The following is a 55,829-nucleotide window of genomic DNA, read 5'->3' on the forward strand; positions in this document are numbered from 1 at the left end:
CATCATGCGATGCCTCAAGCGCTTCGTCGCCCGCGAGATCTACCGCGCCCTCACCAGGACACCGACAACCCAACGCATCAACCAGACCGACCTCGCTCCTGCAGCTTGACGTCCATAGGAGCATCCCAGAGCGAGCACAGCCACCCGCTGCGCTCCGCGCCCCAGGACGTCGTCGACGCCCGCTTCTACGCCATCGTCACCGACCTCGTCGGCACCCCCACCGAACTCGTCGACGAGAACGGGGACGTGGCCTGGCGCTCCCGCACCACCCTGTGGGGCGTCCCCCTCGAACAGGCGGACGGCCCCGGATGCCCCCTCGCCTTCCCCGGCCAGTACCGCGACACCGAGTCGGGGCTGCACTACAACCTGTACCGCTACTACGAGCCGCTCACCGGCCGCTACCTGACGCCCGATCCGCTGGGCCTGGACCCCGCGCCCGACCCCTACTCCTACGTCCACAACCCGCAGACCTGGGCCGACCCGCTGGGCCTGGCCCCCTGCATGCAGGCGCTCGAGGACATGGCCATGAAGATCAACAAGGTGCTCTCCCCCCGCGGGCAGGAGGGCCAGACGGTGGCGGCGATCCACGTCGACACCCCGCACGGCCCGAAGGTGTTCGTCGCCGGCACCAGCAAGGCCAAGCTCACACCCGCCCAGCGCGACCTCGCCGTGAAACTCGGAGCCATCCCCCTCCCCAACGACCAGTACATGAAGGTCGCCAAGGGCGAGAAGGGCGGCCACGCCGAACAGAACCTGCTGCTCTTCTTCGACCGGATGCACCGCGCGAACGGCGGGTCGAGCTGGGAGCCGACGCACGGCGGCGCCTCCCGCAGCGTCTGCACGGACTTCTGCGCGCCCATCGTCAGAGGCACCGGCGGCCGGATGGACGGCCCGATCCACCCGAAGGAACACGGCACGCACCGCCGCCAGTTCTACTGGCCTGGCAAGATGTGACAGCCCCTCACCGCGCCGCACCCACCGACACGACCAGGGAACCATGACCATCGCACCGCTCACCCCGCAGGCCGCCGCAGACCTTCCCTGCCCCGGTATCGCCGAAGCCCTCGGCTGGACCGACGCCTGGCAGACCCGCCACGGCGACATCTGGCTCGTCACCCGGGAGGACGGCGACACCCTCGTCCGCCGTGCCGACGGCACCGGGCAGGTCGTCAGGTTCCCCGACCCGACCGGCGACTACCGCGGCTACACCACGCCCGCCCCCGGCGGCACCGCCTTCGCCGTCTGCGGCGACAGCGCCGTCACCCTCCTCGACGCAGAGGGCAACGCCCGCTGGAGCCACCCGCACGACCCGTGGTCGGCCGACAACGGCAGCGGCCGCGGCGCCTGCGCGTTCACCGCCGACGGACGCCACCTGATCGCCGTCGTCCCCGGGACCGTCACCGCAGGCGGCTACGAGGGCGACCTCCTGGTCGTGCTCGACTCCGCCACCGGAGCACCCGCCGCCTCCCGCCCCCTCACCGCCGCCTCCGCGATCTACGAGATCCGGCAACCCCTCGAAGGCTCGGGCCAGCTGATCGTCTCGGCCGGCCAGGGGCAGGACGACGCACTCACCTACGTCGCCGTCTTCGACGGCACCACCCTGCACACCACCGAACTCGACACCAAGGACGAGCCGGTCACCGACGTCGACCCCGTCGGCCGGCACCTCCTCACCCTCGAACGCGGCGGCGCCCACCTCACCCTCCGCACCCTCGGCGACGACCACCTCCCCACCGCGGAGCGGGAACTGCCCGTCGAACACCTCACCGAGGACGAGGACCAGCTCTTCGTCGGACGCCCCGTCCTCCTCGGCGACAGCCGCATCCTGGCCGCTGTCGCCGACGAGGAATGGGCGGAAGAGACCCGCCACTTCCTCATCGACGCCGCCACCCTGCAGCCGCTCGCCGAGATCACCTACCCGCGCCCCGCAGGCCCCGACGTCGTCCCCCTGCCCGACAGCAGCTGGCTCACCCCCGACGACGACCGACTCGACCACTGGCACCTCGACCAGCCGCACCCCTGAGCCACCGACACCCCGTCGGTCGGACCCGGAGGGCGGAACTCCAGGGCGCGCCACCCGGCCGGAGCGGCCCCGCGACCTTGTGATGCGTCGTCATGAGCTGTCGGATGCCGAGTGGGCCGTGCTGTCGCGGTTCCTGCCGAGTTCGGGGACCGCCGGCCGGGCGGCCGGCCGCGGTCGGACGACCGGTTGGCACTGAACGGGATCGTCTGGAAGGTGTGGACCGGATCGGCCTGGCGGGACGTTCCGGCACGCTACGGCTCCCGGCAGACCCTCTGCACCCGGTTCCGCCGGTGGGCGCTGGACGGCACCTTCTCCCGGATGCTCCGGCAGGTCCAGGCCGAGAAGGACGCGGTCGGGGACATCGACTGGCTCGTGTCGGTCGACTCCGCAATCGTCCGCGCCCACCAGCGCGCCGCAGGCGGCAAAAAGGGGGCAGCCGGCGGGGGCGAAACGGCAGGTCACGTCCTCGGCCGGTCCCGAGGCGGACTGAGCACCGAGGTCCACCTGGCCTGCGACGGACGCGGCCGCCCGCCCGTGTTCGACCGGGCGGCCCCCTGCCCGCGCAACGTCGTCGAGCTCGGTGGGGGAGCAGCCGCCGGGCAGGTGGGCCTGCCGGGCGGCTACGGTCAGCCGGTTCCTGAAGGGTTCAGAGGGCGGGAAGGTCGTGGCACGCCGCGTTCGCGGCGAGGCGGGCGGCTGCTGTGGCGGGGTCGGTGCGGGGCAGCAGGGGGTCGAGGTCGGCGAGCAGGTGCAGCAGCCGGGTGCGGACGGGGCCGTCGGCGGTGGCGACCGAGCCGCTGAGTACCAGGGGCTGCCCCGGACGGGCGGTGGCGCGGGCCAGGGCGGCCAGGTGGTCGGCGGCGGTGTCGGTGATCGCCCGGGCGGTCGGCTCGCCCGTTGCGGCCAGTCGGCAGACGGGGGCGGCGAGGGCGGCCAGTCCACGCGGTGGCCCGTCGTACGCCCAGCGCAGCAGTTCGTCGGAGCTTCCGGCCGCGCAGTGGGCGCGGACCAGGCTCCCGAGGGCGCCGTCGGGCTGCGCGTGGGCGCGTCGGACGGCCTCACGGCCGATCCACCAGCCGCTGCCCTCGTCGCCCAGCAGCCAGCCGAGCCCGCCGTTGGCGGCCACGGCCCGCAGCCCGGCGACCCGGACGCAGACCGCGCCGGTTCCGGCAACCAGCACCGTGCCGTCGGTCCCGGTCGGGGCGGCGGTCCCGAGCGCGGGGACGGCATCCGGAACCAGCAGCACCGGGGCCTCCAGGCGAAGCGCCCGTCGGAACCGGTCGGCGAAGGCGGCGGGGTCGGCCAGTGCCCGGTGACCGGCCAGTCCGATCAGGCAAGCGGTGACCGCGCCCGGCGGCCGGTCGCCGAGTGCCGCCGAGGCGGTGGCCGCGAGCCGGACGGCGGCCGGGGCCGTACCTGCCCCGGCCGGGTTGGCGCCGGGGCCCTCGCCGCGGCCGACGGCCCTGCCGGCGGCGTCGAGCAGCACGGCCCGGGTGCGGCTGCCGCCGGCGTCGATCCCGAGGTGGAGGGCCGTCGGGGTCACCGCTGTTCCTCGACCAGCGCGCGGATGGCGGCGAACGGGCGCCCGCCGTGTGCGGCCAACGCGGTTCGGGACCGCACGGGTGAGGCCCCGGTGCTGAGCGCGACCAGGGCGGTGGCGGTCTCCCCGGCGCACCGGTCCAAGCAGCCGGCGGCCTGCTCCGGGGTGGACTGACAGGCCGTCACCAACGTGCGCACCGCGCGGTCGCGCAGTTTCCCGTTGCGGGCGGAGGCGGTGACCATCAGGTTCGACCAGGTGCGGCCGGTGCGGACCATCAGGGCGGTGGAGAAGGCGTTGAGGGCGAGTTTCTGCGCGGTGCCGGCCTTCATCCGGGTGGAGCCGGTGATGACTTCGGGTCCGGTGGCGAGCAGCACGTGCAGGTCGGCGTGGGCGGCGGCGGGTGCGGCCGGATCCCCCGACAGCAGGGCGGTGGTGGCGCCGGCCGCGCGGGCGGCGGCGAGTGCGCCGAGGACGTACGGGGTGCGGCCGCTGGCGGTGACGCCGATGGCCAGGTCGCCGGCGACCGGCCGGTCGGGGTCGGCCGGGTCCGGGACGGAGTCCTCGGCGTCCTCGGCGGCCCGCGCCGCGGCGGCCGGGCCGCCCGCCAGGTGGGCGAGCACGGTCTCCGGGCCGATCCCGTAGGTCGGGCCGAGTTCCAGGGCGTCGCCGAGCGCGATCCGGCCACCGGCGCCCGCGCCGTAGTAGTGCACCCGGCCGCCGCGGGACAGCGCCTCGACGCCGGCCTCGACCAGCCGCGCCAGCTGGGGCAGCGCGGTCCGCACCGCAGCGGCCACCGTGGCGTCCTCGTCGTTGATCAGCCGCAGCAGCTCCGGGGTGTCGAGGGTGTCGAGTTCCGCGCTGAGGGGGTGGGGCGCCTCGGTCGGCGGCATCAGGCCGGTGCCGGACCCCGGATCAGACGGCGTAGGCATTGACGCTCCAGAGCGAGAAGGCGTAGGCGCTGGCCCGGGTGGTCAGGGCCAGGCGCAGGTAGCGCCCGGTGCCGTGCAGGCCGGTGAGGTACTCGACGCCGCCGGGGCCGGTCGTGGTGGTGTACACGGTGGTCCAGGTGGTGCCGTCGGTGGAGAGCTGGACCTGGTAGGCGGTGCCGTAGCCGGTGTTCCACACCAGCCGGACGCCCTCGACAGCGGTCGTCGCTCCCAGGTCCACGGTGAGGGCCTGCTGGTCGGCATAGGCGCTGGCCCACCGGGTGGACGGGTCGCCGTCCACGGCGTTGCCGGGCAGCAGGGTGGAGTTGTAGCTGCTGGAGGCGGTGACCGGGCGGGCGAGGGCGAGGTCGGGGGCGGTCGCCTCGGTGGAGGCGGACCAGTCCAGGAAGGCCCGGGTGGCGGGGAGCCAGCCCTGGCTGCCCGCGCCGTTCTGGCAGGCGGCGTCGCAGACGGCCGGGTTGGAACCGCCCCAGATCACGGCGCCGGGCAGGCCGAGGTCGTGCAGGGCGGCGAGTTGGAAGGCGAACTGGGCGGCCGGGACCCAGGTGAGCGAGAGGGCGCCGGTGCCGTCGTGGTACTGCGGCCAGATGTAGGGGAGGACGGGCAGCGCGGGGTCGATCTGCGCGGCGGTGGCGAGGTTGGCCTTCAGGGTGGCGAGCCAGCTGTCGTAGCCGGTGGCGTAGGTGTACGCGGACGGGAAGAACGCGGTGTTCCGGTCCTGGGCGATCAGCTGCCGGTAGAGGCCCTGGTGGGCGGTGGCGGTGTTGCCCAACAGGCCGTACCAGCCGATGAGCTGGTTCGGGGCGACCTGCCGGGCCCAGGACTGCAGGGTGGCGAGCCGGTTCAGGTGGTCGGCGGCGGTGGCGGCGGTGCCGGTGAGGTAGAGGCTTTCGCAGTCGAGCACCAGCGGGGCGTCGGCGTGGGTGTCGTACTGGGCGACCAGGGCCTTCCAGTCGGCCTCGGCGGGCAGCGCGCCGCCGGCCACCAGAGGGGTGCAGACCCGGTTGGGCACCAGGTTGGCGGGGACGGCGCCGTGGCCGACGACCGCGGTGGCGTACGCGGTGTCGTCGTAGAGGGTGAACCCGGTCGCGGCGTGCGCGGGTTGCGGGGCGAGCGGTAGCAGGGCGGCGGTGGCGGCCAGCAACAGGGGCAGGACGCGGCGCAGGGCGAAGAGGCGGGGGAGTGCGGACATCGGTGGGCTCCGTACGGACGGGATCAGCGGGGGCGACGCAGGCTGTGGCGGCGGACGGCGTCGTGGGCGCGTTCCAGGCCGTCGAGGATGCGGGCGTGGTCGTGCTGGGCGAGGGTGGCGTAGAGGGCGTCCACGACGGTGAGTTGGGCGGTGCGGGAGGCGGTGCCGCCGCTGCGGAAGGTCGTCTCGCGGGCGGCGGTGAGCAGGACCAGGTCGGCGGGCTGGGCGGCGGGGGAGCGCGGGTTACTGGTGACCACCGCGGTGACGGCTCCTGAGGCGCGGGCCTCCTCCAGGACCTCGACGACCTCGCGGGGCCGGCCGGAGTGGCTGATGCCGAGGGCGAGGTCGCCGGGCTGCAGCAGGGCGGCGGTCATCAGCGCGTCGTGCACGTCGTTGGCGAACACGCAGGCGTAGCCGAGGCGGTGGAGTTTCTGGGTGGCGTCCAGGGCGGCCAGGGCGCTGGAGCCGACCCCGACCACCAGGATCCGGCGGGCGGCGCGGACGCGGTCGCCGAGCGCGGCGAGGACGTCCAGGTCGAGGGCCGCGGCGGTCTCCTCGGCGGCCCGCGCGTTGGCCCGGCCGACCTTGCGCACCAGTTGTTCCGGGGTGTCGTCGGGGCCCAGGTCGGCGCCGAGATCGAGGTCGGCCCGGGTGTCGGCGCGCAGTCGTTCGGCCTCGGTGGCGAGGCCGAGCCGCAGTTGGGCGTAGCCGCGCAGGTCGAGGCTCCGGCAGAAGCGGTGCACGGTGGCCTCGGAGGTACCGGCGGCACGGGCCAGTTCGGTGATGGTCCGCTCGGCGGCGAGGCCGGGGTCGGCGCACACCAGGTCGGCGATGCCCCGTTCGGCGGGCGGCAGCCGGTCGCGGCGGTGGCGGATCAGGGTGAGCAGGTCATCGGGCACGGGACGGTCCTTCCAAGGGGTGGGACGAGGGCCGGGGGCGAGCCGCCCGGTCGGTGAGGACGTCCCACCGGTCGGGGTCGAGGCCTTCGCCGGGGAACAGGCAGATGCTGCCCGATCCGGCGGCCGCGGTGAGGTCGAGCAGGGCCGCGAACTCGGCGGCGTCGAACGGCTTGCCCCAGTCGGCGGGGGCGGCGAGCACCGCGGTGGCGTCGGCGGTGGTCTGCACGACCGGGACGACGGCGGTGTCGGCCGGCACGGCGGCGGCCAGGGCCTGGGCGGTGCGGCCCGGCCAGTCGAGCGGCCGGTGCAGGATCGCGTGGTAGGTCATCGGCAGCAACAGGTCGAGGAAAAGGGCGAGTTCGCGGGCGTCCTGGCCGACCAGGGCGCGCCGTTCGGCCTCGGTGCCGGCGGGGACCAGGAACGCGCCGACCGGAAGGCCGGGCCGGGCGGAGCGGGCTGCCGCGGCGAACTGCCGGGCCGCGCGGGTGACGGCGGCGGTGCGGAACTCCGTCCAGGCGGCGGGGTGGTGGGCGGCGATCCAGCGAGCGGCGGTCGCGCCCGTGCCCGGGGGGTGGTGGCCGGTCAGTTCGGCGAACTGCCGCAGGGTGTCCGGGTCGTAGGAGGCGGAGCGGGGCCGGGCGCCGGGGCGCAGCTCCCACTCCCAGTGCAGCGGCCAGCGGAGGAAGTCCAGCAGCAGTCCGTCCACGGGGGCGGCGTGCAGTGCGGCGGCCAGCTGGTCGGCCAGGCGGGCGTTCCAGGCGGGGTCGTTGGGGCGGACGCCGGTGTACCACTCCATCGGCTGCCACGGCCGGCCGTCCTGGTCGACGGTCGACGGCCCGTCCGGGCCGCGGAAGCAGGCGAAGCTGCCGTACACCCGTAGGCCGCGGCCGCGGGCCATGTCGGCGAAACCGGGCGTCACCCCGTCGAGTCTGGTCACCACGGTGTCCAGTCCGGCCGCGGCGGCCCGGTCGAGCAGCTGGGGGAGGAGGGGCGAGCCGGGGGCGAGGAGGTAGCAGGAGCGCACAGCAGGTGACCCTAGCGATGGCGCACAAAGTCGTAAATAAGTTTCACCTTTCTTCCCATCTTCCCAGCTCATCGCGTAGCAGTAGGCAACACTATGCAACAATTCCGCAATTCCAGCCGCAATATTGAAAGTTATTTACGAGATTTCGTTGACACCGGCTGCGCGTCGCGGCCAGCATGAGGCCACCTCACCCCCTTGCCCAGACCGCCCGTTCGGGAGTTCCGCCATGCCCACGCACCGCCCGCCCGTCTCCGCCCTCGGCACCGCCGTGCTCGCCGCGATGCTTCTCACCGGCTGCTCCTCGACCACGGGCGCAACGGCCCCGGCCGTCGACGCCGCCAAGCCGCTGCCCACCGTCGTGCCGACCGGGGTCACCCTGCGGATCGCCGACCAGAACGACCTGCTGAAGACCACCCTGGCCGCCGCCGGGCAGGACAAGGACCTGCCGTACAAGGTCAGCTGGTCCTCCTTCCAGGGAGGACCGGCCGTACTGGAGGCCTTCCGGGCCGGCGCCGCCGACGTCGGCTTCGTCTCGGACGCCCCCGTGGTGTTCGCCCAGGCGCACGGCCAGGACGCCCGGGTGGTCGGCGTGGTGCAGAACAGTCCCGACGCCGTCCACCTGTGGACCTCGCCCGGCAACCCGGCGAGGACCGTCGCCGACCTCAAGGGCAGGAAGATCGCCTACACCGAGGGCACCACCTTCCAGCCCGCCGTCCTCACCGCACTGAAGAACGCCGGGCTCAAGCCCGCCGACGTCACCCTGGTCAAGCTCAACCCGCCGGAGATCCCCGCCGCGCTGGCCGCCGGCCAGGTCGACGCCGGCACCCTCACCGAGCCCCTGGTCAGCAAGTACAGCACCGCCTACCAGGACAAGGGCGCCCACGAACTCGACGGCGACAAGGGCCTCACCAGCGGCCTGCAACTGCTCATCGCCCCCGGCAGAGCCGTCGCCGACGACGCCACCGCCGCGGCGCTGGCCGACCTGGCCGCCCGCTTCACCCGCGCCGAACTGTGGATCACCACCCACAAGGACGCCTGGGTGCAGTCCTACTACGTCGACTCGCAGAAGCTGCCCGCCGCCGTCGGACAGGCCGTGGTCGCCAACAACGGCACCGCCACCATCCCCGACTACGCCACCGCCGCCACCCGGCTGCAGAAGGTCACCGACGTCCTGACCGACGCCGGGGTGATCGGCAGGCTGGACATCGCCACCGCCTTCGACCGCCGCTTCGACGCCGTCCAGGCCGCCGCGGCCAAGGGCTGAGCGATGGCCACCACCGAAGCCCGCACCCCGTCCGCAGCCCCGTCCGCCCCGCGCAGGCGCGTTCCAGGCCCGGGCGGGCGGCGGCGGATCCCCTTCGCCCGTGCCCTCGGGCCGCTGCTGCTGCTCGCAACCTGGCAACTCTGCTCCGTCACCGGCATCCTGGACCCGCAGACGCTCGCCCCGCCGGGCGCGGTCGGACAGCAGGCCCGGGAACTGCTGATCAGCGGTCAGCTCGGGCACCACCTGTGGGTGTCGCTGCAACGCGCCGCCCTCGGACTGGCCTTCGGCGCCACCACGGGCGTCCTGCTCGCCCTGCTCGCCGGACTGTCCCGGCTGGGCGAAGCGCTGATCGACGGCACCGCGCAACTGTTCCGGGCCCTGCCGATCCTCGCCCTCGTCCCGCTGGCCATCCTCTGGTTCGGCATCGGCGAAGAAGTCAAGATCATCCTGGTGGCGCTCGGCACCTTCTTCCCGATCTACGTCAACACTCACGCCGCCCTCACCGGCCTCGACCTGCGCTGGGCCGAACTCGCCGCCACCGTCGGCCTGAACCGCCGCCAGTTCCTCCGCCGGATCGCCCTGCCCGGCGCCGCGCCCGGTTTCTTCACCGGCCTGCGCCTCGCTGTCACCGTCTCCTGGCTGGTGCTGGTCGTCAGCGAACAGATCAATGCCGCCAGCGGCATCGGCTACCTGATGGAACAGGCCCGCACCTTCGGCCAGACCGACGTCATCGTGGTCGGCCTGGTGGTCTACGGCCTGCTCGGCCTGGCCTCCGACACCCTGGTCCGACTCCTGGAACGGAGAGCACTGCAATGGCGCACCACCCTGGGCTGACCGCCCCGACCGACCCCGTCCCAGGAGTGCGACTGCGCGGACTCCACCGCGCCTTCGGCGGGCGCACCGTCCTCGACGACATCGAACTCGACATCGCCAAGGGCGAGTTCACCGCCCTGCTCGGACACAGCGGCTCCGGCAAGTCGACCCTGCTGCGGGCAGTGGGCGGTCTCGACGGCGCCGCTGCCGGCCGAGGCGTGGTCGAAGTGCCCGAACCCAGCGCCGTAGTCTTCCAGGACGCCCGCCTGCTGCCCTGGAGCAGAGTCCTCGACAACGTGGTGCTCGGCCTGCCCGGACCGCGGGCCGCAGCGCTCGCCCGCGGCCGCGCGGCACTCGCCGAGGTCGGCCTCGCCGGCAAGGAACGGGCCTGGCCCGGAACGCTCTCCGGTGGCGAGGCGCAACGCGCCGCACTGGCCCGGGCACTGGTCCGCTCCCCCGAACTCCTGCTGCTCGACGAGCCGTTCGGCGCCCTCGACGCGCTCACCCGGATCCAGATGCACAGCCTGCTGCGCAACCTCTGCGCCCGCCACCAGCCCGCCGTCCTGCTGGTCACCCACGACGTGGACGAGGCCCTGCTGCTCGCCGACCGGGTCCTGGTCCTCGCCGACGGACGCTTCTCCCTCGACCTCCCCCTCGGCGGGCCCGCCGGCCCAGGACGGCGCGGGAGCGCGGAATTCACCGAACTGCGGGAGCGCCTGCTGCGCGCACTCGGCGTTCCGGAGGAGGACCGCAGCTGACGGAGGGCAGCGGTCCGGCTGGTGCTGGTGCTGGTGCTGGTGCTGGTGCCGGTGCCGGTGCCGGGTCAGGTGTCGGGCGCGGTGCCGGTGGGCACGGCGGTCAGGCAGCGGATCGCTTCCTCGGCGTCGGCGAGTTCGTCCTCGTCGGGGAGGGCGGCGCCGAAGCTCCGGTCGTCGGGTGCTTCGAGGGCCCGACGGAACTGACGGTGGCCCTGCCCGCCCCGCTGCGGCGCTTCCCGACCCTGCGGCCCGTCCGGCCCCGACGCGGTGGCTGCCCACGATCGACCCAGGCGATGAGCGCGGCCGCGGCTGACGGCGGATCACGACGGTGGTGGCCGACGGGGATCGGGCGCGGGCGGGGCGGGACGCGGTTCGTAGGATGGGACGGAACTCCTCCGGGAGGACGTCGGGCCGGAGGTGAGTCGATGGAACGCGGGACGCGTCAACTGGTCGGGCGCGAGATGGAGTCGGAAGTACTGGACGGGCTGCTGCGGGAGGTGCAGGACGGGCGCAGCCGGGTACTGGTGCTGCGGGGCGAAGCGGGGATCGGGAAGACGGCCCTGCTGGAGCGGTTCGCGGAGCGGGCCGCCCGGATGCAGGTGGTGCGCGCGGCGGGCGTCGAAGCGGAGTCCGAGTTCGCCTACTCGGCGTTGCAGCGACTGTGCGCCCCGCTGCTGCCACGGCTCGACCGGCTGCCGGAGGTGCAGCAGGAGGCGCTCAGGGTTGCCTTCGGACTGAGTGCCGGGAAGGCACCGGAGATGCTGCTGGTCGGTGTCGCGGTGCTCGGCCTCTTCGCCGAGGCCGCCGCCGCCTCGCCGCTGGTGTGCCTGGTCGACGACGCGCAGTGGCTTGACCTGATGTCGCTGCGGATCCTGGCGTTCGTCGGACGCCGGTTGGACGCCGAGTCGGTGGCGCTGGTCCTCACAGAGCGGAGCACCGGCGGCGGCGCCGAGGAGTTCGCCGGCCTGCCGGTGCTCTCACTGCGCGGCCTGGCCGACGCCGACGCCAGGACGCTGCTCGACAGCGTCCTGCCGGGCCCGGTCGACGCCCGGGTGCGGGACCGGATCGTCGCCGAGACCGGCGGGAACCCGCTGGCGCTGCTGGAGCTGCCGCGCGACCTGTCGCCCGCCGAGCTGGCGTTCGGCTTCGCCGGGCCGGGAACCGGCCCGTTGGCGACCCGACTGGAGGACGGGTTCCGGCTACGGGTCGACGCGCTGCCGGAGGACACCCGCGCCCTGCTGCTGGTCGCGGCGGTCGAGCCGGTCGGCGACGGCCCGCTGCTGTGGCACGCGCTGCGCCTGCTGGGCATCGGCCTGGAGGCGGTTGCCCCGGCCGAGGCCGCGGGCCTGATCACCCTCGGCGCCACCGTGCGGTTCCGTCACCCGCTGGTGCGTTCCGCGGTCCGGCGCGGCGCGGACGCCGCCGACCTGCGGGCGGCGCACCGGGCCCTCGCGGAGGCCACTGACGCCGAGCGCGACCCGGACCGGCGGGCCTGGCACCGGGCGCACGCCGCGGTCGGCCCCGACGAGGACGTCGCCGCGGCCCTCGAACGCTCCGCCGACCTGGCTCTGGCCCGCGGCGGCCGGGCCGCCGCCGCCTGCTTCCTGGAGCGTGCCGCCGCGCTCACCCCCGCCCCGGGCGAGCGGGCCCGCCGAGCCTTGGCCGCCGCCGGAGCACATCTCGCCGCGGGCGCTGCGGCCCGGGTGCCCGACCTGGTGGCCGCCGCCGAACTGGGCCCGCTGGACCGGCGGCAGCAGGCCGACGCGCACCGGCTGCGGGCCGAGGCGGCGGCGACGACCGACCAGGGGCTCGGCGCGGTGCTGCCGCTGCTGGACGCGGCGGCCCGGCTCCGGGACCTCGACCCGGCTGCCGCACGGAAGACCTGCCTGGCGGCGTTCGGCGCGGCGGTCTGGGCCGGTCGACACGGTGACGGCGGGCTGCGGCGGGTTGCCGACGCCGCCCGGGACCTGCCGCCCGGCGACGACACGACCGACGCCTTCCTGCCCGCCCTGGTCACCTGGGCCACGGACGGTCCGGCCGCCGCCCTCCCCCTGCTGGCCCGCGCCCTGCGCACCCTCAGCGCGGACGCGGACCCGTCCGCGCTGTGGCCGGCGGCCCACGCCGCCGTCGAACTCGGCGACCTGACGGCCTGGTCGGACATCACCGACCGGGTGGTCCGCTCCGCCCGGACGACCGGCGCCCTGTCAGCCCTCTCGACGGCACTGCCGCACCGGGCGGCCGCTCTCGGCCACGCAGGCCGCTTCCCGGAGGCGTGGGACGCGCTGGCCGAGGCGTCCACCGTCGAGGGCGCCGCGGGAGCGGCGGCCCGCACCGCCACCACCGCGCTGCTGACCGCCTACCGGGGGCGGGAACGGCCGGCGCTGGAGCTGATCCAGGCGATGGAGCGGGACGGTGGGCGGCGCGGCCTCGGCCGGCTCACCGCGATGGGCGCCTGCGCCCGGGCCGTGCTCCACAACGGCTTGGGCAACTACCCGCAGGCGACGGAGGCGGCTCTGCGCGGTGTCGAACACCGGGACCTGGGGGTGCACAACTGGACGTGCCTCGAACTGGTCGAGGCGGCGGTCCGGGCCGGCGAACCGGGTGCCGCGGCCGTCGCCCGCGAGCGGCTGACCGGTTGGGCCGCCGCCGGGACGCCCTGGGCGCTCGGCGCGCTGGCCGTCGCCGACGCCCTGGCAGGCCCGTCCGAGCGGGCCGAGGACCGGTACCGGGAGGCCGTCGGCCATTTCGGCGGGGGTGGGCTCGGCGTGCTCGAGGCCCGGGCCCGGCTGCTGTTCGGCGAGTGGCTGCGCCGCGAGAACCGGCGGGCCCGGGCCCGCGACGAACTGCGCGCGGCGCACGGGGCGTTCACCGCGATGGGTGTGGAGGCGTTCGCGGAGCGGGCCCGCCGGGAGCTGCTGGCGACCGGCGAGACCGTCCGCCGGCGCGTCCCCGGTGCCCCCGTCCTCACCCCGCAGGAGGCACAGATCGCCCGGCTCGCGGCCACCGGGCACCCGAACGCGGAGATCGGCGCGCAGCTGTTCCTGAGCCCTCGCACGGTCGAGTGGCACCTGCGGAAGGTGTTCGCCAAGTTGGGGATCTCCTCCCGTCGCGAGATCGAGGGCGCGTTCGCCGTCCGGTGACCCGCCGGAGCGGAGCGCGGCGCGGCGGCCTCGGTGGTGCGGTCCCGCCCGGCGCGGGCAGGAACGCTGCGGCGTGGACCGGGCCTCGCCCCGGCAGGGAGGCCCCGGGACCGGGGAGCGGTCAGAGACCGAGGTCGGCGGCCAGGCAGGAGAACCGCACCGAGGAGCCGTCGGGGTCGTAGGTCCCCGTCGGCCGGTCCGCCGGCGGCCTTTCCTCGACCATGTCCGTGAAGGCGACCCGTTCCGGGAGGGTGCCGAACCTGGCCCTGCGGGCCTCCACCGCCCGCTCCTCCGGGCTCACCTCCGCACCGCCAGGTGGTCGGCGTCCACCACGGCCTGGGCGAACGCGGTCGGTGCCTCCTGCGGCGCGTTGTGGCCGGTGCCGGCGAGCACCCGGTGCTCGTACGGCCCGGTGAAGAACTTCCGGTAGCCGGTGCCGTCGGTCGATGCCAGGAACGGGTCGAGGGCCGGGTCCAGGGTGATGGTCGGGACCGTGATCGCCGGGCGGGTGGCGAGCTGCTGCTCGTAGCGGTCGTAGCGGCGCTCGCCGTCGGCCAGGCCCAGCCGCCAGCGGTAGTTGTGGATGACGACGGCGGCGTAGTCGGGGTTCTCGAACGCGGTGGCGGTGCGCGCGAAGGTGGCGTCGTCGAAGGCCCAGGTGGGAGAGGTCTCCTCCCACACCAGTCGGCACAGGTCGCGCCGGTACTGCGGGTTCTCCATGGCGACCCGGCCGCGGTCGGTGGCGAAGTAGTACTGGTACCACCAGGTGTGCTCGGCCTTCGGCGGCAGCGGGTCGTGCTGCGAGGGCACGTTGGTGACGAGGTAGCCGCTCACCGACACCAGCGCCCGGACCCGCTCCGGCCACAGCGCCGCGACGACGTCGGCGGTCCGCGAGCCCCAGTCGAAGCCGGCCAGCACCGCTCGGCGGATCTTCAGGGCGTCCATCAGGGCGACGGTGTCGAGCGCGACCGCCGACTGCTGCGCGTTGCGGGCCGTCGTCGGGGACAGGAACGAGGTGGTGCCGTGGCCCCGCAGGTAGGGCACGACAACGCGGTAGCCGGCGTCCGCCAGCAGCGGTGCCACGTCGACGAAGCTGTGGATGTCGTACGGCCAGCCGTGCAGGCAGACCACGGCCGGCCCGTCCTTCGGCCCGAGTTCCGCGTAGCCGACGTCGAGCACGCCGGCCTGCACCCGCTGCAGGTCGGCGAACGAGGTGTGGGTGCCCGGGACGACGGTCGGCAGGACCGGAGCCCGGCGGTCGGGGCGGGCCGCGGACGCGGTGGCCGGAAGGCCGGCCGACACCGCGGCGGCTCCCGCGCCGAGGCCGACCGCCTTGGTGAACGCACGCCTGTTGATCATGTCTGTTCCTTTCCGGAGACGGCACGGCGCCTCCACTCCTCTTCGACGGCGCCCCGGCACACCGGCCGCACGACGCCGAGTCACCCGGATCCGGCGGCCCGTTCCGACCGCCCCGACCGGGCCCGGTCGGGGCGTGCCCGACCCCACCGGTTCCGCCCTCAGCTGCCCAGCCCGGCCGCCCGGGCCATGTGCGCGGCGTACCAGGCGGGCCAGTCCGGATCCGCCCGGCCGAGTTCGGCCTCGTGCACGCCGTGGGCGAGCGCCGCGTCGCGCAGCGCCGCCTCGACCTCCGCGGCGGAGCGGTACACCACGTGGCCGACCCGGCCGGGGCGGCGGGTGGTGACCTCCTGCAGGACGAAGGTGTTGCCGTCCGGGTCGGCGAACGACGCGAACGAGCCGTACGACTGTCGTTCCGGGTGCGGACCGGCGACCCGGCCGGCCGTGCCCGCCCGGTGGAAGACGCCGACGGCGTCGTGGAAGACCTCGCCCACCTCGACCCCGGCCGCCGCCAGCTCGGCACGGGCCGCGACGACGTCGTCGACGACCAGGTGCACGCCGTGCCCGGAGCCCGGTGCCGCGTCGGTCACCCCGCTGCCGATGACCAGCGAAGCGGCGGAGCCGGGCGGAGTCAGGTGCACGACCCGGAAGCCGTCGTCGCCGCAGAAGTCGACGTCCTCGCGGAACCCGATCCGCTCGTAGAAGTCCTTGGACCGGTCGACGTCCGACACCGGGACGACCACGACCTCGATCTTGAATTCCACCATCGTCAACTCCTGGGCCTGGTAGGAGGCCGGGCGGCCCGGCCACCGCTCACGATCCCGGGAGCCCGGGCCCGTCGCACCCGTGCCGAACCCTGGCCGGTACCCGGGTGCCTGCCCCGGACACGGGCCGGGCCCGGGGCAGGCACCCGGCCCGTGTCCGGGCCCGGGGTCCACCAGTGGCCGCCACCGGCTCGAGCGGGCGCCGTCCGCGGCGAGGCTCGGGGCAGTCGATCACCGATCAGAGGAGCGCAGGAAGCACCCCATGGCCACCATCCGATTCACCGAGCGGACCCTCGTCACCCCCGAACAGTTCGTCGCCTGCCTCACCGATTTCTCGCCGGGCCGCCGCGAACTGTTCCCCAACAGCGCCGACGAGTCCCTGCGCGTCCACGAGGAGGGCGCCGACCACGCCGACGTCACCGAGGGGTCCGGCGGCATCTGGGAGCGGCTGCGCTACGACTGGTCCGACCCGCACCGCGTGGTGATGACCACCACCGACTCCAACGTCTGGGGCGGCGCCTCCAGCCACACCTACACCTTCACCCCGCTGCCCGACGGGTCGACGCGACTGGACGTCGTGGTGGTCCGCGAAGGCAAGAACCTCAGAGGCCGTCTCGTCGCCCTGCTGCTCGGCACCGTCGGCAAGGGCGTCCTGGAGAAGGCCCTGAAGACCACGCTCAGGGCCGTCGAGGCACGCAACCGGCCCGCTGCCCGGTAACCGGCCCCCCGAGGGGAGGGCCACCACGGCCGTCACCTGCACGGCCACCGTCGAGGTCACCGGGGAAGGCCGCCGCTGAGGTTCCCCGCTGACCTGGACAGCTCGGTACCGGGACGGACAAGGAAGTAGAACCTGATGAGCGACGCGACTGTCTCTGTCGAGGCGGTCGAACAGGTCCGCCCGGCCTGGCCTGTCCGACCGCGATGCTGCCGCTGAGGCCGCCCGGTGCGCCTGGGCGAGGACCCCACTCGTCCCCGGACCCAGGTCAACACCACCGGCGATCCGACGGCCCGCCATGCACGCCGGGACCGGGCCGAGGGTGGATCGATCCGCCACGGGCCCGGGTCGGGCCGCCTTCCGGCCGTGTTGCACAGGGGGGCCGCAGCTCCGTCAGACTGGTCGCGTCGGAGCTGATCGGTCGAGCCGGGCGACGGCGGCGTAGCAGGAGGCTTGTTGGTCGGTGACGGTCACGATGTCGGCGTCGGGGCGCCAGCGGGGGGTGGAGACGATGCCGGGCTCCAGGACGCGCCAGCCGTGGAAGAGGGCGGCGATCTCGTCACGGGTGCGGGCCTGGGCCTCGGTGCCGGAGTTGCGGTACACCTCGACGAGTCGGGCGGTGGCCTCGGGTTCGAAATCGGGGGTGAAGTGGCTTATGGCCAGGTAGCTGCCGGGCGCGAGGCGGGCGGTGAAGGCCGCGACGATGTCGGCGGCACCGTGGCCGGGGCGGTCGGCGATGAAGTGGAGCAGGGCGTTCATGCTCAGTGCGACCGGGCGGGAGAGGTCGAGGGTCTCGGCAGCCGCGTCCAGGATGGTGCCGGGGTCGCGGACGTCGCCCTGGACGTAGGTGGTACGGCCCTCGGGGGTGCTGTTGAGGAGTGCCTCCGCGTGCGTGAGGACGATGGGGTCGTTGTCGGCGTAGACGGCCCGAACGGCGGGATTGACGCGTTGTGCGATCTCGTGGAGGTTCGGCGAGGTGGGGATGCCGGTGCCGACGTCGAGGAACTGATCGACGCCGAGGGCGGCGATCGCGCGGATGGAGCGGTGCATGAAGCCGCGGTTGGCGTGGGCGGCGATCCGGATGTTGGGGAAGGCGTCGAGGGCTCGGCCGGCGGCTTCGCGGTCGGCGGGGAAGTTGGTCACCCCGCCCAGGTAGTAGTCGTACATCCTTGCCGAGTGCGGCCGGTGGATGTCGAGGTTGATCCCGATCTGCGGTGGCTGCTGGGCGGTTTCGTCGGGCATCGCGCTTCCCCCCTGGTCGCTGAGTCCTTCGTCTGCCGTGCCGAACCCGGGGGTGGCGCGGGCGGTGGCGCCCCCTGGCGCGGAGCTCATCAGATCATGCCCCACTGGTGCAGCGGGCAACCAGCCGACGGGGCGCGAAGGACACCCGCGAGCCTGTGACCGACTCGGGACCGGGGCGGGCCGGGTCGGCGCATGAGGTCGAGTGATGATCCCAACTGCTCACACGGCGGCGGACTTTGACCGGCGAATGTTCGGGAAAACCCGTTTTCACCAGAGGGCCTTCGATGCGATGAGATGGAAATCTGAGGGGACATCAGTTCCCTCTGCCAGTGCATCGGCGTGCGGGTCGGGGGGCGCGGGTCGTGATCGGTCAGCGGGGAAGCACATCCCGCTGGAAAGGGAGAACGGTGGACCCGGATCTCGGTCTGGTAGTGGGGCAGCGGCGTGACCAGCTGACCTTCGACGCGTTCTGCGAGACGCACGAACAGTCGTGGTTCGCCACGGCGCAGGTGTGGCGGCTCTCGGAGGAACGGGCTCGCGCGGTGGTGGACGCCTTGCGCCACTGGCTGTGGGGCGAGTGGCAGATGCTGCTGCGCGAACCGGAGCCGATGGCCGAGGCGTGGAGGGTGCTGAAAGTCGAGATCGCCCGTGCGGTCGCCGCCGTGGAGGCCGGGGGACACGTGTGCGAGCCCCAGGAGCGGTGGTTCCGGACGGCGGCGGAGCGCATGCGGCTGACGGTGCGGGCCGGGCAGGACGACAGGAGGATCTACGAGGCGGTCCTGTCGCTGCCCGAACGCCAGCAGGACGTCGTCGTCCTGCAGTACGTACTGGACCTGCCGGAGCAGACGGTCGCGGCCTACCTGGGATCCACCACCGGGACGGTCCGCTCCACCGCCCGCCGCGCCCGGGACCGGCTCGAGAGCAAGCTTGCAGCCGCGGCCCCGGACGCGCACGGGAGGACCGGCGAGTCCGGGCACCAGTGGCGGGAGATCGATGCGGAGGCGGAAGCCGTGCGGCAGGATCTGAGGGCCGGGGAAGACGTGAGTCCGGTCTGCGCGGCGATCCTGTCGCTGCCCGAATCCCAGCAGGACGTCGTCGTCCTGCGCTTCCTGCTGGGGCTGTCGGAGCAGGAGGTCGCGGACCACCTGGGCTCGACGGTCGCGGAGGTACGGTCCCGCGACCGCCGCGCCAGCGGCCGACTCCGGAGGATGCTCGGAATCACGTCCCCGGACGCCGGCAGGGGCATGGGCCGGGGCATGGGCAAGCCCGAGGATCAGCGGCACCGGGCGATCCGGACGGCGGGGGAGCAGGCGCGGGCGATGATGCGACTCGGGGAGGGCCCGCGCGGAATCTACAGGGCCATCCTGTCGCTGCCCGAACGCCAGCAGGAGGTCACCGTCCTGTGCTACCTGCTGGGCCTGCCGGAGACAGTGGTGGCGGCCTACCTGGGTTCCACGGTCTCGACGGTCCGCTCCAATGCCCGCCACGCCAGGAACGGTCTGAAGGAGAAGCTGGGACGGGGGGACGCATGAGCGGGGTGTCCGCCGCGGTGTGGTCGGTGGGGGCGCCGGCGAAGGTGGTGCTGGAGCGCAGCCGGGAAGCGGCCCCCGCACCGCTGCGCCTCGCGCACCGCCAGGCCCGGCACGAGCTGGAGCTGCTGTGCTCGCTGATCCTGGCGAATCCGGCATCCGCCGCGACGCTGACCAAGCTGGTGGACAGTGATGTGGAGCGGCCCGAGGGAGCGCTGGTGCTGGGGGTGCTGCTGAACCTTGCCGACTACGAGGAGGGGGCGCGGTTCTGGTGGGAGTTCGCGGCCGGGGGCGGCAGCCACCTCGCGGCCTCGTGCCTGTGGTTCTGGCACCAGTCGCGGGGCGAACCGCGGGACGCGCAGTTCTGGCGCCACCAGGCGGAGAAGCTCGCCGACGAGCCGCAACCGCAGTGGCGGATGCCTTCGCCCGAGCGGCCGCTGGTGCCGCGCCGCGTGCGCGCCGACATACTCGCCCGCTGCAAGGAGGGGCTCGCGCCGCGGCTGCCCGCCCGGATGGCAGCGGTCCTCAAGTCCCTTCCCGTGCAGGGCGACCACCACGACTGGCCGGAGGTCCCGCACTGGACCCCGGATGTCGTGTGCCACCTGAAGGCCGCAGCCGAAAACTGCTGAACCGACCGTTCCGTCGGGTCGCCACCGAGCTTGCACGGCGGCGACCCGACGCAGGGGGTGTCCGCCGAGCTTTGAAGCGCGATGGCGCCGGAGCCGACGGAGGGTGACCACCGCGGTGTGCCACTTGCCTGAGGTGTCCCCGGGGTGGTGGGTCGACGTCTCAACGCCGGGTGTCCCGTGTCCCGTCAGGTCGGCGACAGTCGGCACGAGCCCGAGTACAGCCCGGCCCACGCACCCGCACCTGGGAACCGAAGCCTCCCGGGCCGTCCCGGCACCAGCCGCACGGCGGGGTCGACCACCTCGTGCAGGCAGTCGAGCCACCCTTCCGGACAGTGCGGCTGTGGAGCCCGTTCCCGCAGGCCATGGCGGTGGTGGGCGGCAGTGGGCCGCGTGGTCCTCCGTCTTTCCCTCCCTTCACTCGTCCCACGGTGCTCCGGGAGGTTCTCCACACCGGAGGGGCGAACGGAGAACCTGTACGTCTCGGTGACCGACTCCACGGCCTCCAGCCCCACCGGCACCATGCCGCTCCCCACCCGGGCCGAGGCGCTGACGCCGCTCAGGCCAGCGGCGCGTGGTTCGCCCAGGCCGCCTCGAACGGGTGGCGGGCGCGCCACGCGTCGAAGACCTCGCCGACCTCCGGCGCGGCGAAGACCGTCCCCAGTGCCGCCAGGTCGGCGACGCCGAGCTGGACGACGACGGTGGCGACGAACGCCGGGATCTGCTCCTCGCCGGGGACCGGGACGTGGCGCCGGGCGGCGAAGGTCCGGAGCACGCCGGTGCCCTCCGCGGCCCTCTCGAGGTCCGCGAGGTACTGGTCCAGCTCGGCGTCGGGAATCGGTTCGGTGAACTTCACGAACATGGTGTGCTGCATCATGGCCCCATCTGACCAGCGGAACCCCAGCCGCGTCCAAGACATCTTCCGCAGGTGTTCGATAACCTGGGGGAATGGATCTGCTGGAGGTCAGGGAACTGCGGTACTTCGTCACCGTCGCCGAGGAGCTGCACTTCGGCCGCGCCGCCGAACGGCTCGCCGTCGCGCAGCCCGCCCTGTCGAAGACCGTCAAGCGCATCGAGGCCCGGCTGCGCGTCACGCTCTTCGACCGCACCAGCCGCAGCGTCGTGCTGACGCCCGCGGGCGCCGCCCTGCTGGAGCACGGACGGCACGCGCTGAACGCGGTGTCGGCCGCCGTGCAGAGCGCCCGGCGCGCCGCCGACGACGCACCGTTGCGGCTCGTGATCAAACCCGGAGGGGACGCGAACCTGCTCTCCGGGATCCTCGCCGCCTACGCGGAGCAGCCCGGCGCCCGGCAGGTCGACATCCTCTTCAGCGGCGCCGCCGACCGCACCGACCACCTGCGCGACGGGCGCGCCGACGCGGGCCTGCTCTACGCCCCGTTCGACGACCTCGGCGGGCTGGCCACCGAGACCCTCCACGTCGAGGACCGGGTGGCCGTCCTCCCCGAGAACCACCGGCTCGCCGGGCGCGACAGCATCTCCCTGGCCGACCTGGGCGAGGAGGTCTTCCCGCGGTGGCCGGGCGTCCCCGGCGGCGGGAGCGGTCCCGAGGTCGCCGACGCCGGCGAACTCGCCGCCCTGGTGAGGATCGGCCGCGTCGTCGCCGTCCTGCCCCGCTCGCTCGTCACGCCCGTGCCGCTGGGCGTCGCGTGCGTCCCCGTGCCCGACGCCGGACCGAGCCGGATCGTCATCGCCCGCCGGGAGGACGACCAACGGGAGCACGTCACCGCCCTGATCGCCGCCGCCGCATCGCGGCGGCGCGGCTGAGCCCCCCGGGGCGTGACCCCGCCGCGCCCGGCCCCTCTGCTGCCGGCAGAACCCGGCGGGGCGGCGCAACCGGTGGCACACGAGCGGCCGTCCTTCCCGGGCATGAGCGACAACGACAAGACCCTGGGACGGCGCGGACTCCTGCGGACGGCGGTCGCGGGGGCCGCCCTCCTCCCGGTGGCCGCCGCCGTCCCCGCGGCCGCCGCGGACGAGCAGCCGCAGCGCGGCACCGGCACCGGCAGCGGCACCGAGACGGCGTTCACCTGGCTCGGCAACAGCGGCTGGCGGATCGAGGGCAACGGGCACACCGTCCTGTTCGACCCGTACCTCACCCGCTTCCCCACCCACGGCTTCGACGCCGCGACCCCGCTCACCGTGGCCACCGACGTGGTCGACCGGCACATCGGGGAACCCGAGCTCGTCCTGGTCAGCCACGGCCACTGGGACCACGTCAACGACGTCCCGTACATCGCGAAGAGCCGCGGGGTGCGGGTGGTCGGCACCGCCACCACCTGCCACCTGCTGCAGGCGATGGGGGTGGCCCCGGCGCAGCTGGTCGTGGTGAAGGGCGGCGAGGTCCTCGACTTCGGCGGGTACACCGTGCGGGTGGTGGCCAGCCTGCACAGCCGCAACGCCAAGCACCGGTACTGGGCGCCCGGCACCCTCACCGCGCCGCCCGCGGCGCCGCCCGGGACGATCGGCGAACTCGTCGAGGGCGACACCCTGGCCTTCCAGGTCCAGTTCGGCGACGGCCCCTCGACCCTGCTCACCGGCGCCAGCGACTTCGTCGAGCACACCTACGCCGGACTGCGGCCCGACGTCGCGATGATCGCCGTCGAGAGCACCGCCCGCACCACCCACCGGTACGTGCCGCGGCTGCTCCAGGCGCTCGACCACCCGCGCACCGTCGTCCCCGTGCACTGGGACGACTTCGAGACGCCACTGACCGACCCCGCCGTCCAGGACCCGGGGATGGACCTCGACGGCCTGCTCGACCAGGTGCGCCGACTCGCCCCGCGCACCCGGCTGATCCGCCCCGAACACCTCGCCACCCTGCACCTGCGGGCCTGACGGGGGGTCGGGAATGCCCGGCGGCCCGCCGGAGGTTGGGCAGGCGTCAGACCCACCCCTCCGGCGGGCCGCCGCCCGACCGGAAGCACCCGCACCGGAGCCCCGATGACCGCGCCCCGCTCGTTCCTGTTCCTGCTCGGCAGCGCCCGTACCGGCGGCAACACCGAGGCGCTCGCCCGGGCCGCCGCCGAGCAGCTCCCGCCCGGCACCGAACAGCGCTGGCTGCACCTGGCCTCCCTCGACCTGCCCGAGTACGTGGACGCGCGGCACGCGCCCGGCGGGCCCGCCTCGGTGCCCACCACCGGGGACGAGGCGCTGCTGCTGGAGGCCACCCTCGGCGCGAGCGACCTGGTGATCGCCTCGCCGCTGTACTGGTACTCGCTCTCCTCCGCCACCAAGCGCTACCTCGACCACTGGTCGAAGTGGCTGCGCACCCCCGACCCGGAGTTCCGGGCCAAGATGGCCGACCGCACCCTGTGGGGCGTCACCGCGATGGCGCACGCCGAGGAGGAGGTCGCCCGCCCGCTGGAACTGACCCTCCAGCACACCGCCGCGTACATGCGCATGCGCTTCGGCGGCGTCCTGCTGGGCAACGCCAGCAGCCCGGGCCAGGTCCTGGCCGACGAGGAGGCGATGGCCAGGGCCAAGACCTTCTTCGCCCGGCGGCCCGAGCCCGCCCGCTTCCCCTACGAGCAGTAGCCCCGGCCTCAGCCCGGGGAGGCGTGGCGGGCCAGGTTGCCCAGCAGGCGGCGGTTGCGCAGGTGCAGGAGCAACTCGGTCAGCGGGTTCTCCAACCGGGCCCCGAGGCCGCGCAGCGGGTGCTCGTCGAGCAGCAGCAGGGTGTCCTCGCCCCAGGGGACGAGCGAGAAGGCGATCCGGGCGGTGCCCAGCGGGTCCGCCGCGGCCTCCAGTTCCAGGCGGCGGCCGGGCTCGCAGATCCGCACCACGCAGGTGTCCTCCAGCGTGGCGGGCCCGAGGCCGACCCGGAACCTGAGCCGGGCCCCGACCTCGGGCCAGTGCTCGTCCGCGGCCAGGACGTCCTGCGTCCCGACCACCCACTGCGCGTAGCTCCGGGCGTTCGCCAGGACGTCCCAGACCCGCTCGGGCGGGCAGTCGATCAGGCGTTGGCGCTGTGCCATGAGGGTGCGTTCCCTTCGGACGGGGCGGGTCAGCGGTGCGGCCCGCGCCGGGTGGAGGAGCCGCCCACCGGCAGGAAGCGGGCCGGGGAGCGGCGGTGGGCGTTCAGCGCGGCGCGGGCGGCGTTGGCGCCGCACGCCCCGTGCACGCCGCCGCCGGGGTGGGCGGAGGCGGAGGCCAGGTAGAGCCGGGCCACCGGGGTGCGGGGCCCGGCGGTGCCCGGGGTGGGACGCAGGAACAGCTGCTGGTGCGGGGCCGCGGTGCCGCCGTTGAGGGCACCGCCGACCAGGTTGTCGTCCAGCGAGCGCAGCACCGGCGGGGTGAGCACCCGGCGGGCGGCCACCAGGTCGCGGAAGCCGGGCGCGAACCGCTCCACCTGCCGCTCGATCCGGTCGGCCATCGCCTCCCCCTCGCGCTCGTCCCACCGCCCGGTGATGCCGTCCGGACCGAGGTCCGCGGCGATCCGCTGCGGGACGTGCGTGTAGGCCCAGGCCGACTCGGTGCCGCGGGGCGAACGGGACGGGTCGGCCACCGTCATCTGCCCGAACAGCGCGAACGGACGGGCGGGCAGCCGCCCGGTGGCCACCTGGTGGGCGTAGTCGCCGAGCTCGTCCAGGTCGGCGCCCAGGTGCACCGTCCCGGCCCGGCCCGCCGACGGCGCGCTCCAGGGCACCGGCCCGCGCAGCGCCCAGTCCACCTTGACGGTGCCGAAGTCCCACTGGAAGCGGCCCACGTCCCGGCGCAGCGACCCCGGCAGGTGCTCCCAGCCGACCAGGCCGCCGTACAGGGCGGTCACCGAGGTGTCCGCCAGGACGGCCCGCCGGGCGCGGTGGCGGCAGCCGTCCGCGGTGCGCACGCCCAGCGCCGTCCCGTCCCGGACCAGCACCTCCCGCACCGGCTGCCCGCAGCGCAGCTCCCCGCCCCGGGACTCCAGGCGGCGCACCAGCGCCGCGGTCAGCGCGGACGCCCCGCCCACCGGCACCGGCCAGCCGTGCCGCCGCCCCAGCATCGCCATCAGCCAGCCGAACGCGGCGCTGCCCGCCGCCTCCGGCAGCAGGTCGGCGTGCAGGGCGCAACCGGCCAGCAGCAGCCCCGGACCGTCGCCCGCGAACTCCTCCTCCGCCAGCCGCCGCACCGGCAGCGCCAGGAAGCGCGCCAGGTCCAGCAGCCCCGCGGTGCGCAGCCGGGCCGCGATCGCGGCCCCCGCCCGCACCGGCGGGAACGGCTTCAGCAGCGCGTCCACCAGGTGCGGCTCCAGCTCGTCCCAGCGCTCCGCCAGCCGCTGCCAGGCCCGGGCGTCGGGCCCGCCGAACATCCGCTCCAGCCGCTCCCCGTCCGGCCCGTCGACGCCGTCGCCGTCGCGGTACAGGGCGGCGCAGCGGCCGTCCGGCAGCGGGTGCGCCAGCACCAGCGGGGCGCGGCTCCAGCGCAGCCCGAACTCGCCCAGCCCCAGCGCCCGGATCGCCGGGGAGGCGACCGCCAGCGGGTGGAAGGAGCTGAACAGGTCGGAGACGAACTCCGGGTCCACGCCCCGGTCGCTGCGCACCGCCCCGCCCGGGGCGGACTGCGCCTCCAGCACCAGGACGTGCCAGCCCGCGTCCGCGAGCAGGTTGGCCGCCACCAGCCCGTTCGGACCGGAGCCGATCACGATCGCATCCGCCATGCCGCCCTCCTCAGAGCCTCGACGGCCCCGCGCCTGCCCCGGCCGTCCGGAACGCACACCTCCGGCCGGGGACCGCGCCGCGGCTGGTGCCGCACCAGGCAACGTTCGCCCTGCTGACCACCTCGCGCAGGCGCTCGTCAGCGGCGTGCCTGTTCCGCCGGATGACGTAGCGGCGGATCACACGGCCCTGTTCCTTGTTGTTCCGACGCACCGGCAGCGCTTCGTCGTCAGGTGCCGCACCCCGTGCGGTCGGCTGGAGGTTGAGCGGGCCGAACTCGTCCATGCGGTCGCGGGAGGTCTTCCAGGTCTTCACGCGTTGAAAGGACACGCCCTCCTCGCGGAGCAGGACCCGAAGGCCCTCGTGGTTGGTGTCGTCGACCACCCCCTCGGCGACCAGGAAGTCGGCCAGCTCGGCCAGGCTCCAGGTCGAGAACGGCAGGCCGTGCTCGGCCGGCTTGGACTTGGCGATCTGCGCCACCGGCAGGCCCTGCGCGGACGGCAGCACCACCTGGGCCCGGCGCCGGGTCACCACCGACCCAGTGCCTCTGCGGATGATCCGCAGCAGTCGTCTGCCCTGTGTTCCGCCGGTCGCGCGACGACGGTCGCGAAGCTGCGGCCCCCGTCGGCGGGCGGGACACGCCAGCGCAGCACCGGTTGGAGCGCGCCGACAGCGCCGGCGAGGAACCACGCCAGACGGCCATGGGTGCGTGCGACCGTAGCCGCAACGACAGCCAGTGACTCCCGAAGCTGTTCGAGCCGGGCCGTCTGCAGCAGAGCCTCCTGGATCTCCGGCGGGCGGACCGCAGCACGCAGGCCGCGCGTCGGCCGGAATCGCTGCGCCGTGGGCGTGTCCGCGGCGGGAGCGGCACGGCGCTGGGCGGCAGACCGCACGTCGGCGTCGCGCCGGTGGTGTCAGGAGCCGCTCACGGTGCCAGGGCTCCCCAGGTGCCGGGCGAAGAACCGGATCGAGCTGTCGATTTCGAAGGACGGGATTTCGAAGTGGCCGCCGGGGTTGGCGTGCAGGGTCTTCTCGGCGGAGCCGAGTGCGTCGAACAGCTTCATGACGGAGTCCCGCGGCTGCCCTTCATCGTCCCACTGCAGCACGTACTCGACCGGGACGGTGATCCGTGCCGCGGTGTCGACGAGCCAGTCGCTCGCGATGAGGCCGAGGACCGCAGCCTTGATCCGGGGTTCGGCCGCGACGAGGCGGATGCCCGCCTCACCGGCAGCGGACAGGCCGTAGTACCCGACGGGCCGGCTGTCGCCGACGGAGTCCAGTTCCTGGAGTGCATCGAGGGTGGTCTGCCAGTCGGGTACGAGCTGCGACGCCACGACTTCGTAGAGGGCGGGCCATTCCGGGCCGAGGGGCTCGCCTGCCGCCTTTCGTTCGTCGATGACCGCGACCAGCCGCCGGATCTCCGGGTGCTCCGGCCTGTCGCCGGTACCGGGCGCGTCGATCGCGGCGACCGCGAAGCCGCAGGAGGTGACGTAGGGGAAGGCTCGGGAGACGACCTCCCAGCCCTTCTTGTGCTGGCCGCCGCCGTGCCCGATCAGGACCAGCGGGCGGGGACCGGAGCCCTCGGCGGGCGTCCAGAGCACCCCGGGGATGTCCCCGACAGTGAAGAGCTGTTCGCGGACGCCGTCAGCGACCCTTTCCGAGGTGATGCGCATGGCGGGATCAAACCGGTGTTCCCACTGACGCGGCCAGTGGATTATCCGGGCGGCCAGGCCGGAGACGACGATGCCCGGCGCCGGTTGGTCTCCCGCCGCCCGGGCACCATCGGCCACACCCGCGAGGCTGCCGCGGTCACGCCGACGGCTCAGCGATTCCGACCGACGCGCCACCGACTACTGAGGCGAACGTTGACCGGTACGGCGCTAGCGCACCTCGATGCCGACCAGGCAGGTGTCGTCGTCGGTGTCGGCGCCGCTGAAGCGCAGCAGGTGGTCCAGGTGCGCCTCCAGCGCGGTGGCGCCCGCCTGGGGGGCGGTCTCGGAGAGGGCCACCAGGTTGGCCAGCGAGGCCTGCAGGCCCTGGTCGCGGCGCTCGATCAGGCCGTCGGTGTACATCACGATCCGGTCGCCCGGCCGCAGCTCGATCTCGCTCTCCTGGTAGTCGGCCTGGCCGATCACGCCCAGCAGGATGCCGTCCACCTGCGGCAAGCACCGCGCGGTCCCGCCGCGCAGCAGCACCGGCGGCAGGTGCCCGGCCCGGGCCCAGCGCAGTCGGCGCTGCTCCGGGTCGTACAGGCCGCAGATCGCGGTGGCGGTGACGTTGTCGGTCAGGTGGTGCGTCACGCTGTTCAGCCAGGCCAGCAGCTGGGCCGGACCGGCCCCGGTGGCGGCCAGGCCGCGCAGCGCGTTGCGCAGCGCGACCATCCCGGTGGCGGCCTCGATGCCGTGCCCGGCGACGTCGCCGACGCACACCAGCACCTGCCCGGAGGGCAGCGGCAGCGCGTCGTACCAGTCCCCGCCGACCAGGTGGTCCTTCTCCGCGGGGCGGTAGCGCACCGCGACCTCCAGACCGCCCAGCGACATCGGACCGGCGCTGGGCGGCATGATGGCGTGCTGCAACTGCCGCACCAGCCGGTGGCGTTCGGCCGCCTGCTGCTCGGTCTGCGCCAACTGGTCGCGGGTCGCGGCGAGCGCGACCTCCGTCCAGTGCTGCGCCGAGATGTCCTGGTAGGCGCCGCGGACCGCGCTGAGCCGCTCCCCGTGGTCGTGGACCGGCTCGGCCACCACCCGGATGTGCCGGGTCACGCCGTCCGCGCGCTGCAGCCGGAAGGCCGTGGACGCCGGACGCCGGTGGTGCAGCAGGGTCCGCAGGAAGCGGTCGACGGCGTCCCGGTCGTCCGGGTGCGCGTGCTCGGCCAACTGGTCCAGGGCGATCGGCTGCGCGGTGGCGGGCAGCCCGTACAGCTCGAACAGGGTGTCGTTCCACACCACCTGGCGGGAGTCCAGGTCCTCCTCGAAGCCGCCGATCCGGCCCAGTCGCTGCGCGTGGTGCAGCAGGCGGGCGATCTTCGGGGTGTGGTCGGCCAGCCGCCACAGCACGGTCACGTGCTCGCCGTGCCGGCTGACCGACACGTACGCGTCCGCGGTCAGCAGCACCCCGTCGACCAGGGCGGCCAGCCGCATCCCCGGGTCCCGGAACGGCGCCCCGGTGGCGTGGACGTCCTCCACCGCCCCCAGCAGGCCGCCCTCCCGCGCGACCAGCGGGTACGCCTCCAGCAGCGGCGCGCCGACCAGGGCGGCGGTCGGGCGGCCAGCGAAGTCCACGAACGCCGGATTGGCGTGCCGGATCACGAACTGCGGCGGGAAGGCGTCGTCGGCGGGCTCCAGCACCATGCACGGATCGAGCAGCCCGTCGACCAGCCGGGCCAGCTCGTCCAGCCGCCCGGACGCGGGGGTCTCCTCCGGGGCGTCCTCGGCCCAGGTCTCCAGGGTGGCGGCGCACAGCTCGGCCAGCGCCTCGAACTGCCGCTGCAGCGACTGCGAGCGCTCCGGCGGCTCCCCGCGCCAGCACACCTCCAGGACGCCGGTCAGCCGACCGCCGACCCCGGCCGGGACGGCGGTCCGCCCGCCGTCCGTCTCGTGCTGCCCGATCGACGGGACGCCCGCGTCGGCCAGCGTGCGGTACTCCACCGTCGCCCGCCCGTCCAGGGCCCGGCGGGCCGCGGTGAGCACCCCCGGCGGCACGTGGCGCCACCGGCGGGCCTCCGCGTCGGTGAAGCCCGCGCTGCCCGCCAGCGCCAGCGAGAGGTCCGGCCGGGCCGCCCAGATCGCCACCGCGACCGCGCCGAGCGGCCGCAGCGCGTGCTCCAGCATCGCCCGGGCGGCCGCCGCCGCGTCGCTGCCGCTCAGCGCGTCCGCCTCGGTGTTGCGCAGCCGCACGCCCACGTCCGGGTCCGCCGGGTCGGCCGTGCGCGCCACGAACTCCTGGGCCGCCTCGGAGATCTTGTCCGCGGCGGCCTGGTTGACCAGCCCGGCGGCCAGCGCCAGCGGAGTGGTGCCGGCCTGCTCCGCCAGCAGGTGGAGCTGCTTGGCGGCCTCGGTCGGCCCGCAGCGCAGCCGCTCCACCAGGACGCCGACCGCCATCTCCACCACCGAGCGGCCCGCGGCGTGCGCCTGCGCCTCGTCGAGCTGGCGGCGCAGCCGGTCCACCGTCCCGGCCAGCCGCCCCAGGGCGCCGCTGACCGCCGCGCCGTCCGGCCCGGCGTGCGCCTCGAGCACGGCGGGCCGTGGCACGCCGACCAGCTCGGCCCGGCTCGACGGGATCGACAGCTCCTGGCCGGGTTGCGGCTCCCGGGACTGGTGCACGGTGGGGACTCCTGCGGTGGTACGGGCGGCGGACGGAGGGCGGGGCGGCGCTACCGGGCCAGCTGGGCCTCGATCCGGCTGATCAGCTCGCCCGCGTCGACCGGCTTGGTGACGTAGTCGCTGGCCCCGGAGGCGAGGCTCTTCTCGCGGTCGCCGACCATCGCCTTGGCGGTCACCGCGATGATCGGCAGCGCCGCGTGCTCCGGCATCGCGCGGATCGCCGCGGTGGCGGTGTAGCCGTCCATCTCGGGCATCATCACGTCCATCAGGATCACGTCGACGTCCGGGTTGGCGGCCAGCGTCTCCAGCGCCGCCCGGCCGTTCTCGGCCTGCAGCACCCGCATGCCGTGCAGTTCCAGGATGCCGGTGATGGCGTACAGGTTCCGGTCGTCGTCGTCGACCACCAGCACCAGGCGGCCGTTCAGGGCGGAGCTCCCGGCCTCCCACGGGTCGTTCTGCGGGAGCCCGCGGACCAGCGGGACGTCCTGGGGGTGGTCGGCGCTCATGTGCAGGGCGATGCGCTCGCGCAGCTCGTCCAGGCTGGAGATGACCTCCAGCGGGCGGGCCCCGGACCGGGAGAGCGCGTCGGCGTCGCCGGGCGTCCCGCGGTTGCTGTGGACCAGCACCGGCACGCCCTGCAGCGCGGGGTCGCGGTCCATCTCGCGCAGCAGCGCGGGGGCCGCGCCCTCGGGCAGGTCGAGGTCCAGCACGACGCAGTGCGGGGGCGCCGCCGCCAGGACGGCCGCGGCCTCCGCCGCGCCGACCGCGGTGACCACCTCGGTGCGGCGCCGGGCCTCCCCGGGACCGACCGGCTCGACGGTGGCGTTCTCGGCGACCAGGGACAGCAGGCCGCCCTGGCGCTCCTCGACCACCAGCAGGCGGCGCGGCCGCAGCGGCGCCGAACCCTCGTCGACGGCCTGGCGCAGGCCCTCGGCGGGCGCCTCCCGGTCCTCGTCCGCCCCGGCCCGCGGCTCGGCCTCCAGCACGAGGAACTCCGGGCGGGTGACCGGCAGGAACAGGGTGAAGGTGCTGCCGCTGCCCAGCACGCTCTCGGCGGTGATCGCGCCGCCCAGCAGGTAGGCGATCTCCCGGCTGATCGACAGGCCCAGGCCGGTGCCGCCGTACTTGCGGCTGGTGGTGCCGTCCGCCTGCTGGAAGGCGCCGAAGACGCTCTCCAGGTGCTCCGGCGCGATGCCGATGCCGCTGTCGGAGACCTGGAAGGCCAGCACCGGCCCGCCGCGGCGCACCCCCTCGGGGACCTGCGCCTCCGGGGCCAGCTCGATCCGCAGCTCGACCCGGCCCCGCTCGGTGAACTTCACCGCGTTGGACAGCAGGTTCCGCAGCACCTGGCGCAGCCGGTAGTCGTCGGTGACGAGCTGCTCGGGCACGTCCGCGGCGGTGCGGACGGTGAAGGCCAGGCCCTTCTGCCCGGTCAGCGGCTTGAAGGTGGCCTCGGCGTACTCCAGCAGGCTGCGCAGCGACACCGGCTCCGGGTTGAGGTCCATCTTCCCCGCCTCGACCTTGGACAGGTCGAGGATGTCGTTGATCAGCTGCAGCAGGTCCGACCCGGCCGAGTGGATGATGCCCGCGTACTCGACCTGCTTGGCCGTCAGGTTCCGGGTGGGGTTCTGGGCCAGCAGCTGGGCCAGGATCAGCAGGCTGTTCAGCGGGGTGCGCAGCTCGTGGCTCATGTTGGCCAGGAACTCCGACTTGTACGTGGAGGCCAGCGAGAGCTGGTGCGCCCGCTCCTCCAGCTCCTGCCGGGCCTGCTCGATCTCCAGGTTCTTGGTCTCGATGTCCCGGTTCTGGGCGGCCAGCAGGGCGGCCTTGTCCTCCAACTCCGCGTTGGACGCCTGCAGTTCCTCCTGCCGGGCCTGCAACTCCTGCGAGCGGGCCTGCAGTTCGGCGGTCAGCCGCTGCGACTCCTCCAGCAGCTCGTCGGTGCGGACGTTGGCGACGATGGTGTTCAGGTTGACGCCGACGGTCTCCATCAGCTGGTCCAGGAAGGCCCGGTGGACGGCGGCGTACGGCCGGACCGAGGCCAGCTCGATCACGCCGAGCACCTGCTCCTCGACCACGATCGGGACGACCAGCAGCGACAGCTCCTCGGTGCGGCCGAGCCCGGAGGAGGCCGCCAGGTAGCCGGCCGGGAGCGACTCGACGGCGATGGTGCGCCTGCTGCGGGCGGCCTGCCCGACGAACGACTCGCCCAGCCGGAAGCTGGCCGGCCGCTCGCCGTCCGGGTAGGCGTACGAGCCGATCAGCCGCAGCACCGTGCCGCCGTCGGCCTCCTCGGCGAGGTAGAACGCGCCGACCTGGGCGCCCACCAGCGGGGTGAGCTCGTCCATCACCGCCTCGGCGACCACGGCCAGGTCGCGCTGGCCCTGCAGCAGGCCGGAGAAGCGGGCCAGGTTGGTCTTCAGCCAGTCCTGCTCCTCGTTGGCGCGGGTGGTCTCGCGCAGCGAGCCGACCATCGCGTTGATGTTGTCCTTGAGGTCGGCGACCTCGCCGGAGGCGTCCACGGTGATCGAGCGGGTCAGGTCGCCCGCCGCGACGGCGCTGGTGACCTCGGCGATGGCGCGGACCTGCCGGGTCAGGTTCCCGGCCAGCTCGTTGACGTTCTCGGTCAGCCGCTTCCAGGTGCCGGAGACGCCCTCCACCTCGGCCTGGCCGCCCAGGCGCCCCTCGCTGCCGACCTCGCGGGCGACGCGGGTGACCTCGGCGGCGAACGAACCGAGCTGGTCGACCATGGTGTTGATGGTGGTCTTGAGCTCCAGGATCTCGCCGCGCGCGTCGACGTCGATCTTGCGGGTCAGGTCGCCGTTGGCGACCGCGGTGGTGACCTGCGCGATGTTGCGGACCTGCGAGGTCAGGTTGTGCGCCATGAAGTTGACGTTGTCGGTGAGGTCCTTCCAGGTGCCCGCGACGTTCGGCACCCGGGCCTGGCCGCCGAGGATGCCCTCGGTGCCGACCTCGCGGGCGACGCGGGTGACCTCGTCGGCGAACGCCGAGAGGGTGTCCACCATGGTATTGATCACCCCGGCCAGCGCGGCGACCTCGCCCTCCGCCTCGACGGTGATCTTCTGGCTGAGGTCGCCGCGGGCCACCGCGGTGGCGACCTGCGCGATCGAGCGGACCTGGCCGGTCAGGTTGGACGCCATCACGTTGACGTTGTCGGTGAGGTCCTTCCAGGTGCCGGAGACGCCCCGGACGGTGGCCTGGCCGCCCAGGTTGCCCGCCGTGCCGACCTCGCGGGCGACGCGGGTGACCTCGTCGGCGAACGCCGAGAGCTGGTCGACCATCGTGTTGATGGTCTCCTTCAGCTCCAGGATCTCGCCCCGGGCGTCCACCCGGATCTTCTGCGACAGGTCGCCCTTGGCGACGGCCGTGGTGACCTGCGCGATCGCCCGGACCTGCGCGGTCAGGTTGTCGGCCATCACGTTCACCGACTCGGTCAGGTCGCGCCAGGTGCCCGACACGTCCCGGACGTCGGCCTGCCCGCCGAGCCGGCCCTCGGTGCCGACCTCGCGGGCGACGCGGGTGACCTCGCCCGCGAACGAGCTCAGCTGGTCGACCATCGTGTTGATGGTGTCCTTCAGCTCCAGGATCTCGCCGCGCGCGGCCACCGTGATCTTCTGCGACAGGTCGCCCTCGGCCACCGCGGTCGCCACCTGCGCGATCGCCCGGACCTGGCCGGTCAGGTTGCCCGCCATCGAGTTGACGCTGTCGGTCAGGTCGCGCCAGGTGCCCGAGACGCCCTTCACGTCGGCCTGGCCGCCGAGGATGCCCTCGGTGCCGACCTCGCGGGCGACGCGGGTGACCTCGCCCGCGAACGAGCTCAGCTGGTCGACCATCGTGTTGACGGTGTTCTTCAGCTCCAGGATCTCGCCCCGGGCGTCCACGGTGATCTTCTGCGACAGGTCGCCCTTGGCGACGGCGGTGGCCACCTGGGCGATGTCGCGCACCTGCGTGGTGAGGTTGCCCGCCATCGCGTTGACCGAGTCGGTCAGGTCCGCCCAGGTGCCGGACACCCCGGGGACGACCGCCTGGCCGCCTAGCCGCCCCTCGGTGCCGACCTCCCGGGCCACCCGGGTCACCTCGGAGGTGAACCGCGACAGCTGGTCCACCATGCCGTTGAACACGGTCGCGATCTCGCCCAGGAGCCCGTCCGCGTCACCGGCCAGCTCGGTGCTGAAATCGCCGTCGCGCACCGCGGTCAGGCCGGCCAGCAGCAGCCGCAGTTCGGCCTCGCCGATCTGCGAGCGGTCCGCCGCCGTCTCCTGGCGGGAGTCCTGCGACGTCGTCGAGCCAGCCATCGAAAGCTCAGCCTCCTAGCAGGCTCCGCCGTCCGGCGGAGCAACCGATCGAGCGCACCGGCCCCCGGAAATCGTCCGAGTGCAGTCCCCCGGGGCCCCGGGCGAGGCTACCCCAGCCTCGGGAAGAGGGGGAAACGCCCGACCGGCCCGGGCACCTCAGGAGGGCAGCGCGGCCTCCGCCACCACCGGGTCGCCGCCCCCGGCGGGCAGCACGGTGACGCGCAGCCGGTCGGCGGTGGCCGTGGCGGACAGCCGCAGGGTGCCGCCGGGGGCCGCCGCCAGCGCCCCGGCGAACGCCTCCCCGCCGACGGCCGCCGCCGCCCGGGCCGCCCCGGCCGGGACGCCGCACCCGGCCAGCCACCGGCGCAGCGCCGACCGGACGGCCGCCGACTCCTCCGGCCGGGCGGGCCGGGACAGCTCCAGCCGCCCCGGCTGCCGGTAGAGCAGCACCGCCACGTCGTCCGCGTAGCCGTCGGCGGGCGCCATCCGGCCCATCACGTGGTCCGGGAGGTCCGCGGTCGGCAGGTGCGCGCCCGACACGACCGCCCGGGCGGCCGCCGCGATGCCCTCCGACAGGTTGCCGCGCCGCCGCTCCACCAGCCCGTCCGTGTACAGCAGCAGCGTGGAACGGCCCGGCAGCACCACGACGGCCTCCGGCCGCGGCCGCCCGGTGCGGACCGCCAGCGGCAGCGAACGGCCGCCCTCCAGCAGGACGGTGGAGCCGTCCGCCCGGGCCAGCATGCCGGGCGGGTGCCCGGCGCTGGAGTGCCGCAGCTCACCGGTGGCCGGATCGAGGACGCCGCAGAAGACGGTGGTGCAGACCGCCCCCGGGACGGTGGCGGCGAACGCGTCCAGCGCGGCCAGCGTCCGGGCCGGGCTCGGGTCCTGCAGCAGCAGCGCCCGGCAGGCGCTGCGCAACTGCCCCATCACGCTGGCCGCGGCCAGGCCCCGCCCCACGCAGTCGCCGACGATGATGCCGGTCCGGCCGTCCGGCAGCGGCACCGTGTCGTACCAGTCGCCGCCCACCTGCAGCGGCGGGACGGCCGGCTCGTAGCGGACCGCGAAGCCCTCCGGCAGCCGGTCCGGGCCCAGGATGGCGCGCTGCAGGGCGAGGGCCGTCTCGCGCTGCTGGTCGATCCGGTGGGCCCGGGCCAGCCCCTGGGCCAGTCGGCCGCCCAGCAGGGTCAGCAGCAGCTCGTCCTCCCCGGTGAAGGGCCGCTGCTCGCCCAGCTCGACCGCCAGCACCAGCGGCCCGCCCGGGTGCTCCAGCCGCAGGCCCGTCCCGGCCGGGCCCGCCGCCGGGCTGAGGGCGGGGCCGGCGGCCAGCTCCGCCAGGTGGCGCTCCGCCCCGGGCGGCAGCTCGGGGGAGGGGCCGGTGACGGTCAGCCGGGGCGGGGCGTCGGGGTCCGCCCGGTCGAAGCGGGCCGCCACCACCCGGCGGGCCCGCCACAGCCCGCGCACCTCCTCCAGGGCGCAGGCGAGCGCCTCCTCGACGTCGGCCGCTCGGGTCAGGCAGTCGGCCAGCGAGGCCAGCGCGCTCTCCCGCTGCACGGCGTAGTACTCGGCGGTCACGTCCCGGAAGGTGCCGACGGTGACGGTGCGCCCGGTGGCCGGGTCCGGGACGCGGTTGAAGGTGGCGTGCGCCCACAGCCGGTGCCCGTCCCGGTGGGTGGCGGGCACGGTGACGCTGCCGCGGTCGCCCGCCAGCGCCCCGGCGAGGGCGTCGGCGGACCGCTGCCGGGCCTCCGGGTCCACCTCCCCGTCCGCCCACCACGGGTGCGGCGGGGCGTAGGGCAGCCCCTCGGGGCCGTACCCGAGCAGGTCGGTGAACGCCGCGTTGATCCGGACGATCGCGCCCTCCTCGTCGCAGACGAAGAACGCGTCCTGCAGCGAGTCGACCAGCGCCTCGCTCCACCGGGTGTGCCGCTCGCGCAGCCGGTCCAGCCGCAGCGCCGAACGCACCCGGGCCAGCAGGTCGGCCGCGGCGAACGGCTTGACCAGGTAGTCGTCCGCGCCCGACTCGAAACCGCCGATCGCGTCGTCCCGCCCGGCCCGCGCCGACAGCAGCAGCACCGGCAGCACGGCGGTGCGCGGATCGGCGCGCAGCGCCGCGACCAGCTGCAGGCCGTCGGTGCCCGGCATCATCACGTCGCTGATCACCAGGTCGGGGGTGGCGGCGCGGACGGCGGCCAGCGCCCGGTCGCCGTCGCCCACCGCGGTGACCCGGTGGCCCGCCCCGGCCAGGACCCGGGTCAGGTAGTCGCGCAGGTCGGCGTTGTCGTCGACGACCAGGACGTGCGCGGGCCCGGTGTCGTCCCCCGCCGCCGCGTCCCCGGCGTCCGCAGCGAGCACGGCGGGCGGGGCCGGCCGGGCCGCCGACTCCCAGCGGGCGGCCTCCTGCAGGAAGGGCTCGGCGCCGTCGGCCGGGAGGGCGGCCGGTTCGGCGGGGAGGGCGGCCCCCGGGGCCAGCGGCAGGTCCACCGTGAACGCGGTGCCGCGGTCCGGGGCGGACTCGACGGTGACCGTGCCGCCGTGCAGCTCGACCAGCTCCTTGACCAGGGCCAGGCCGATGCCGCTGCCCTCGTGCGAGCGCGCCCGGGCGCCCTCCACCCGGTGGAAGCGGTCGAACAGGTGCGGCAGCTCCGCGGCGGGGACGCCCACCCCGGTGTCCGCCACGGTGACCTCGGCCCGCCCGTCCCGCTCGCGCACCCGTACCCGGACCGAGCCCTCGAAGGTGAACTTCAGGGCGTTGCCGAGCAGGTTGAAGACGACCTTCTCCCACAGCCCCGGGTCCACCAGGACCGGGGCGCCCAGCGGCGCGCAGTCCACCTCCAGGACGAGCCCGGCCCGCTGCACGGCCGAACGGAACACCGAGGCCAGCTCGGCGGTCAGCCGGGCCAGGTCGACCGGCTCCGGGCGGGCCCGCATCCGGCCCGCCTCGATCCGGGAGAAGTCCAGCAGCGTGTTGACCAGCCGCTCCAGCCGCAGCGCGTTGCGCCGCACGGTCTCCAGGTCCTCGCGGACGTCCGGATCGGCCCAGGGGCCCCCGGCGTCCGGTCCGGCGTCCGCCAGCCGCTGCCGCAGGGCCTCGACCGGCCCCGCGATCAGCGTCAGCGGGGTGCGGAACTCGTGGCTGATGTTGGAGAAGAACGCGGTCTTCGCCCGGTCCAGCTCGGCCAGCTGCTCGGCGCGCCGCTGCTGCGCCTGGTGGCTGCGGGCACTGGCGACGCCCGCCGCCAGCCGGCCCGCCACCAGGTCGACGAAGCCGAGCTGGGCGTCGTCCAGCGGCCGGTACCGGTTGAGCCCGGCCACCAGGAACCCGCACGGCCCGTCGTCCCCCGACCCGTCCAGCGGCACCACCCGGGCCTGCCGCGGCGGCTCCTCCCACGCCCCGCACGGCAGCTCCGCGAACGGGCCGCCCACCAGCAGCGTCGTCGCCGCCCCGCCGCCGCGGACCGTCGCGACCGGCCAGGGGCCCGCCCCGTCCGGGCCGATCAGCGCGGGCGCGGCCGGGTGCCCGGCGGGCACGCCGGAGGAGGCGGCCAGCCGGGCACCGCCGTCCTCCTCGAACAGGTACGTCAGGGTGAAGGGCAGGTCGTACGGGTTGCGGGCGAGCTGCCCGGCGGCGAAGTCGAGGAACTCCTCCTCGGTGCGCACCGTCCCCGGCGCGGAGCCCAGGTCGCGCAGCGTCGCCATCCGGCGCTCCGCGACCACCCGCTGGGTGTCCTCGCTGACCACGCACAGCACGCCCACCACCTCGTCCGCCCCGTCGCGCAGCGGGCTGTACGAGAAGGTGTGGTACGTCTCCTCCGGGTACCCGGAGCGCCGCAACCACAGCAGCAGCGCCTCGTCCCAGGTCGCCTCGCCCTCGGTCAGCACGTGCTCGATCCGCGGCCGGGCGTCGTCCCACACCTCCGCCCACACCTCCCGGAACGGGCGCCCCAGCGCCCACGGGTACTTCCCGCCCAGCGTGTCGCGCCGGTACGCGCCGTTGCAGAAGAAGGTCAGCTCCGGGCCCCAGGCCATCCACATCGAGAAGCGCGAGGACAGCACCAGGTCCACCGCCGAGCGCAGGCCCTGCGGCCAGCCCGCCGGATCCCCCAGCGGCGTGGCCGCCCAGTCGACCCGCGCCAGGTCGGCCCCCACCACCGGATCGGCACCGAAGACCCCCCGCGCCCGCTCCCGCGCCACCGGCCACCCCTCCCTGCACCCCAGGACCCGGCGCCACCGGACGCGACGCCACCACCGGCCCCATTGTGCCGGGACCGCCCCGGCCCCGGACGGATGCCCGCTCCCGGCCACGACAACCACCCGGCGACCCCCCGGCCCCGCCCGGCTAGCATGGCCGCCATGACCGACCACACCGCGGAGCCGCCCGGGGCGACGGTGCTGCACCTGCGCGGCGACCTCGACCACGACAACGAGCGCGAACTCGAGGCCGCGGTCGACGACGCCCTCGCCCGCAGCACGGGCGTCCTCGTCCTGGACGTCTCGGCGGTCACCTTCGCCGACTCCTCCACCCTGCGGACGCTGGTCCTGGCGCAGCAGCGTACGGAGGCGGCGGACGGCGCGCTGGTCCTGCTCGGACCGCTGGCCCCCGCGTTCCGGCGCCTGCTGGAGATCACCGCGACCGACGGCTACTTCACCGTCGCCGACAGCCTGCCGCAGGCCCTGGCGGCGGCCGCGGAACTCCTGCGCCGCGACCCGCGCGCAGCCGGGGCCGGGTGACCCGGAGCCCGTCCGCACCGCATCATCCGCCCTTCCCTGGGCACACGCTCCCCGATCCCTCAGCCCGGCCTCACCGGCCGGCACGAACGGTGCCGTAGACGATTCGAGGTCGTTCATGCCCCACGACGACGCCCTGCCGCTCACCCCGGAGGCCGCCGTCCCCGAAGGTCGGCCGCCCGAGCCCGCACGTCCGCCGGAGCTCGCGCCCGCGCCCGTGCGGACGGCCGGTCAGGCCCGCACCGCCCTCGCCCGGCTGCTGGACGCCGCCGGGCACCCCGGCGGACAGGTGCTGGCCGACGCGCAGCTCGCGGTCACCGAGCTGGTCGCCAACGCCCTGCGCCACGGCGGCGGCCTGACCTGCTTCGACGCCCGGATCGGCCGGTGCGGCACCGAACTGGTCGTCGAGGTCGACGACCGCGACGACCGCCACCCCGTCGTCCTGCCGCTGCACGACCGCGACCCCGCCACCGCCGGGGGCCGGGGCTGGGCCATCGTCCAGGCCCTCGCCACGACCTGCCAGGTCGTGCCGCTGCCCGCGGGCGGCAAGCGCATCCGGGTCACCTTCGCCCTCTGACCCCCCGACCGGACGGGCGAGCCGCTAGCGTGGCGGTGGACCGACGCCCGCCGCACGGAGGAGGACCGGCATGGCGGTCAAACGGATGGACAACGTCCTGGTGGTCGTCGAGGACCTCGACGCCGCCGTCGCCTTCTTCGTCGAACTCGGCCTGGAACCGGAGGGCCGGGGCCCGCTGGAGTGGAGCGGGGCCGAGCGCGTCATCGGGCTCCGCGACGTCCGGCAGGACCTCGCCGTGCTGCGCGTCCCCGGCGGCCACGGCCGGGTGGAGCTGGTGAAGTTCCACCGGCCCCGGGCCCTCGCGCCCGAACCGCGGGACGCCCCGGCGAACACGCTGGGCCTGCGCCGGATGATGTTCGCCGTCGACGAGCTCGACGACCTGCTGGAGCGCCTGCGGGCCCACGGCGCCGAACTCGTCGACGAGGTCGTGCGCTACGGGGACGCCTACCGGCTCTGCTACGTCCGCGGCCCCGAGGGCGTCGTCGTCGGGCTCGCCGAGGAGCTCGGCTGAGCGGCCGCCGGACGGCCGCCGGAAAATCGGAGGATTCGAACGCCGACGTCAGGTCAGACTGGGCCCGTGAACACCGATCGCCGCCCGCTGTGGCAGCCCTTCTCCGAGACCGCCACCCACCGCCCGCTGCGTCCCCGCGAGGGGCAGCGGCCCGCGCCGGTCACCGCGTCGCCCTTCCTCGAACCGGGCCCGGCGACCACCCGGCGGCCCGCGGAGCCCCGCCCCGCCGCCTGGCCCCCGAACGAGTGAACCCCCGGCGCCCGCGGCCCGCTCACCCGCCCGGCCGGGCGCCCCGCCCGGCCGCCAGGTCGGCCAGCACCTCGCGGGCCGCCCGCGCCCCCGACGCCAGCGCGCCCTGCACCGAACCGGTCGCCCGGTGGTCGCCGCACACGTACCGGCCCGGCGCCCACCGGCTGCCGCGGGTCAGCGGGTGCGGGGCGGGCATCGCGGGCAGCGCGCCCGGGATCCGGTACGCGGCCAGCGGCTCCCAGCCCGAGGTGTCGCAGCCGTACAGCTCCGCCAGCCGCAGCCGCACCGCCCGCTCCCCGGCGTCCGTGCCGAGCACCGAGGTGGACACCAGCGAGCGCCCCGGCGGCGCGCAGCCCGGCACCACCTCCGACAGCACCACCGAGTTCAGCAGCCGCCGCCCGCCGTCCACCAGCAGGGTCGGTCCGGCGAGCGGGCGGCGCTCCGCGGCGTGGTAGAAGGTCGTCACCGCGCGGGTCGGCGGCACCGGCAGGCCGGGCAGCAGCGCCGCGGCCGCCGCGGGCCCGCCGGCCACCACCACGCAGCGCGCCGCCAGCTCCCGGCCGTCCGCCAGCAGCAGCCCGCCCCGGTGCACGGACGCCACCGGGGCGTCCAGCTCCAGCACCCCCGGGGGCAGCAGCGCGGCCAGCGCCGCCGGGACGGCCCCGATGCCCGCCGCCGGGAGGGCGAGCGTCCCCCGGACCATGCTGCGCCAGTACAGGTGGAACACCCGGGCGGAGGTGGTCAGTTCGTCCTCCAGGAAGACACCGGCCAGGAACGGGCGCAGCACCCCGTCGACGGTCTCCCGCGACACGCCCGCCGCGCGCAGCGCCGCCGCGGTCGGCACGTCGCGCCCGCGCCGCAGGGCCGCGGCGGGCAGCAGGGCGTCGCGCGCGGTCAGCGCGCCGAGCGCCGCCGCGTCCCGGGCCGGGAGCACCCGGCCGCGCAGCAGGTCGCCCGCCAGGCCGGGGCGGCGCAGCGGGTCGACCACCCGGCGGTGCCCGGCCGGGCCCGCCAGCACGAAGCCCGGCGTGAACGGGTGCAGCCGCAGCGGACGCAGGGCCAGGCGGCGGCGCACCTGCGGATAGGAGGTGTTGAACACCTGGAAGCCCCGGTCCAGCCGGAAGCCGTCGCGCAGGTCGGTGCGCATCCGCCCGCCCACCGCGTCCGAGGACTCCAGCAGCCGCACCCGCCACCCGGCCGCCGCCACGTCCAGCGCGCAGGCCAGGCCCGCCGCCCCGGCGCCGACCACCGCCACGTCCACCGCACCGCCCGCGTCCACCGCGCTCCTCCTGCCCTCGGTCCGTGCCCCCGCCCGCGCCCCGACGACAGGGGGCCCGTACCGGTTCGGAGCCGACCCGGCGGGCGGATGGGACCGCCCGCCGGACCGGGCCGCGGGGCTACCGTGGAGGGCATGGACGCGCAACGGGAGGGCCTGCGGGAACGGCTCGGCGCGGCCCTGTTCGCGAAGGTGGCCGGGCCGGAGGGCCCCGACGTCCGGCGGCGCGTCCACGGCGCCCCGGGGCCGCGCCCGTTCGGCCCGGACCGGCCGATCCGGCGGGTGCACGGCGACGCCGCGATGTTCGTCGGCGGGCTCGCCGCGCTCCTGGTCCAGTTGCTGCACCCGTCGGCCATGGCGGCGGTCGCCGCGCACTCCGGCTACCGCAGCGACCCGTGGGGCAGGCTCCAGCGCACCAGCACCTTCCTGGCCGTCACCACCTTCGGCACCGCGGACGACGCGCGGGCCGCCGTGGAGCGGGTGCGCGCCGTGCACGCCCGGATCCGCGGCACGACGGCCGCCGGGGTCCGCTACCGGGCCGACGACCCGCACCTGCTGGCCTGGGTGCACGCGGCGGAGACCGACAGCTTCCTGCGCGCCCACCAGGCGTACGGGGCCGCGCCGCTCGACCCGGCGGGCTGCGACGGCTACGTGGCCGACACCGCGGAGGTCGCCGCCGCCCTCGGCGTGGAGCGGCCGCCGCGCAGCCGCGCGGAGCTCGACGCTGTGCTCCGCTCCTACCGGCCGGAGCTGGCCAGGACGGCCGAGGCCCGCGAGGCCGCCCGCTTCCTGCTGCTGCACCCGCCGCTGCCGTGGGCGGTCCGCCCCGCCTACGGCGCGCTGGCGGCGGCCGCCGCGGCCCTGCCCGCCCCCGAGCACCGCGCCCTGCTGGGCCTGCCCGCCGACCGGCTGAGCGCCGCCGCGGTCCGCCCGCTCGGCCTGGCCGTGGTGCGGACGATCCGGTGGGCGCTTCCGGTGCCCCGGGAGGCGGCCTGACCGGCCGGACCCGATCCGGGGGAATGTTTCCGTACAAGCCGGGCATACGGAACTCCGTCAGTGACGGAACGACCGGTCAGGAGGCCGCGATGGGCATGGGCGACAAGATCGAGAACGCCGGCGACAAGGTCAAGGGCACCGCCAAGGAAGCCGCCGGGAAGGCGGTCGGCAACGAGCGCCTGGTGGCCGAGGGCAAGGCCGACAAGACCAAGGGCGACGTCAAGCAGGCCGGTGAGAAGGTCAAGGACGTCTTCAAGGACTGAGCGCAGCGCCCCAGCGGAGGGGGCCCGGAACCGTCCACCGGTTCCGGGCCCCCTCCGCCGTTGCCGCGCCGCCGTCACAGCACGTCGCGGCGGCGCTCCTCGACCACCACCTCGTCCACGCCGCGCCCGCCCAGGTAGCGGCGGCGCCCCAGCACCCGCGCGTACACCACCACGCCGATCAGGCCCGCCGCCATCAGGACGACGCCGACCACCGTGAGGTTGACGCCCGCCAGGTGCCAGTGCACCCCGAACGCCAGGATCGCCCCTACCGCCAGCAGGATGATGCAGCCACCGAGCCCCATGATCGCCTCCGTCACCGTCTCGTCACGCCCCGGGACCGGGGCCGCCCGGCGTCTACCCCCGACCGGCCGGAGGATTCCCGCCCCGCCCCGGGCCGCTGACGCCGCGTCGGACGCCCGGGCGTTCAGGGGCCGCCCGGGTGCCAGGCGGCCAGCAGCACGGTGGCGTCGTCCCGCAGGCGGTCGCCCTGGTGCGCGGTGATCCGCCGAACGAGCCGGCGCAGCGCCTCAGGGGCGGGCAGGCCGTCCGCCATCGCCCGGGAGACCACCTCGACCAGCAGCTCCTCGCCGAACGGGAGCCCGGCCGCGTCCCGGCCCTCGGTCACCCCGTCCGAGTGCACCAGCAGCTGGTCGCCGGGCTCCAGGCGCGCGGTGTGCACGGTCGGCGCGGTGCGCGGCAGGCCGACGGGCAGGCCCAGCGGCGGGTGGACGGGGCGCTCCAGGGCCCGGGCGAGGATGCGGCCGCGGCGGATCAGCAGGGGCGTCGGGTGGCCGCAGTTGACCCAGGACAGGACGCCGGTGGTGAGGTCGAGGTCGGCGATCACGCAGGTCAGCAGGCGGTCGGGGATCCACCGGGTGAGCGCGGCGTCGATGGCCCCGGCGATGTCGGCGAGGCCGCCGCCGGCCCGGCGGGTGGAGCGGCAGGCGGCCAGGGCGACGGCGCTGCAGCCCCCGGAGGCCAGGTCGTGGCCCATCGCGTCGACCAGGGTCAGGTGCAGGTGGCGGTCGGCCAGGTTGTGGTCGAAGGCGTCGCCGCCGATGTCGTAGGCGGGCTCCAGGACGGCGCTGGAGGTGACCTCGCGGCTGCCGATCGTGCGGGGCGGCAGGATCGCCCGGACGAGCTCGGCCTGCAGGGTCATCGTCCGGCGCCGCCCGGTGCGCACCAGCAGGTCGCTGAACGCCGCCTTGGTGGCGATCAGCAGCGCGGTCACGGAGGCCAGCGCCCGGCAGGAGTCGAGCAGGCCCTCGTCGAGGGCGGGCGCGGTGACCTGCAGCACCCCCAGGCGCCCGATGCCGTCCACGATCGGGATCCAGCCCACCGCGCCCGCGCCGGTCCCGGTGCCCGTGCCGCCGCCGGTGCGGGCGTGCCCGGTGCGGTAGGCGCGCCCGGCCAGCGAGTTCTCCACGTCGAGCACCCCGGGGCCCGCGGGCCCGGTCAGGTGCGGCACCTCGGGCGGGACGGGCAGCGCGGTCAGGCAGGTCTCCTGCACGTCGGCCAGGTAGATCCAGGCGCCGGTGAGGCCGAGCCGCCGGGCCGCGTCCTGCACCAGCCGCGGGAGGTCCCGGGGCCCGGCCCGGTGCGAGTCCTCCAGCAGGCCGAGCACCGCGGCCCCGGCCCGCTCCTCGTCGTGGCGGTGCATCCTCGTTCACCTCCGCTGTCGTCCACCCCCGTCCGTCCACCCTCCCGGACCGCGGGCGCCCCCGCCCGCCGGGGCCGCGCGGGGCCGCCGGGCCCGGTCCGGGCGCGGGGCGTCCGCGCAGGTCGGGGCGGTCTTATCGCCGTTGAAAACCGTCATCGGTGCAGCCTTTGCCAAGGGGCGAGCCGGTGCGCTTCACTTCCCCGGGCCGAACGAGCGGACGGGGGAGGCGGAGCCATGGGCGCGGAGCACGACCACGGGCACGGGGGCGACGAGCACGGGCACGGCCATGCGCACGGCGGGCACGGCCACGCGCACGGCGGGCACGCGCACGGGGTCGCCGCCGACGCCGACCGCCGCTGGCTGGCGACCGCGCTCGGGCTGATCTGCGCCTACATGGCGGTCGAGGTCGCCGTCGGCCTGGCCGCCGGTTCGCTCGCCCTGCTGTCGGACGCGGCGCACATGCTGACCGACGCGGCGTCGATCGTCCTCGCGCTGGTGGCGATGCGGCTGGCCGCCCGGCCCGCCCGGGGCGGGTTCACCTTCGGGCTCAAGCGGGCCGAGATCCTCTCCGCGCAGGCCAACGGGCTGTCGCTGATCCTGCTGGCGGCCTGGCTGAGCTACGAGGCGGTGCAGCGGCTGGTCAGCCCGCCGCAGGTGGCGGGCGCGCCGGTGCTGTTCACCGCGCTGGCGGGCGTCGTGGTCAACGTGGTCGCGGCCTGGTGCATCTCCCGGGCCAACCGCACCTCGCTGAACGTCGAGGGCGCCTACCAGCACATCCTGAACGACCTGTTCGGGTTCGCCGCCACCGCCGTGGCGGGCCTGGTCGTGATGACCACCGGGTACGCCCGGGCCGACGCGATCGTCTCGCTGGTCGTGGTGGTGCTGATGGTCAGGGCCGGGTACGGGCTGCTCAAGGAGTCCGGCCGGATCTTCCTGGAGGCGGCCCCCGCCGGGGTCGACCCGGACGCGATCGGCGACGCCATGGTCGGCCGCCCCGGTGTCGTCGAGGTCCACGACCTGCACGTCTGGCAGATCACCTCCGGCCAGACCGCGCTCTCCGCGCACGTCCTGGTCGCCCCCGACCGGGACTGCCACGCGGTGCGCGAGGAACTGGAGCGCGACCTCGCCGACCGCAACGGCATCACCCACACCACCCTCCAGGTCGACCACGCCGCCGCCGAACTGCTCACCGTCGGCGCCGCCGCCCCGCGGGCCGCCGACGGCCACTGCGCCCAGTCGCACGGCGCGGTCCACCGCGGGGAGCCCCACCCGCACTGACCGCCCGCCGGATCGGGCCCGAACGAACTGACTGCCCGTCAAGTTCCCTTCCGATGACCGGGTTTCATCCATGTTGCATCTCCGGAATCCGACCCTCCGGCGCCCTGTCGTACGTAAGCTGGAACGGCGCGGCGACCGGGCCGGGCGCAGACCGGGGAGGTGGGGATGGCCGGACGCGGAACGACGCGGGGCGGGCAGCTCGCCGTCCTGCTGGCCGCCGCCCTCGCCGCGGTGCTCGCCGTCCTCACGGCCGGGCCCCCGGCGCAGGCGCAGCCCCGGGCGTCCCGTCCGGCCGCCGCCTCGGTGGCCGAGGAGCACGTGGAGTGCGCCCACCAGCACGAGGCGCAGGCCCCGATGGGCCGCGCCGCCGGGCGGCACCGGGCGAACGGCGGCCCGTCCGGGCGCGGCGCGGCCCGCCCCGGGGAAGCGGACGCCGGGGTGCCGGGCGCACGGGCGGCCACCGGGCCGGCGGCGGTCGCCGGCGGCTCCAGACCGGCCGCGCTGGCGCGCCTCCAGGTCTTCCGCTGCTGAGCGGGCCCGTGAGCTGACTGAGGACGGCGACGGGCCGGGGCCGGTCCGTCCGGACGTCGCCCCCGCCCGCCCTGACGACACGTCGGTTCGCTCCGTTGCCCTGACAGCAGCCCCCGTCCGGCCGCGGCCGCACGGGCGGAAGGAGACACCCATGCGCTCGTCCACGCACCACCACCTCCGCGCCCTCCCGCACCGGGAGGTCCGACCGCTGTGAACACCACCACCACCCGCCCCGCCGCCGTCGCGCGCCGGGCCCTCGCCCACTGGCGCCAGGACCTGCCCGCCTCGCTGGTGGTCTTCCTGGTCGCCGTCCCGCTGTGCGTCGGCGTCGCCGTCGCCTCCGGCGTCCCCGCCGAACGCGGGCTGGTCACCGGCATCGTCGGCGGCCTCGTGGTCGGCCTGCTGCCCGGCAGCAGCCTCCAGGTCAGCGGCCCCGCGGCGGGCCTGACCGTCCTCGTGTTCGACGCCGTCCAGCGCTTCGGCCTCGGCTCGCTCGGCGTGCTGGTGCTCGCCGCCGGGCTGCTGCAGATCGCCATGGGCCTGCTGCGCACCGGCCGCTGGTTCCGGGCGATCTCGCTGTCCGTCGTGCACGGCATGCTGGCGGGCATCGGCCTGATCCTGATCCTCGGCCAGCTGTACGCCGTCTCCGGACGGACCGCCCCCGGCAGCGGCGGCGGGAAGATCGCCCACCTGCCCGCGCTGGCCGCCGACTGGTTCACCGGCCGGGCCGCGACCGCCGCGCTGCTGATGGCGGCCGCGACCGTCCTGCTGCTGACGGGGTGGAAGAAGCTGCCCGGCCCCGTCCGCGCCGTGCCCGCCCCGCTGGCCGCCGTCGTGCTCGCCGCCGCGGCCACCGCCGCGTTCGGCCTGGACGTGCCCCGGGTCGAGGTGGACGGGCTGCTGGAGTCCGTCGCCCTGCCCACCGGCGACGGCCTCGCCGCCGTCACCGGCGCCGCCGGGCTCGGCACCGTCCTCGCCCTCGCCCTGATCGCCTCCGCGGAGAGCCTGTTCAGCGCCGCCGCCGTCGACCGGATGCACCACGGGCCGCGCACCGACTACGACCGCGAACTCACCGCCCAGGGCATCGGCAACACCCTGTGCGGTCTGCTCGGCGCCCTCCCGATGACCGCCGTCATCGTCCGCAGCGCCGCCAACGTCCAGGCGGGCGCCCGCAGCAAGACCTCCCGCGTCCTGCACGGCCTGTGGCTGCTGCTGTTCGCCGCCCTGCTGCCCGCCGTCCTCGGACTCGTCCCGCTCGCCGTGCTCGGCGGCGTCCTGATCCACGCCGGAGCCAAGCTGATCCCGCTGCGCCCGGCCGCCGCCCTGTGGCGCGGCCACCGCGGCGAACTCGTCGTCCTCGCCGTCACCACCACCGCGATCGTCCTCACCACCCTCTTCGAGGGCGTCCTGATCGGCGTCGCCCTGGCCGTCGCCAAGAGCGCCTGGCAGACCTCCCACCTGCACATCGACCTCACCGACACCGGCCCCGGCGGCCCGCTGCGGATCCGGCTCAGCGGAAACGCCACCTTCCTGCGGCTGCCCCGCCTCCTGGACACCCTCGAATCCCTCCCCACCGGCCGGGCCGTCGAACTCGACTGGACCGACCTGCGCCACCTCGACCACGCCTGCCGCACCGCCCTGCTCACCTGGGCCGGGCGTCACGCCGTCGACGGCGCCGCCGCCATCACCTGGGAACCCCCGCTCACCGCCGCCACCGCCGGAACCTGACCCGTCGTTCCCCGGCCCCCGCCGGGGCCGGGGAACGGCCGAATCCCGCCCTTCCCAGCCCGCGCCCGCAGCCCGACCATGACGGTGGACCCCGGGCGCGCACCGGTACCGGCGGGGGAAGAGGTGTCGCCATTGCGGGAACGGACCGCCCCGACGCCCGCCCCGCTGTCCGCCGCGCAGCGCGCCCTGTGGGCCGCCTCCGCCGGACGCCCGGACAGCCCCGCCCACCACCTGACGGCCGACGTCCGGCTGCCCCCGGCGGCCGACGAACCCACCGTCCGGGCCGCGCTGGCGGCCCTCGCCGCCCGGCACGGGGCGCTGCGCACCGCCGTCCCCCTGCACGACGGCGCGCCCGTGCAGCAGGTGCACCCCCGACTGCCGCTGCAGCTCAGGGTCGTGGAACTGGGCATGATCCCGGAGCGCGACCGCCCCGGCCTGGTCGCCCGCCTCGCCGACCACGCCGCCCGCCACCCCTTCGACCTCGCCACCGGCCCGCTCTGGCGGGCGCTGCTGCTCCGCACCCCGACCCGCGGCCACGTCCACCTGGTCGCCCACCACCTGGTCTTCGACGAGCGCTCCGCCACCGTCCTGCGCGCCGAACTCCTGGAGACCGTCACCGCGGCCCTGGCCGGACGGCCCGCCCGCCTCCCGGAACTCCCGCTCCAGTACGCCGACTTCGCCCGGCGGGAACCGGCGGGGGAGGGGCCGGCCCCGGAGGGACCGGAGCCGGGAGCGGCGGACTTCCGGGGCGCCCGGCGGGAGTTCGCCCTGCCGGGGCTCGCCCCCGAGGTCCGCCGGACCGCCCGGCGGGTCCGGTCCGCCCCGGACCTGGTGCTGCTGGCCGGGTTCGCCGCGCTGCTGCACCACTGGAACGACGGGACGGACCAGCTGATCGGCGTACCGGCGGCCGAGCGGGCACCCGAACTGCGCGGACTGATCGGCTGCTTCACCACCACCCGCCCGCTCCGGCTGCGGACCCCCGCGGACGGGCCCGTCCTGCACCTGCTGGAGGAGGCCCGGGCCGCCGCGGCCGCGGCCCCCGCCGCCCCGCCACCCGGCGCCCCGCCCGTCCGGGTGGCCTTCGCGGTGGCCCCGCCCGCCGGGGCCGGCCTGCCGCACCGCCGGACGGTGGGCCCGGAACACCGGGACGCCGCCGCCCGGTTCCACCTCGCCCTGACCCTGACGGAACGCGGCACCGGCTACCACGGCCACCTCACGTACCGCACCGCCCGGTTCGACCCGCGGACGGTCGACCGGATGGTCCGGCACTGGCAGCACCTGCTGCCCGCCCTGCTCGCCGACCCCGCCCGCCCGCTCCGCGACCTGCCGCCCCCGCCCCGCTGACCGCCGACCCGGCCCGGTGGCGGGGCGCCGAGGGGGAGGGGGCAGAATCTGCTGCGTCAGGATGTGGTCGGGGGTCGGTGAAAGGGCCGTGGAGTGCCGTACGTCGTCGTCAGCGCGCTCAGCCATGACGGGGTGGTCAGGGACCACAACGAGGACAGCCTGGTGCTGGGCCCGTGGACGCTGAGCGCGCTGTCCACCGACAGCCCGCAGTCGCTGGTCTTCCCGCTCGGCGAGGCCCCGGTGGTGGTCGCCGTCGCCGACGGGCTCGGCGGCCACCCCGCCGGGGACGTCGCCTCCGCGCTGACCGCCCGCCACCTGGCCGCCGCCGGGCCGCAGTTGCGCACCGAGCAGGACGTCACCGACGAGCTGCGGGCCTGCCACGCCGCCCTGCACGAGGCGGCCGAGGCCGACCCCGCGCTGGCGGGCATGGCCACCACGGTGGCCGGGGCGGCCTTCGGGGCCGAGCACGTCCTGGTCTTCAACGTCGGCGACAGCCAGGTCTTCGAGATCACCCCCGACCGCGGCGACGGCGTCGGCCTGCGCCAGCTCAGCACCGACGACAGCCCGCCCCCCGCGCCCGGCCGCCGCACCAGCCACCTGGTCACCCGCACCCTCGGCGGCCCCACCGCCCCCGAGGACCTCGACCCCCACCTGGTCCGGCTGCCCGTCGCGCCGGGCGCCCGCTACCTGCTGTGCACCGACGGCCTCACCGACCCGGTCGCCCCGGACGAACTCGCCGCCCTGCTCACCGAGGCGGACGCGGAGGCCGACGGCGACGCCCAGGGCGACGACCAGCGGGCCCTGGTCGACCTCTGGCGCGCCGCGATCCGGGCCGGCGCCCCGGACAACGTCACCCTCGCCCTGGTCCGGATCGAGGACTGAGCCGGAGCGGGGGCCGAGCCGGGCCGCGCGGTCGGCGGGGTGATGCCGCGTCACCCGTCCTGTGCACTGACGCTGCGTCACCGGACGGTCCTGGTGAGGGTGGGAGGGAGGACTGTCCCCTTCCCCCCCTTGTGAGGCGTGCGGTGTACCAGAACCAGTTGGCGCGGACCGGTGCGGGCGTGTTGGTGATCGGCGGGCTGACCCTGGCCGGGTGGTGGGTGGCGGCCGCCGCCGCGGGGCTGATCGCCGTCGGGGTGCTGTGCGTGCGGATCGGGTTCCGCCGTGGGCGCTGAGGGCGCGGGCGCCGGGAGCACCGGCGCGCTGACGGCCCGGCGGCGCAGGCCCGCGGCGCTGCTCGCCGTGCTGGCGGGGCTGCTGGTGGTGGCGACGGTGCTGGCCGCGTACGGGCTGCGGGCCTGGGGCGTCGCGCTGGGCGCCGAGGCCCGGTGGGCGCAGTGGATGTGGACGCCGCTGGCGGCCGCGCTGGTGCTGCAGACCGCGCTGTACCTGGCGGAGCGGCCGGTGCGGGCCGCCCCGGCGCAGCAGCGCGCCCTGGACCGGCTGGAGGTGGCGGTGCTGGTGCCGGTGTTCGACGAGGACCCCGGCTACCTGCGCTCGGCCCTGGCCGCGCTGCTGGAGCAGACCCGCCGTCCGCAGTCCGTCCACGTCGTCGACGACGGCTCCACCGTCGACTACCGCGAGGTGCGTGCGCAGTGGCTGCGCGCCGCCGCCGCGGCCGGGGTCCGGGCGAGCTGGCAGCGGCAGCCCAACCGGGGCAAGCGCCGCGCCCAGGTCGCCGCCGCCCGGCACTGCCCCGGCGCGGACGTCCTGGTGACCGTCGACTCCGACGCCCACCTCGACCCGCACGCCCTGCACGAACTCCTCCAGCCGCTCGCCGACCCGCGGGTGCAGGCCGTCGCCGGGGTGGTGGTCGCGCACAACAACCGGCGCGGACCGATCAGCCGGATCGCCGACCTGTGGTACGTCACCAACCAGTTGGTGGACCGCTCCGCGCTCTCCCCGCTGGGCGCCGTGACGGTGTGCTCCGGCTCGCTCGCCGCCTACCGCGCCGCGGTGCTCACCGACCACCTGGAGGAGTACGTCACGGAGCGCTTCGCCGGACGGCCCGTCACCTTCTCCGACGACTCGATGCTCACCTTCTACGCCCTGCGGCGCGGCCGGGTCGTGCAGCAGCCCACCGCGATCGTCTTCTCCGTCATGCCGGAGACCGTCGGCCACCACCTGCGCCAGTACCTGCGCTGGATGCGCGGCTCCACCATCCGCTCGCTGTGGCGGGTGCGCTACCTGCCGCTGCACCACCCGGCGTTCCTCGCCCAGGTCCTGCGCTGGTACCAGCACCTGGCCGCCACCGCCGCGGCCGCCCTGCTGCTGGGCCACTCGCTGCGCACCGGGACGCCGCCGCCCCCGGCGCTGCTCGCCGTGCCGCTGCTGGTCGTCTCCGGCCAGACCCTGCGCTACCTGACCGTGCGCCGCTCCGACCAGTCGCTGCGCTCGCAGCTCGGCACCTGGGCGCTGACCCCGCTCGCGGTCGCCTGGTCCTGGGCGGTGCTGCGGCCGGTGCGCTGGTACGCCACCGCCACCTGCCTGCGCACCGGCTGGGGCACCCGCTGCAACGGGCCCGAGGTCACCGCGGCGCCGGTCCGCTGAAGGCGGGCGGCCGCCGGAGGGGGCGGTCAGGACAGGCCGAGGGCGGGCAGGACGACGGACTCCACGTACCGGGTCAGGTAGTCCGCGTCGGCGGGCCGTCCGGAGATCAGCGGCCGGATCCGCGACACGCCGAAGATCATGCTCGGGACGAACTCCAGGGCCGGGTGGCCGACCGGCACCTCGCCCCGTTCCACCCCGCGCCGCAGCACGGCCTCCAGGGCCGCGACCTCGGGGGCGACCACGGTCTCCCGGACGGCGTCCCGGAGGTCGCTGTCGGTCATCACGGCGTAGCCGAGGGCCTGCAGCAGCGGGGTGTCCCGGTCGGACCACGCACCGGCCGCGGCGGCGACCAGGCGCAGGTCGCCGGCCAGCGAACCGGTGTCGATGCCCGCGCAGCGCGGCTGCCGGTCGGCGCGCAGGGCGGCCGCGACGAACCGGGCCTTGGTCCGCCAGCGCCGGTAGAGCGTGGACTTGCCGCAGCGGGTGCGGGCGGCGACGCCCTCCATGGTGACGGCCTCGTAGCCGTGGGTGCGGACCTCGTCGAGCACGGCCTCGAAGAACTCCCGTTCGCGCTCGGAGCTGATCTTCGAGCGGGCCGGGTCCGGGACGGGGGCCGGGTCCGGGACGGGGGCCGGGTCCGGGGCGGGGGCCGGGTCCGGGGCGGGGTGGTGCGTCATGCCTTCCCCATGGTGTCGGTGCGGTGGCAGGCGTATGTACACTACCGAAACGTATCGATACGCGTCCGTATCGATACGTCAGCGTATCGGCACTCGCAGGCGCGGGTCGCGCACGGCCCGCCGGTAAGGGGGGAGGGTTGCAAGCCCGCACCGGAGCCCGCGTCGCGGCTCGCACCAGGGCTCTCGTCGGAGCCCTCACGAGGCTCGGCACCGGAGGCGGGGTCAGGCCCCCGCTGCTGCGGGAGCTCCTGCTCGTCCTGGGGCTGTTCTCCGTCTACAAGCTCGGCCGCCGGATGGCCATCGGCCACACCGACGCCGCCTTCCACAACGCCGACCGGGTCTGGGACCTGGAGCGCACCGTCCACCTGCCGGGGGAGGGCGCCGTCCAGTCGCTGCTGCTGCACGACCACACGGTGGTCCACGTGGCCAACGCCTACTACGCCACCGTCCACTTCCCCGCGACCGCGCTGTTCCTGGTCTGGCTCTACCTCCGCCGCCCCGCCCACTACCTGTGGGCGCGCCGGGTGCTGGCGGCCGTCACCTCGGTCGCGCTGGTGCTGCCGTTCACCTTCCCGCTGGCGCCGCCGCGGATGCTCGCCGAGACCGGGCTGCAGGACACCGGACGGCTCTACGGGCCCTCGGTCTACGGCCCGCCGGACGTCGACCGGATCTCCAACCAGTTCGCCGCGATGCCCTCGCTGCACTTCGGCTGGGCCCTGATGGTCGCCGTCGGCCTGATCGCGGCCACCCGCTCGCGCTGGCGCTGGCTGTGGCTGCTGCACCCGCTGGTCACCCTGACGGTGATAGTCGGCACGGCCAACCACTACTGGCTGGACTCGATCGTCGCCACGCTGATGTTCCTGGTCGCCTTCACCTTCATCCGCGCCCCGAACCACCGCCCGACGCCCCCGACCCGTCCCGCGCCCCCGGGCCGCCCGGCGCCGACCCCGCCCCGGAGGCCCGGTCCGGAGGCGGCCCTGGCACCCTGATCGCCATGACGACACCGGGAGCGGAGCCCACCACCTCCGCACAGCGCGGCCTCGCCACCCTCGGCGAGGCCGCGTGCCGCTACCGGGTGGACGGGATCCGCCCGGAGGAGCTGCCGATGATCGCCGCCGAGGCGCTCGCGGCCGGGCTGGACACCCCGGCCCTGTGCGAACTCGCCGGACTGCCGCGCAACGCGGCGAGCGGCGACGTCCACGATGCCTTCGCCCAGGCGCTCGCCGAGTGCGGCCTCCCGCTGCCCGACCCGGCCACGGCCCGCCGCCACGCCCTGCGCAGGCTGGCGGCCGGGCTCGTCGACGGGGCGGTCGACCTGGAGGAGCTGGCGGGGGAGGAGTGGCAGGAGGTGGAGACCGGCACCGCCGAGGAGCGGGCCTTCGTCGCCCTGATGCCCCAGTGCACCTGCTGCCTCGCCTACACGCTGGGGACCGACCTGCGGACCTGGACGGCCGACCTGCGGGCCGCCGCCCGCGCCCTGACCGCCGCCGTCCCGGCCACCCCCGGCTGCTGACCCCGCCCCGGCCGGCGCCTCCGCCGTGCGCGAGCCGAGGGCGGTCCTCTCCCGGGAACGGACGAGCGGTGCCGCCGTGGGACGCCACGGCGGCACCGCTCGGATCGGGTCGGCGTCGCCGCCGCGTGCTCAGGCCACCGCGGGCCGCGCCGCCTGCTCCTGCTGCCCCGGCTGACGGCGCAGCAGGCTGTCCAGCGCGAAGCTGCCCGGCCCGACGGCCGCGATCAGCAGGAACGCCCAGCAGAACATCGCGGCCGACTCGCCGCCGTTCTGGATCGGCCACAGCGCGTGCTCCTGGTGGACGCTGAAGTACGCGTACGCCATCGAGCCCGAGCACAGCAGCGCAGCGGGCCGGGTCGCGAGCCCGACCAGCACCAGCGCGCCGCCCACCAGCTGGATCAGCGCGGCCCACCAGCCGGGCCACTCGCCGACCGACGGCGCCTTGCCGTGGGCACCGCCCAGGACGTCGAACAGGGTGGCCGCCCCGTGGCAGGCGAACAGCAGCGACACCGCGATCCGGGTCAGGCCGAGCACGGCCGGTCTGGCCCGGTCGGCGAATCGCGAGAGGTCTTCGAGCATGATGGGGACTCCTGGTGTGGGGACGGGGTCTCGAGCAGGTGCGGGAGCTGTCTGCGCCAGGGTGGTGCATCGCCCGATTGAGCGAACTCCGACAATTCTGACGCAGCATCAGCGGGCGGGCCAAGCTCTTGATCCTCTGAGAATCCTCTGAGAATCGCCGCGCCCGTTTGAGAGCGCGCCGACCCCCGCCGCACCCCGGCCGCGCCCTTCCCGGCGGCCCGACGACGAAATCCGTCGAGCGCCGCCGCCGTCCCCCCGGCTACGGTGCGACGGTGACCAGCACCCAGCCGCCGACCCCCGCCCGGGCGGCGACCCCCGCCGACCTCGACGCCGTGGTCTCCACCCTCACCAGCGCCTTCTTCCACGACCCGCTCTGGGGCCCGGCCTTCCCCGACCCGTCCCGGCGGGCCGAACAGGCCGCCCCCATGTGGCGCCTGTACGCCGCCTCGGCCCTGCGCTACCCCTGGACCCTGGTCACCCCCGCGGCGGAGGCCGTCGCCGTGTGGATCCCCCCGGGCGGCACCGAACTCACCGCCCGGGAGGCCCGCGACCTCCCCGCCCTGCTCACCGCCGCCGCGGGCCCGGAGGCGGCCCGCGCGATCCTGGGCATCTACGAGCAGCTGGAAGCCGCCCATCCCGGCGTCCCCTGCTTCTACCTCACCCTCCTCGGCGTCCACGAGGACCACCGCGGCCGGGGCCTCGGCATGGGACTCCTCGCCCGCAGCCTGGCCCGGATCGACGCCCTCGGCGCCCCCGCCTACCTGGAGTCCTCCAACCCCGCCAACCTCGCCCGCTACCGCAGCGTCGGCTTCGTCCCCCGCCAGGACGTCACCACCGCCACCGGACACACCGTCACCACCATGTGGCGTCCGGCCCGCTGACCTCCCACCCCCGCGGGGTGCGTCCGCCGGGGGAGTCGACCGTCGGATGACGCGTCGGCTTCCCCGGCGCTTTGTTGTCATGTCACCTGAAGGACCGTCGGGTGGGGCATCCTGCTCGCCGACCGGCCGTCAGCCCGGGCCGCCCGACCGTCCAGGGGACCGCATGAACCTCCGCCGCACCGCCACCCTCACCACCGTGCTCCTCGCCGCCTTCCTGCTGCCCGGCCGGCTCGGCGCCGTCGCCGACGCCGCCACCGCGGGGGAGCAGCCGTTCGCCTCGACCACCGGGGTCGGCCTGCACAACACCTACGACCCGGCGGCCTTCGGGCACCTCGCCGAGGCGCTGGACACCGGCACCTCGATGATC

General features: G+C 75.5%; 49 protein-coding genes and 3 pseudogenes (1 of these 52 running past the window's edge). 30 read left to right on the plus strand and 22 right to left on the minus strand.

Translation table 11 applies throughout. The features are described from left to right. Positions 1 to 147 precede the first annotated feature (147 nt). The 3 genes and pseudogenes from QSK52_RS16320 to QSK52_RS39450 all read left to right on the plus strand — a co-directional run. A pseudogene (locus QSK52_RS16320) lies at positions 148 to 510 on the plus strand (RHS repeat-associated core domain-containing protein); the annotation flags it as partial. Positions 511 to 997: 487 nt separating this feature from the next. Then, positions 998 to 2,023 (plus strand): hypothetical protein, encoded by a 1,026-nt coding sequence (locus tag QSK52_RS16325; protein ID WP_285736794.1) that lies wholly within the window; start codon positions 998 to 1,000, stop codon positions 2,021 to 2,023. A gap of 111 nt (positions 2,024 to 2,134) precedes the next feature. Further along, positions 2,135 to 2,542, plus strand: a pseudogene (locus QSK52_RS39450) (IS5 family transposase); the annotation flags it as partial. A gap of 127 nt (positions 2,543 to 2,669) precedes the next feature. Here the strand turns inward: QSK52_RS39450 and QSK52_RS16330 are convergent. From QSK52_RS16330 to QSK52_RS16350, 5 genes are read right to left on the minus strand one after another with little or no spacing between them, the layout of a single operon-like run. After that, positions 2,670 to 3,566 (minus strand): N-acetylglucosamine kinase, encoded by an 897-nt coding sequence (locus QSK52_RS16330; protein WP_285736795.1) that lies wholly within the window; start codon positions 3,564 to 3,566, stop codon positions 2,670 to 2,672. Further along, on the minus strand, positions 3,563 to 4,492 hold the full coding sequence (locus tag QSK52_RS16335) for an N-acetylmuramic acid 6-phosphate etherase (RefSeq protein ID WP_285736796.1): 930 nt from the start codon (positions 4,490 to 4,492) through the stop codon (positions 3,563 to 3,565). The genes QSK52_RS16330 and QSK52_RS16335 overlap by 4 nt, the downstream gene beginning before the upstream one ends. Then, positions 4,476 to 5,702 carry a discoidin domain-containing protein gene (locus tag QSK52_RS16340; RefSeq protein WP_285736797.1) on the minus strand — a complete coding sequence of 409 codons (1,227 nt, stop codon included), beginning with the start codon at positions 5,700 to 5,702 and terminating at the stop codon, positions 4,476 to 4,478. Before QSK52_RS16340 ends, QSK52_RS16335 begins: the two co-directional genes overlap by 17 nt. Before the next feature lie 23 nt (positions 5,703 to 5,725). Continuing rightward, positions 5,726 to 6,601 carry a MurR/RpiR family transcriptional regulator gene (locus QSK52_RS16345; protein WP_285736798.1) on the minus strand — a complete coding sequence of 292 codons (876 nt, stop codon included), beginning with the start codon at positions 6,599 to 6,601 and terminating at the stop codon, positions 5,726 to 5,728. Continuing rightward, positions 6,591 to 7,625 carry a hypothetical protein gene (locus tag QSK52_RS16350; protein WP_285736799.1) on the minus strand — a complete coding sequence of 345 codons (1,035 nt, stop codon included), beginning with the start codon at positions 7,623 to 7,625 and terminating at the stop codon, positions 6,591 to 6,593. Before QSK52_RS16350 ends, QSK52_RS16345 begins: the two co-directional genes overlap by 11 nt. A gap of 226 nt (positions 7,626 to 7,851) precedes the next feature. Between QSK52_RS16350 and QSK52_RS16355 the strand changes: the two genes are divergently transcribed. From QSK52_RS16355 to QSK52_RS16370, 4 genes are all read left to right on the plus strand, one after another. Next, positions 7,852 to 8,889 (plus strand): ABC transporter substrate-binding protein, encoded by a 1,038-nt coding sequence (locus tag QSK52_RS16355; protein ID WP_285736800.1) that lies wholly within the window; start codon positions 7,852 to 7,854, stop codon positions 8,887 to 8,889. Between the two features lie 3 nt (positions 8,890 to 8,892). Beyond that, entirely contained in the window at positions 8,893 to 9,723 is an 831-nt protein-coding gene (locus tag QSK52_RS16360; protein ID WP_285736801.1) for an ABC transporter permease, read from the plus strand. Next, positions 9,702 to 10,460 (plus strand): ABC transporter ATP-binding protein, encoded by a 759-nt coding sequence (locus tag QSK52_RS16365; protein ID WP_285736802.1) that lies wholly within the window; start codon positions 9,702 to 9,704, stop codon positions 10,458 to 10,460. Before QSK52_RS16360 ends, QSK52_RS16365 begins: the two co-directional genes overlap by 22 nt. A gap of 425 nt (positions 10,461 to 10,885) precedes the next feature. Further along, complete coding sequence (locus QSK52_RS16370) at positions 10,886 to 13,600, plus strand: ATP-binding protein (protein ID WP_285736803.1); 2,715 nt, start codon at positions 10,886 to 10,888, stop codon at positions 13,598 to 13,600. 121 nt (positions 13,601 to 13,721) lie between these two features. Here QSK52_RS16370 and QSK52_RS16375 read toward each other — a convergent pair whose 3' ends face one another. The 3 genes from QSK52_RS16375 to QSK52_RS16385 form a co-directional block, all read right to left on the minus strand. Beyond that, positions 13,722 to 13,880, minus strand: coding sequence for a hypothetical protein (locus tag QSK52_RS16375; RefSeq protein ID WP_285736804.1), 159 nt, complete (start codon positions 13,878 to 13,880; stop codon positions 13,722 to 13,724). A gap of 17 nt (positions 13,881 to 13,897) precedes the next feature. After that, a complete protein-coding gene (locus tag QSK52_RS16380) occupies positions 13,898 to 14,959 on the minus strand; it encodes an alpha/beta fold hydrolase (RefSeq protein ID WP_285736805.1) in 1,062 nt (353 codons plus the stop codon). A gap of 158 nt (positions 14,960 to 15,117) precedes the next feature. Beyond that, positions 15,118 to 15,723 carry a VOC family protein gene (locus QSK52_RS16385; protein ID WP_352230289.1) on the minus strand — a complete coding sequence of 202 codons (606 nt, stop codon included), beginning with the start codon at positions 15,721 to 15,723 and terminating at the stop codon, positions 15,118 to 15,120. A gap of 259 nt (positions 15,724 to 15,982) precedes the next feature. Here QSK52_RS16385 and QSK52_RS16390 point away from each other — a divergent pair, with 259 nt between their 5' ends. After that, a complete protein-coding gene (locus tag QSK52_RS16390) occupies positions 15,983 to 16,438 on the plus strand; it encodes an SRPBCC family protein (protein ID WP_285736806.1) in 456 nt (151 codons plus the stop codon). Positions 16,439 to 16,828: 390 nt separating this feature from the next. Here QSK52_RS16390 and QSK52_RS16395 read toward each other — a convergent pair whose 3' ends face one another. Further along, positions 16,829 to 17,677, minus strand: coding sequence for an SAM-dependent methyltransferase (locus QSK52_RS16395; protein ID WP_285736807.1), 849 nt, complete (start codon positions 17,675 to 17,677; stop codon positions 16,829 to 16,831). Positions 17,678 to 18,084: 407 nt separating this feature from the next. On the opposite strand from QSK52_RS16395, the gene QSK52_RS16400 reads away from it, so the two are divergent. Continuing rightward, on the plus strand, positions 18,085 to 19,209 hold the full coding sequence (locus QSK52_RS16400; protein WP_285736808.1) for a sigma factor-like helix-turn-helix DNA-binding protein: 1,125 nt from the start codon (positions 18,085 to 18,087) through the stop codon (positions 19,207 to 19,209). Next, positions 19,206 to 19,835 carry a hypothetical protein gene (locus QSK52_RS16405; protein ID WP_285736809.1) on the plus strand — a complete coding sequence of 210 codons (630 nt, stop codon included), beginning with the start codon at positions 19,206 to 19,208 and terminating at the stop codon, positions 19,833 to 19,835. The genes QSK52_RS16400 and QSK52_RS16405 overlap by 4 nt, the downstream gene beginning before the upstream one ends. 556 nt (positions 19,836 to 20,391) lie before the next feature. On the opposite strand, the gene QSK52_RS16410 is transcribed toward QSK52_RS16405, so the two are convergent. Further along, complete coding sequence (locus QSK52_RS16410; protein ID WP_285736810.1) at positions 20,392 to 20,709, minus strand: hypothetical protein; 318 nt, start codon at positions 20,707 to 20,709, stop codon at positions 20,392 to 20,394. A 71-nt stretch (positions 20,710 to 20,780) separates the two neighbouring features. On the opposite strand from QSK52_RS16410, the gene QSK52_RS16415 reads away from it, so the two are divergent. The 3 genes from QSK52_RS16415 (at position 20,781) to QSK52_RS16425 (ending at position 23,387) form a co-directional block, all read left to right on the plus strand. Next, the gene (locus tag QSK52_RS16415; RefSeq protein ID WP_285736811.1) at positions 20,781 to 21,617 is read left to right on the plus strand and encodes a LysR family transcriptional regulator; all 837 of its coding nucleotides are present in this window, start codon (positions 20,781 to 20,783) and stop codon (positions 21,615 to 21,617) included. Positions 21,618 to 21,719: 102 nt separating this feature from the next. Next, positions 21,720 to 22,688, plus strand: coding sequence for an MBL fold metallo-hydrolase (locus QSK52_RS16420; protein ID WP_285736812.1), 969 nt, complete (start codon positions 21,720 to 21,722; stop codon positions 22,686 to 22,688). A gap of 105 nt (positions 22,689 to 22,793) precedes the next feature. After that, positions 22,794 to 23,387 (plus strand): flavodoxin family protein, encoded by a 594-nt coding sequence (locus QSK52_RS16425; RefSeq protein WP_285736813.1) that lies wholly within the window; start codon positions 22,794 to 22,796, stop codon positions 23,385 to 23,387. A gap of 8 nt (positions 23,388 to 23,395) precedes the next feature. Here QSK52_RS16425 and QSK52_RS16430 read toward each other — a convergent pair whose 3' ends face one another. From QSK52_RS16430 to QSK52_RS16460, 7 genes and pseudogenes are all read right to left on the minus strand, one after another. Beyond that, a complete protein-coding gene (locus tag QSK52_RS16430) occupies positions 23,396 to 23,827 on the minus strand; it encodes an SRPBCC family protein (RefSeq protein WP_285736814.1) in 432 nt (143 codons plus the stop codon). Between the two features lie 29 nt (positions 23,828 to 23,856). Next, the gene (locus QSK52_RS16435; RefSeq protein ID WP_285736815.1) at positions 23,857 to 25,488 is read right to left on the minus strand and encodes a phytoene desaturase family protein; all 1,632 of its coding nucleotides are present in this window, start codon (positions 25,486 to 25,488) and stop codon (positions 23,857 to 23,859) included. A gap of 250 nt (positions 25,489 to 25,738) precedes the next feature. Then, positions 25,739 to 26,131 (minus strand): annotated as a pseudogene (locus tag QSK52_RS16440) (IS630 family transposase); the annotation flags it as partial. A 269-nt stretch (positions 26,132 to 26,400) separates the two neighbouring features. Beyond that, the gene (locus tag QSK52_RS16445) at positions 26,401 to 27,159 is read right to left on the minus strand and encodes a dienelactone hydrolase family protein (RefSeq protein ID WP_285736980.1); all 759 of its coding nucleotides are present in this window, start codon (positions 27,157 to 27,159) and stop codon (positions 26,401 to 26,403) included. 207 nt (positions 27,160 to 27,366) lie between these two features. Beyond that, entirely contained in the window at positions 27,367 to 29,808 is a 2,442-nt protein-coding gene (locus QSK52_RS16450; RefSeq protein WP_435053271.1) for a SpoIIE family protein phosphatase, read from the minus strand. A 50-nt stretch (positions 29,809 to 29,858) separates the two neighbouring features. After that, positions 29,859 to 34,124, minus strand: coding sequence for a HAMP domain-containing protein (locus tag QSK52_RS16455; RefSeq protein ID WP_285736817.1), 4,266 nt, complete (start codon positions 34,122 to 34,124; stop codon positions 29,859 to 29,861). A gap of 156 nt (positions 34,125 to 34,280) precedes the next feature. Next, positions 34,281 to 38,156 (minus strand): SpoIIE family protein phosphatase, encoded by a 3,876-nt coding sequence (locus tag QSK52_RS16460; RefSeq protein ID WP_285736982.1) that lies wholly within the window; start codon positions 38,154 to 38,156, stop codon positions 34,281 to 34,283. Between the two features lie 318 nt (positions 38,157 to 38,474). Here QSK52_RS16460 and QSK52_RS16465 point away from each other — a divergent pair, with 318 nt between their 5' ends. The 4 genes from QSK52_RS16465 (at position 38,475) to QSK52_RS16480 (ending at position 40,186) form a co-directional block, all read left to right on the plus strand. Then, positions 38,475 to 38,852, plus strand: a complete 378-nt coding sequence (locus tag QSK52_RS16465) for an STAS domain-containing protein (protein ID WP_285736818.1) — start codon at positions 38,475 to 38,477, stop codon at positions 38,850 to 38,852. A 115-nt stretch (positions 38,853 to 38,967) separates the two neighbouring features. After that, positions 38,968 to 39,426: an ATP-binding protein gene (locus QSK52_RS16470; protein ID WP_285736819.1), complete on the plus strand. Its 459-nt coding sequence runs from the start codon at positions 38,968 to 38,970 to the stop codon at positions 39,424 to 39,426. 70 nt (positions 39,427 to 39,496) lie between these two features. Beyond that, a complete protein-coding gene (locus tag QSK52_RS16475; RefSeq protein ID WP_285736820.1) occupies positions 39,497 to 39,937 on the plus strand; it encodes a VOC family protein in 441 nt (146 codons plus the stop codon). 66 nt (positions 39,938 to 40,003) lie between these two features. Next, complete coding sequence (locus QSK52_RS16480) at positions 40,004 to 40,186, plus strand: hypothetical protein (RefSeq protein WP_285736821.1); 183 nt, start codon at positions 40,004 to 40,006, stop codon at positions 40,184 to 40,186. Between the two features lie 22 nt (positions 40,187 to 40,208). Here QSK52_RS16480 and QSK52_RS16485 read toward each other — a convergent pair whose 3' ends face one another. Beyond that, on the minus strand, positions 40,209 to 41,465 hold the full coding sequence (locus QSK52_RS16485; RefSeq protein ID WP_285736822.1) for an FAD-dependent oxidoreductase: 1,257 nt from the start codon (positions 41,463 to 41,465) through the stop codon (positions 40,209 to 40,211). Between the two features lie 132 nt (positions 41,466 to 41,597). Between QSK52_RS16485 and QSK52_RS16490 the strand changes: the two genes are divergently transcribed. Beyond that, on the plus strand, positions 41,598 to 42,458 hold the full coding sequence (locus tag QSK52_RS16490) for an oxygenase MpaB family protein (protein ID WP_285736823.1): 861 nt from the start codon (positions 41,598 to 41,600) through the stop codon (positions 42,456 to 42,458). An 89-nt stretch (positions 42,459 to 42,547) separates the two neighbouring features. Then, the gene (locus tag QSK52_RS16495; protein ID WP_285736824.1) at positions 42,548 to 42,721 is read left to right on the plus strand and encodes a CsbD family protein; all 174 of its coding nucleotides are present in this window, start codon (positions 42,548 to 42,550) and stop codon (positions 42,719 to 42,721) included. Between the two features lie 74 nt (positions 42,722 to 42,795). On the opposite strand, the gene QSK52_RS16500 is transcribed toward QSK52_RS16495, so the two are convergent. Together QSK52_RS16500 and QSK52_RS16505 are read right to left on the minus strand one after the other, a co-directional pair. Beyond that, a complete protein-coding gene (locus tag QSK52_RS16500; RefSeq protein ID WP_100834742.1) occupies positions 42,796 to 43,023 on the minus strand; it encodes a hypothetical protein in 228 nt (75 codons plus the stop codon). A gap of 122 nt (positions 43,024 to 43,145) precedes the next feature. Further along, the gene (locus QSK52_RS16505; RefSeq protein WP_285736825.1) at positions 43,146 to 44,381 is read right to left on the minus strand and encodes a PP2C family protein-serine/threonine phosphatase; all 1,236 of its coding nucleotides are present in this window, start codon (positions 44,379 to 44,381) and stop codon (positions 43,146 to 43,148) included. A gap of 234 nt (positions 44,382 to 44,615) precedes the next feature. On the opposite strand from QSK52_RS16505, the gene QSK52_RS16510 reads away from it, so the two are divergent. The 7 genes from QSK52_RS16510 (at position 44,616) to QSK52_RS16540 (ending at position 51,812) form a co-directional block, all read left to right on the plus strand. Further along, the gene (locus tag QSK52_RS16510; RefSeq protein ID WP_285736826.1) at positions 44,616 to 45,659 is read left to right on the plus strand and encodes a cation diffusion facilitator family transporter; all 1,044 of its coding nucleotides are present in this window, start codon (positions 44,616 to 44,618) and stop codon (positions 45,657 to 45,659) included. A gap of 165 nt (positions 45,660 to 45,824) precedes the next feature. Continuing rightward, entirely contained in the window at positions 45,825 to 46,190 is a 366-nt protein-coding gene (locus tag QSK52_RS16515; protein ID WP_285736827.1) for a hypothetical protein, read from the plus strand. A 210-nt stretch (positions 46,191 to 46,400) separates the two neighbouring features. Continuing rightward, entirely contained in the window at positions 46,401 to 47,918 is a 1,518-nt protein-coding gene (locus tag QSK52_RS16520) for a SulP family inorganic anion transporter (protein ID WP_285736828.1), read from the plus strand. Between the two features lie 132 nt (positions 47,919 to 48,050). Then, positions 48,051 to 49,262 (plus strand): condensation domain-containing protein, encoded by a 1,212-nt coding sequence (locus QSK52_RS16525; protein ID WP_285736829.1) that lies wholly within the window; start codon positions 48,051 to 48,053, stop codon positions 49,260 to 49,262. Between the two features lie 93 nt (positions 49,263 to 49,355). Continuing rightward, complete coding sequence (locus QSK52_RS16530; protein ID WP_285736830.1) at positions 49,356 to 50,144, plus strand: PP2C family protein-serine/threonine phosphatase; 789 nt, start codon at positions 49,356 to 49,358, stop codon at positions 50,142 to 50,144. A gap of 143 nt (positions 50,145 to 50,287) precedes the next feature. Beyond that, on the plus strand, positions 50,288 to 50,437 hold the full coding sequence (locus QSK52_RS16535; protein WP_285736831.1) for a hypothetical protein: 150 nt from the start codon (positions 50,288 to 50,290) through the stop codon (positions 50,435 to 50,437). Continuing rightward, positions 50,427 to 51,812 carry a glycosyltransferase gene (locus QSK52_RS16540; protein ID WP_285736832.1) on the plus strand — a complete coding sequence of 462 codons (1,386 nt, stop codon included), beginning with the start codon at positions 50,427 to 50,429 and terminating at the stop codon, positions 51,810 to 51,812. The genes QSK52_RS16535 and QSK52_RS16540 overlap by 11 nt, the downstream gene beginning before the upstream one ends. A 26-nt stretch (positions 51,813 to 51,838) precedes the next feature. Here the strand turns inward: QSK52_RS16540 and QSK52_RS16545 are convergent, their stop codons facing one another. Continuing rightward, entirely contained in the window at positions 51,839 to 52,489 is a 651-nt protein-coding gene (locus QSK52_RS16545; RefSeq protein ID WP_285736833.1) for a TetR/AcrR family transcriptional regulator, read from the minus strand. Positions 52,490 to 52,722: 233 nt separating this feature from the next. Between QSK52_RS16545 and QSK52_RS16550 the strand changes: the two genes are divergently transcribed. Both QSK52_RS16550 and QSK52_RS16555 read left to right on the plus strand, forming a co-directional pair. Next, positions 52,723 to 53,478: a phosphatase PAP2 family protein gene (locus QSK52_RS16550; protein WP_285736983.1), complete on the plus strand. Its 756-nt coding sequence runs from the start codon at positions 52,723 to 52,725 to the stop codon at positions 53,476 to 53,478. A 5-nt stretch (positions 53,479 to 53,483) separates the two neighbouring features. Then, on the plus strand, positions 53,484 to 54,002 hold the full coding sequence (locus QSK52_RS16555) for a hypothetical protein (protein WP_285736834.1): 519 nt from the start codon (positions 53,484 to 53,486) through the stop codon (positions 54,000 to 54,002). 129 nt (positions 54,003 to 54,131) lie between these two features. Here the strand turns inward: QSK52_RS16555 and QSK52_RS16560 are convergent, their stop codons facing one another. Beyond that, positions 54,132 to 54,581, minus strand: a complete 450-nt coding sequence (locus QSK52_RS16560) for a DoxX family protein (protein ID WP_285736835.1) — start codon at positions 54,579 to 54,581, stop codon at positions 54,132 to 54,134. Positions 54,582 to 54,853: 272 nt separating this feature from the next. Between QSK52_RS16560 and QSK52_RS16565 the strand changes: the two genes are divergently transcribed. Both QSK52_RS16565 and QSK52_RS16570 read left to right on the plus strand, forming a co-directional pair. Continuing rightward, positions 54,854 to 55,462: a GNAT family N-acetyltransferase gene (locus tag QSK52_RS16565; protein ID WP_285736836.1), complete on the plus strand. Its 609-nt coding sequence runs from the start codon at positions 54,854 to 54,856 to the stop codon at positions 55,460 to 55,462. A gap of 163 nt (positions 55,463 to 55,625) precedes the next feature. Beyond that, positions 55,626 to 55,829: the 5' portion of a phosphatidylinositol-specific phospholipase C domain-containing protein gene (locus QSK52_RS16570; RefSeq protein WP_285736837.1), read on the plus strand. The gene runs 852 nt beyond the window's last position; only the first 204 of its 1,056 coding nucleotides appear in the window; it begins with the start codon at positions 55,626 to 55,628; its stop codon lies off the right edge, out of view.

Origin of the sequence: Kitasatospora phosalacinea (assembly GCF_030268885.1) — a bacterium.
Classification (GTDB): Bacteria; Actinomycetota; Actinomycetes; order Streptomycetales; family Streptomycetaceae; genus Kitasatospora; species Kitasatospora phosalacinea_C.

Excerpts from the sequence above, each read along its gene's own strand:
- QSK52_RS16455 (WP_285736817.1), bottom strand. The coding sequence starts at position 34,124 with ATGGCTGGCTCGACGACGTCGCAGGACTCCCGCCAGGAGACGGCGGCG.
- QSK52_RS16435 (WP_285736815.1), bottom strand. The coding sequence starts at position 25,488 with ATGGCGGATGCGATCGTGATCGGCTCCGGTCCGAACGGGCTGGTGGCG.
- QSK52_RS16410 (WP_285736810.1), bottom strand. The coding sequence starts at position 20,709 with ATGATGCAGCACACCATGTTCGTGAAGTTCACCGAACCGATTCCCGAC.
- QSK52_RS16425 (WP_285736813.1), top strand. The coding sequence starts at position 22,794 with ATGACCGCGCCCCGCTCGTTCCTGTTCCTGCTCGGCAGCGCCCGTACC.
- QSK52_RS16415 (WP_285736811.1), top strand. The coding sequence starts at position 20,781 with ATGGATCTGCTGGAGGTCAGGGAACTGCGGTACTTCGTCACCGTCGCC.
- QSK52_RS16510 (WP_285736826.1), top strand. The coding sequence starts at position 44,616 with ATGGGCGCGGAGCACGACCACGGGCACGGGGGCGACGAGCACGGGCAC.
- QSK52_RS16355 (WP_285736800.1), top strand. The coding sequence starts at position 7,852 with ATGCCCACGCACCGCCCGCCCGTCTCCGCCCTCGGCACCGCCGTGCTC.
- QSK52_RS16430 (WP_285736814.1), bottom strand. The coding sequence starts at position 23,827 with ATGGCACAGCGCCAACGCCTGATCGACTGCCCGCCCGAGCGGGTCTGG.
- QSK52_RS16380 (WP_285736805.1), bottom strand. The coding sequence starts at position 14,959 with ATGATCAACAGGCGTGCGTTCACCAAGGCGGTCGGCCTCGGCGCGGGA.
- QSK52_RS16545 (WP_285736833.1), bottom strand. The coding sequence starts at position 52,489 with ATGACGCACCACCCCGCCCCGGACCCGGCCCCCGCCCCGGACCCGGCC.
- QSK52_RS16385 (WP_352230289.1), bottom strand. The coding sequence starts at position 15,723 with ATGGTGGAATTCAAGATCGAGGTCGTGGTCGTCCCGGTGTCGGACGTC.
- QSK52_RS16500 (WP_100834742.1), bottom strand. The coding sequence starts at position 43,023 with ATGGGGCTCGGTGGCTGCATCATCCTGCTGGCGGTAGGGGCGATCCTG.
- QSK52_RS16335 (WP_285736796.1), bottom strand. The coding sequence starts at position 4,492 with ATGCCTACGCCGTCTGATCCGGGGTCCGGCACCGGCCTGATGCCGCCG.
- QSK52_RS16490 (WP_285736823.1), top strand. The coding sequence starts at position 41,598 with ATGGACGCGCAACGGGAGGGCCTGCGGGAACGGCTCGGCGCGGCCCTG.
- QSK52_RS16405 (WP_285736809.1), top strand. The coding sequence starts at position 19,206 with ATGAGCGGGGTGTCCGCCGCGGTGTGGTCGGTGGGGGCGCCGGCGAAG.
- QSK52_RS16390 (WP_285736806.1), top strand. The coding sequence starts at position 15,983 with ATGGCCACCATCCGATTCACCGAGCGGACCCTCGTCACCCCCGAACAG.
- QSK52_RS16475 (WP_285736820.1), top strand. The coding sequence starts at position 39,497 with ATGGCGGTCAAACGGATGGACAACGTCCTGGTGGTCGTCGAGGACCTC.
- QSK52_RS16325 (WP_285736794.1), top strand. The coding sequence starts at position 998 with ATGACCATCGCACCGCTCACCCCGCAGGCCGCCGCAGACCTTCCCTGC.
- QSK52_RS16340 (WP_285736797.1), bottom strand. The coding sequence starts at position 5,702 with ATGTCCGCACTCCCCCGCCTCTTCGCCCTGCGCCGCGTCCTGCCCCTG.
- QSK52_RS16505 (WP_285736825.1), bottom strand. The coding sequence starts at position 44,381 with ATGCACCGCCACGACGAGGAGCGGGCCGGGGCCGCGGTGCTCGGCCTG.
- QSK52_RS16420 (WP_285736812.1), top strand. The coding sequence starts at position 21,720 with ATGAGCGACAACGACAAGACCCTGGGACGGCGCGGACTCCTGCGGACG.
- QSK52_RS16515 (WP_285736827.1), top strand. The coding sequence starts at position 45,825 with ATGGCCGGACGCGGAACGACGCGGGGCGGGCAGCTCGCCGTCCTGCTG.
- QSK52_RS16465 (WP_285736818.1), top strand. The coding sequence starts at position 38,475 with ATGACCGACCACACCGCGGAGCCGCCCGGGGCGACGGTGCTGCACCTG.
- QSK52_RS16365 (WP_285736802.1), top strand. The coding sequence starts at position 9,702 with ATGGCGCACCACCCTGGGCTGACCGCCCCGACCGACCCCGTCCCAGGA.
- QSK52_RS16555 (WP_285736834.1), top strand. The coding sequence starts at position 53,484 with ATGACGACACCGGGAGCGGAGCCCACCACCTCCGCACAGCGCGGCCTC.
- QSK52_RS16395 (WP_285736807.1), bottom strand. The coding sequence starts at position 17,677 with ATGCCCGACGAAACCGCCCAGCAGCCACCGCAGATCGGGATCAACCTC.
- QSK52_RS16360 (WP_285736801.1), top strand. The coding sequence starts at position 8,893 with ATGGCCACCACCGAAGCCCGCACCCCGTCCGCAGCCCCGTCCGCCCCG.
- QSK52_RS16560 (WP_285736835.1), bottom strand. The coding sequence starts at position 54,581 with ATGCTCGAAGACCTCTCGCGATTCGCCGACCGGGCCAGACCGGCCGTG.
- QSK52_RS16470 (WP_285736819.1), top strand. The coding sequence starts at position 38,968 with ATGCCCCACGACGACGCCCTGCCGCTCACCCCGGAGGCCGCCGTCCCC.
- QSK52_RS16460 (WP_285736982.1), bottom strand. The coding sequence starts at position 38,156 with ATGTGGATGGCCTGGGGCCCGGAGCTGACCTTCTTCTGCAACGGCGCG.
- QSK52_RS16370 (WP_285736803.1), top strand. The coding sequence starts at position 10,886 with ATGGAACGCGGGACGCGTCAACTGGTCGGGCGCGAGATGGAGTCGGAA.
- QSK52_RS16445 (WP_285736980.1), bottom strand. The coding sequence starts at position 27,159 with ATGCGCATCACCTCGGAAAGGGTCGCTGACGGCGTCCGCGAACAGCTC.
- QSK52_RS16495 (WP_285736824.1), top strand. The coding sequence starts at position 42,548 with ATGGGCATGGGCGACAAGATCGAGAACGCCGGCGACAAGGTCAAGGGC.